The sequence below is a fragment of the Stutzerimonas stutzeri RCH2 genome, from assembly GCF_000327065.1.
GTDB lineage: Bacteria > Pseudomonadota > Gammaproteobacteria > Pseudomonadales > Pseudomonadaceae > Stutzerimonas > Stutzerimonas stutzeri_AE.
Map to the genome: position 1 here is coordinate 2,125,001 of NC_019936.1, position 57,671 is coordinate 2,182,671.

Here is a 57,671-nt window from a genome sequence, read left to right on the forward strand (position 1 = left end):
GGGTTCAACGCAAGTTGAGCGGTAGAGGAGCGTTCTGTAAGCCTGTGAAGGTCAGTTGAGAAGCTGGCTGGAGGTATCAGAAGTGCGAATGCTGACATGAGTAACGACAATGCGAGTGAAAAACTCGCACGCCGAAAGACCAAGGGTTCCTGCGCAACGTTAATCGACGCAGGGTGAGTCGGTCCCTAAGGCGAGGCTGAAGAGCGTAGTCGATGGGAAACGGGTTAATATTCCCGTACTTCTAGTTACTGCGATGGGGGGACGGAGAAGGCTAGGCCAGCAAGGCGTTGGTTGTCCTTGTTTAAGGTGGTAGGCAGAGATCTTAGGTAAATCCGGGATCTTAATGCCGAGAGCTGATGACGAGCTTTCTTTTAGAAAGCGAAGTGGTTGATGCCATGCTTCCAGGAAAAGCCTCTAAGCTTCAGGTAACTAGGAACCGTACCCCAAACCGACACAGGTGGTTGGGTAGAGAATACCAAGGCGCTTGAGAGAACTCGGGTGAAGGAACTAGGCAAAATGGCACCGTAACTTCGGGAGAAGGTGCGCCGGTGAGGGTGAAGTATTTACTACGTAAGCCCATGCCGGTCGAAGATACCAGGCCGCTGCGACTGTTTATTAAAAACACAGCACTCTGCAAACACGAAAGTGGACGTATAGGGTGTGACGCCTGCCCGGTGCCGGAAGGTTAATTGATGGGGTTAGCGCAAGCGAAGCTCTTGATCGAAGCCCCGGTAAACGGCGGCCGTAACTATAACGGTCCTAAGGTAGCGAAATTCCTTGTCGGGTAAGTTCCGACCTGCACGAATGGCGTAACGATGGCGGCGCTGTCTCCACCCGAGACTCAGTGAAATTGAAATCGCTGTGAAGATGCAGTGTATCCGCGGCTAGACGGAAAGACCCCGTGAACCTTTACTATAGCTTTGCACTGGACTTTGAATTTGCTTGTGTAGGATAGGTGGGAGGCTTTGAAGCGTGGACGCCAGTTCGCGTGGAGCCATCCTTGAAATACCACCCTGGCAACTTTGAGGTTCTAACTCTGGTCCGTTATCCGGATCGAGGACAGTGTATGGTGGGTAGTTTGACTGGGGCGGTCTCCTCCTAAAGAGTAACGGAGGAGTACGAAGGTGCGCTCAGACCGGTCGGAAATCGGTCGTAGAGTATAAAGGCAAAAGCGCGCTTGACTGCGAGACAGACACGTCGAGCAGGTACGAAAGTAGGTCTTAGTGATCCGGTGGTTCTGTATGGAAGGGCCATCGCTCAACGGATAAAAGGTACTCCGGGGATAACAGGCTGATACCGCCCAAGAGTTCATATCGACGGCGGTGTTTGGCACCTCGATGTCGGCTCATCACATCCTGGGGCTGAAGCCGGTCCCAAGGGTATGGCTGTTCGCCATTTAAAGTGGTACGCGAGCTGGGTTTAGAACGTCGTGAGACAGTTCGGTCCCTATCTGCCGTGGACGTTTGAGATTTGAGAGGGGCTGCTCCTAGTACGAGAGGACCGGAGTGGACGAACCTCTGGTGTTCCGGTTGTCACGCCAGTGGCATTGCCGGGTAGCTACGTTCGGAAGAGATAACCGCTGAAAGCATCTAAGCGGGAAACTTGCCTCAAGATGAGATCTCACTGGAGCCTTGAGCTCCCTGAAGGGCCGTCGAAGACTACGACGTTGATAGGTTGGGTGTGTAAGCGCTGTGAGGCGTTGAGCTAACCAATACTAATTGCCCGTGAGGCTTGACCATATAACACCCAAACAATTTGGCTGTTAGACGGAAAGTCGACAGTAAAGCCGAAAATCTGCACGAACACGCAATACCGATTCAATCACATACCCAATTGGCTGCAGCGGCTAAACCCCGAGGCAGCAACTGAATTGCTTGACGACCATAGAGCGTTGGAACCACCTGATCCCATCCCGAACTCAGTAGTGAAACGACGCATCGCCGATGGTAGTGTGGGGTTTCCCCATGTGAGAGTAGGTCATCGTCAAGCTCCTTTCCCAAACCCCCGATCCGCGAAAGCGGGTCGGGGGTTTGCTTTTGAGCTCAGGAAAACCGCAGCAGGCACTTAGGCTTGAGATGTGTTGGGTGCTTGAGGCCGGTTTCAACCCGCTCGGGTTGGGAGGGAGGAATAGGCCGCGCCTCACCAGAAGGGCCGTGTGCGGCTGTATCCAAGTCCAAGCTATTACTTCAAATAGCGCCAGTGATGGTGTCGGACGTTGCCGACAGGGGATGGCTGCTCTACAAGCCGTGCAGCGACCTACAGGTCGTCTTTGGTACTCGTATCGGACGTCGATGGGCCGCATTCATATTGTTGCCCCCGTGCTTGACCTGTTGTCGTAGCTATAGGTCGCCCTCGTTCGGCTTCGCGCCGGCCGCTGTATAAGCAGGTCAACACCGACCGTCGCTAGGTGTTCGCGAACCCGCGTCATCAACCAGAGCCCCTAGAACCACTTAATTAATTCGATTGCCGGTTGCCTGTCACGGCCTCACGGCGGGTGGTGCATGTGTCAGCTCGTCAAAGCGCGTAGAATCGCGCCTCGATTCAGTGACCAGAATGCGAGTGGATATCGTGGAAATCTTCAAAGAGTTTACGTTCGAATCAGCGCACCGCCTGCCTCACGTACCGCAGGGGCACAAATGTGGACGTTTACACGGCCATTCGTTTCGAGTAGCTCTCTACATCAGCGGTCCGGTTGACCCGCATACGGGTTGGATTCGCGACTTCGGCGAAATCAAAACGATATTCAAGCCGTTGTACGAATTGCTTGATCATAATTACCTAAATGACATTCCGGGTTTGGAAAATCCCACCAGCGAGAACTTGGCGAAATGGATTTGGAACGAGCTCAAGCCTTTGCTTCCAGAGCTTTCGCGTATCCGTATTCATGAAACTTGTACCAGTGGCTGCGAGTACCAAGGCGATTAATGTCTTTTGCCGGGCTGGATAGTCGCTATGGATTTAAAGTCTTCAATGAGTCGTAGAGGCTATCCAAATCCAGCGTCGAAATATAAGCAGAGGCGAAGCAATCGAGCCTGCCCAGTATTGGCGTGCTGTTCGAACCCCCTGTTTTTGACTCTTTCGCTTCGTTGTAGCAGAGTACGGCGCTTTTCACGCGACCCAGGTCGTTTCTATGGAGAATTCGAATGAACGCAGTTGTTGCGGCAGTCGGCATCATGCTGATCCTGAGTCTATGCCGCGTGCATGTAGTGGTTGCGCTTATTGCAGGAGCGCTGGCCGGCGGTTTGATCGGTGGATTGGGCATCGAGGGCAGTCTCGCCGCGTTCAATAAGGGGCTTGGCGGCGGGGCAACGGTTGCATTGTCTTACGCCTTGCTCGGCGCTTTCGCCGTGGCTATCGGGAAAAGCGGCCTTGCGCACGCCCTCGCGGACAAGGCGCTGAACCTGGTTGGCAAGCAAGGTACGCAGGGTGCCGGCGCCATTAAGTGGCTGATGATTGGTTTGCTGCTTGCCGTAGCCGTGTCTTCGCAGAATATTCTGCCTATCCATATTGCGTTTATTCCGCTTCTGGTTCCGCCGCTCCTTTTCGTGCTGTCGAAGATGAAGATGGATAGGCGTTTGATTGCCTGTGTTCTCGCATTTGGCCTCATTACCCCTTATATGTTTCTCCCAGTCGGGTTCGGCAATATCTTCCTGAACGAGATTTTGTTGGCGAACGTTGCGAAGAGTGGGGTGGATGTCACCGGTATCAAAGTTACGCAGGCGATGTTTATCCCCGCGATGGGGATGGTCGCGGGTCTAGTGGTGGCTTTCTACAGTTATCGCAAACCTCGCGAGTATGACCTTGCGCGGATCGAGCAGGTTGAAAAGAGTACTGTCAGCTACAGCCCGCTGACGCTGTTGGTAGCGGCGGTAGCCGTTGCGGCAGCATTCGTGATCCAGCTGTGGCTGGACTCAATGATCCTCGGTGCGCTCGTGGGATTTGTCATTTTCTCTGTATCGGGCGTAGTGCGCTGGCGGGAGGCAGATGATCTTTTCACTGATGGCATGAAGATGATGGCCATGATCGGTTTCATCATGATTGCAGCCGCTGGGTTTGCCGAAGTGATGCGTGAAACCGGCGAGGTGAAGTTGCTGGTAGATGCATCGACTCAATGGATCGGAAACAGCAAGGCTGTTGGTGCATTGCTGATGCTCCTGGTCGGCTTACTGGTCACCATCGGCATCGGCTCGTCGTTCTCTACCGTGCCGATCATCGCCGCGATCTTTGTCCCGCTTGGCGTGGAGCTAGGGTTCAGCCCGCTGGCGATCGTCAGCCTGGTCGGAACCGCAGGCGCTTTGGGAGACGGCGGTTCGCCGGCATCCGACTCCACTCTTGGGCCAACTGCCGGTCTGAACGCAGATGGTCAGCATAACCATATCTGGGACACGGTCGTGCCGACCTTCCTGCACTACAACCTCCCATTGTTGGCTTTCGGCTGGCTAGCGGCGATGACCCTGTAACGTCGCGGAGTTCAGATTAGGGCCGTCCGCTTGCTGACGGCCCGACATCGATTGATCGCCTGACCCGCACTCGTACCGCTGCCCGTTGACTAAACAGTACTGAACGCAGCGGCAGGGTCAACAATGGTCAATTCGACGCTCGAGCAAAAAGTCTTTCTTGCACTGCTCGTGGTGGTTTCTCTCGCGTTTGGCTGGATTCTATTGCCGTTCTACGGCGCAGTTTTCTGGGCCGTCATCCTCGCAATCATTTTCGCTCCCCTACAGCGATACCTACACCGGCGCCTCAATCAGCGACGGAATCTGGCAGCGTTCGTCACGCTGCTGGTCTGTCTGCTGGTGGCCGTTCTTCCTGTCATCCTGACTACGGGGATGCTGGTTCAGGAGGGCGCGACTCTCTACAAGCAGATCGAAAGCGGGGAGCTGGATATCGGCAGCTGGGTAGCGCGTTTGCGGGATCTGCTGCCTCAGTCAGTGCAACTGCAGTTGCAGCGTTTCGGTTTCGGGGATCTTGAATCGATGCGTGAGCGGCTTGCGTCCGGGGCCCTGGAGGGAAGTCAGTTCCTTGCGACGAAGGCATTCAGCTTTGGTCAGGGTACGTTTCAGTTTCTGATCAGCTTTTTCGTGATGCTTTACCTGTTGTTCTTCTTCATCCGGGATGGCCGTGAGCTGGTTGCACGAATCAGAAAGGCCATTCCGCTCAGCGATGCGCAGAAGCGGCGGTTGTTCAACAAGTTCACGCGTGTGGTGCGAGCGACGGTCAAGGGCAATATTGTCGTAGCCATTACCCAAGGGGCGCTGGGCGGAATTATCTTCGCCGTGCTCGGGATATCAGGCGCCTTGCTCTGGGGTGTGCTGATGGCGTTTCTGTCGTTGTTGCCGGCGGTGGGGGCGGGCCTGATCTGGACGCCCGTAGCGATCTATTTCCTGATGACCGGAGCGATCTGGCAAGGCGTGGTACTGACGCTTTACGGAATCTTGGTGATTGGCCTGGTAGACAATATCCTCAGGCCCATTCTGGTCGGCAAGGACACCAAAATGCCGGACTACGTCGTGCTCATTTCGACGTTGGGGGGGCTGGCTTTGTTCGGATTGAACGGTTTTGTTATCGGCCCATTGGTGGCCGCACTGTTCATCTCTACCTGGGGCCTTTTCACTTCGCCTGAAGAGTCTGACATGGCGCAGCTGGACAGGGCTTCAAGGGAAAAGGGGCCGGCGTGAGCCAGCCCCTAAGCGATCACATCAGGCGCTTGCCGTCTTCACGCGTAATGATGACGGTCGCGGAACGTGGCCTGCGGCCCGGGCCGTCCGGCCAAGTGCTCGTGTAGTTCGTTGCCGTCGAGCCTTCGCCGGGATGTTGAATATTGACGAATAGGGTTCGGAAATCAGGTGTCGCTGTGATCCCCGTCACCTCTGCGCCCTTGGGTCCGACCAGGAACCGCTTGGTCTCGCCGGTTTTGGGGTCGGATACCAGCATCTGGTTGTTACCAAATGGCCCTGCGCTCAGCTGGCTGCCGCTCATGTCGGTCTGAATCCATAGACGGCCTTCGTCATCGAACCATAGCCCGTCCGGGCTGGCCATGATGCTGCTGTCGTCGAGTGGTTTCCCTTTCGGACTGCGGCTGTTTTCCTGAGGGCCAGCGAGAAGATAGAGGTCCCAGCTGAATCGCGTTCCAGCGAAGTCGCGGCTCTCCTCGCGCCACCGGATGATATGACCAAACGGGTTCGGTGCCCGCGGGTTGGAAGCGTCGGCTTCCTGACGGCCGCTGTTGTTGGTGAGGGTGAAGTAGACTTCGCCCGTATCAGGGTTCACCGCACCCCACTCCGGTCGGTCCATCTTGGTTGCGCCGACGATGTCTGCTGCCAGGCGGGTGTTGATCAGGACTTCACCTTGGTCAGCGAACTTCACGTCGGCAGCATCGCAGGCCCGCTGGAACGCTGGGTCTGCATGGTCCAGCGCAAGCCAGTCGCCACTCCCGTCGGCGTTGAAACGCGCCACATAGAGGATGCCGTCGTCCAGCAGGCGTCCATCGCTGCGTTGCGGTCGGTACTTGTCGCGACTGACGTACTTGTAGATGTACTCGTTCTGCGAGTCGTCTCCCGAGTAGCAGACGACGGGGCGACCTGGCTTGACTGGGGCGAACACCAGCCCTTCGTGGGCGAAACGACCCAGCGCCGTGTGCTTCACCGGGGTTGAATTGGGGTCGAACGGGTCTATCTCAACTACCCAGCCGAAGGTGTTTGGCTCGTTGCGATAGTCCTCCTGCGGAGCCTCGGCCATCCGTGTCGCATTGAACCGCTCGAACTCATCGCCCGCGACTGTCTCCCAGCCGTAGCGGCCGCTGCCGCGTATGCCATAACGGCTGAGCTCGCGTGGGGTTTCACTGTCGGCGGTGGCGAAGTAACCAGCCCAGTTCTCCTCGCAGGTCAGATAAGTGCCCCACGGCGTGTGGCCGTTGGCGCAGTTGTTGAGGGTACCTCGGGTCGACGTCCCGCTCGGGCTATAGCGCGTACGCATCAGCGCATGACCACTGGCCGGGCCTTCGATGCGCATCGGGGTGGCGCCGGTAATGCGGCGATTTCGGGCGGTCGGCAGTACCGACCATTCGCCTCGTGGGCCGCGGCGGATTTCCACGACGGATACGCCATGCGCGTTAATTTCTTTACGCACTTCGTCTACATTGGTGCGCTTGCCGTCTACCACCGTTGGGCCGTTGCGGTGGAGCAGGGGAGCGTCGATATACTCGTGATTGAGGACCAGCAAGCCGTGGTCGCTCTGGCGCCCGCCGTGTTTCGCGTTCATCGGGAAGAAGTGCATCCCATCGTGATGCATGCCCACCTGCTGAGCCTGATCTTCTGCGCTATTGCTGCCATCTTCGAGCCAGGCCGGATAGCGACCGGTAATAGGGGTGCCCCACGGGATGAAGGTTGTCGCGGAGTACCCGGCCGGTACCGTGATGGCATCTGCGCGAGTAACTGCAACCGGGGTGAAGGGCAGGCGCGTACGGCGCTTGAACGGAATATCCTTGAGTTCCCGGGCCGTAGGCTCGGCTGCTTGTACGAGTCCGGGAAGCGACGCGCCAAGAAACGCCAAGGCGCCCATTGCTGCGCCGCCAGCGAGTACTTTGCGGCGACCAATCGAGATCACCTCCTGGATATGCGGATTCGTTGAATGGTTACTGGGCAACTCGTCCCCGTTGCCGAACAGAATGTCTTTGTTCTCAGTAATCACGGCGCAGCTCCATAACGATTTGTTGTCGGAGCCATGACGCTAAATTGCATATGCGACAAGAGAATGACAGTAGTGCGTTTGGCCGACGAAGAGCAGGCGCATGTAACGTTTCTGCTGTGAAAAAAAAAGCCCCGGCACAGGTGCCGGGGCTTTTTCACTACACCGCAGCTTTGGAAGCTGCGAACCTGTTCTTAGTGGAACTGGTTCATGGTGTTGTCTTTACCGCTTGCCTTCAGAGCAGCTTCGCCAGCGAAGTACTCCTTGTGGTTGTCGCCGATGTCGGAACCAGCCATGTTCTGGTGCTTGACGCAGGCGATACCCTGACGCAGTTCCTGACGCTGAACGCCCTTCACGTAGGCCAGCATGCCCTGGTCGGCGAAGTAGCCCTTGGCCAGGTTGTCGGTCGACAGCGCGGCGGTGTGGTAGGTCGGCAGGGTGATCAGGTGGTGGAAGATGCCGGCGTGAGCCGAACCGTCACGCTGGAAGGTACGGATCTTCTCGTCTGCAACCTGGGCCAGTTCGGTTTCGTCGTACTCGACGCTCATCAGCTTGGCGCGGTCGTAAGCAGAAACGTCCTTGCCTTCGGCTACGAATGCGTCGAACACCTGCTGGCGGAAGTTCAGAGTCCAGTTGAACGACGGGCTGTTGTTGTAGACCAGCTTGGCGTTCGGGATGGTCTTGCGGATTTCGTCGACCATGGCTGCGATCTGGCCAACGTGCGGCTTCTCGGTTTCGATCCACAGCAGGTCAGCACCGTTCTGCAGCGAGGTGATGCAGTCCAGTATGCAGCGCGCTTCACCGGTGCCAGCACGGAACTGGAACAGGTTGGACGGCAGACGCTTCGGACGCAGCAGCTTGCCTTCGCGCTTGATGACGACGTCGCCGTTGCCCAGAGCGGCTTCGGAAACTTCTTCGCAATCCAGGAAGGAGTTGTACAGGTCGCCCAGGTCGCCCGGCTCTTTGGTCACAGCGATCTGCTTGGTCAGGCCGGCACCCAGGGAGTCGGTACGCGCAACGATCACGCCGTTGTCGATGCCCAGCTCAAGGAAGGCGTAGCGAACGGCGGCGATCTTGGCGAGGAAGTCGGCGTGCGGAACGGTCACTTTACCGTCCTGGTGGCCGCACTGCTTCTCGTCGGATACCTGGTTTTCGATCTGGATGCAGCACGCACCAGCTTCGATCATGCGCTTGGCCAGCAGGTAGGTGGCTTCCGGGTTACCGAAGCCAGCATCGATGTCGGCGATGATCGGTACGATGTGGGTTTCGTAGTTGTCGATCTGATTCTGGATCTCGGCAGCCTTGGCGTTGTCGCCAGCTTCACGAGCAGCATCCAGGGCGGTGAAGAGCAGGTCCAGTTCGCGGCTGTCAGCCTGACGCAGGAAGGTGTACAGCTCCTCGATCAGGTCGGAAACGGCGGTCTTCTCGTGCATGGACTGGTCCGGCAGCGGGCCGAACTCGGAACGCAGGGCAGCAACCATCCAGCCGGACAGGTAGAGGTAGCGCTTGTTGGTGGTCTTCAGGTGCTTCTTGATGGAGATCAGCTTCTGCTGACCAATGAAGCCGTGCCAGCAGCCGAGGGACTGCGTGTAGACGGACGAGTCGGCGTCGTACTCGGCCATGTCCTTGCGCATGATGTCGGCGGTGTACTGAGCAATTTCCAGACCGGTCTTGAAGCGGTTCTGGGCGCGCATGCGAGCGACGGACTCAGGGTTGATAGCGGCCCAGCTGCTGCCGTATTGCTCTTTCAGGGCGGCAACTGCCTTGATGTCGTCTTGATATGCGGACATGTTCAATCCTTCAAAATAAGTGTGGTTGAGCACCGACTTTTCCCACCGAAACCTACGTGCTATCGCTGATCATTGCGGGCAACACGCGGCAGAGCGTCGAAATATCGACTGGGACGAGGATTGAACCAAGAGAAGGGTGGATCCGATCGCCGGGCTGGTTCCGGTTGCTGCGCCCACAGCCGGCGTGGCTGCCGTGTGCGCTACAACAACGAGAAGCGGTCAGTCTGGCTGATGCGTCAATCGCTACCCCGTCCCTCAGGACGACTCGTTCCAGTCGCAACCTCGTCAGTCCGCCTTGTGGGCAGTACAGTCACGGAACGGCTCGGCTGGTTGGCTTGAGCACGCCCCGGAGACCCTTGCCAGGGCCCCTGGTTAGCGGGAGCGGGGCAATAATGCTCCGCTGAAAAGGCATCGTCAATCGTTTTGTAGTGTTTTTTTTGCGGCACTACATTCTCGCGTTGGGGTCGCGCAGAAGGGGCCGCTATCAGTCCAGGACATCGACCTTCAGGCGCATCGACAGATTCTGGCTGCTCTGTGTCGAATAGCGGCGTAGCGTGCCGCGCTGTTCAGAGTCCGCGCTTTCGTCGATGCCGCCGATGGTGATCCACTCGCCGACGCGACCGCTGACCCGGGTATCGGCGTTCTGCATCTCGACCACACCGCTGCGGCCCTGTGCGAGCCGATCACGAGTGCTGCTGATGCTGATCTGCACCCGATCGCCGTGGACGGTCGCAGTGGCATAGAAGCCCCGAAGAACGTCGCGATACTGCGTCTGCTGGTAAATCTGGCCGTAACCGTCGGTGCCCTGGGTCGTCAGTGGCACACTTTGACCAACCTGAATCAGGGCTGGGTAGCCCTCGCTGGCCTGCACCTGTTGAATTCCACCATCTCGGCTGTTGGTACTGCGACGGATGATGCGTACCCGATCGCGACCGGCGATCTCGCCGCGCCCGGTTTCGAACTCGACGTCACCGGAACGCACGCTTCCATCGACCTGATAACCGCCTGCGCTGCTGCTTGCCGAGTCCTGCGTGTCGACGCTGATGAGCAGACGCTTCGGCGCGACGTCCAGCTGATCGATTACCCGCCGCAGTTCGCTGATCATCGAGTCAGGTGCATTGACGATCAGCTGATTGCCGTAGGCTGTGACCCGACCCTGATTGCCCAGTACAGACTCGGCCACGGGAATCACATCCTCGGCCATGCGGTTGTTGAGCTGGATGACCTCGGTTGCTGCGTGTAGTGGCAGGCAAAGACTGAGCGAGGCGGTCAACAGCAAGGTACGAAGGGTCATAGCAGAAAGCTCCGTAAGTTCGCATCCGACAGCCCATGATCCCACGCCTTGTCGAACTCTGCCTGGCGCATACGCACTCGACCCAGGTCACGATACAAGGCATATCCGGCGTACTGGTCAGCCTTGGGCCTTTCCAATAGACCGCAGTCGTCAGCGATGAGGTACGCGCCGCTGGTCGCGGGATGGTCGGGATTCAGCTTGCGAATATGCAGGTTGCTGGTGAGCCGACGGGCTAGCTGAAGGAGGCGGTGGCCTTCCTTGATCGCCCGTGTTGGATCGGCGACCAGAATGCGCAGCTGGTTGCGCGGATGAGACAGCAGCAGGCGGGTGCACGCCTGTTGGACGCTGCTGTGGTGATACAGCCAAGGTTCGAGGTCCGTGGTGAAGATGCAGACGCAACGCTTTGTCTGCTGCAGCATGGCCAATGCATGCTGGCGAACCTCGATGGGTTTGCTGAAACTTTGCAGTGGGGCGCTTTGGCCTAACTGAAAGGACGCGACGTCCCAAGTCTCGGGCTCGGGGATATCAGCCTGAGGGTTATGCACTGAGAAACGCCCCGGGGAATGGAAGTCGATGGCCGGAAGTTCGGCCTGATCTTCTTGTTCGTCCGAGGCGTTATCGCTCATGAGGGCTCAGTGGCTGCGGCGGAGCATGTCGACATGGGGAATGCCGGCTTCGAGAAACTCGTCGCTGACGACTTCGAAACCAAGCCGCTCATAGAATGCGGTGGCATGAACCTGAGCCGTCAACTTCTGTTCAGCTAGGCCGCGGCGTTCGGCCTCGGCAATGACCGCACGCATCAGCGCATCGCCGACGTTCATGCCGCGCCAGTCGCGCAGCACTGCTACCCGTCCGATCTGGCCATCGGCTAGCAGCCGGGCGGTGCCGATTGGATAGTCACCTTCCAAAGCGAGAAAATGGATAGCGTCAGCATCATCGGCGTCCCATTCCTGCTCGGGCGGAACAGCCTGCTCGGCAATGAAAACTGCCTCACGGATACGCCGTAGCTCGGCATTATCCTGCTGCCAGTCGGCAATCCGTACCTGAACGCTATTCATCAGCAAACTCCAGACTTCCTTGTTTGACCAGTTCGCACAAAAGGCTACGCCCATCATCGTCGCTCAGCCAAGCGCCCACGTTCTCGGCATGCAGCGCATCTGCCGAGCAAATCAGCTTGAGCAATTCACGCAGGCCGGCAGGCAGCAACCGACTTTGTCCGCTGGCAAACAGTAGCAGTCCGATATCCACTTCGCTCCAGGCCAGGCGAGCAGCGGGGTTGCGGACCAGCAGGGCGCCATCTTCAAGGGCGGAAAGCAAATCGGCTTCGTCGATGCCAGGACCTTCTACACGCTCGGGATAGCGAGGTTCTGTCATGAACTGGCCAAACCAGGTCAGCAACAGGCGTTCGTCGCTCATATGTTCGGTGAGCAGTGCTTTCAGACGATCCAGTGCATCGCTCTGAATCTGGTACGGATCGTCGGTCGGCTGCAGATCGGCGTCGCTGTAGCGGTCTTCGTCGGGCAGGAACTGCGCAAGGAAATCGGTGAAGTGAGTCAGAACCTCCGCTGCGCTCGGTGCGCGGAAGCCGACCGAATAGGTCATGCAGGCATCTTCGGCTGTGCCGAAATGGGCGAGGCGGGGGGGCAGGTAAAGCATGTCGCCAGGCTCCAATACCCACTCATCAGTACCCTGGAAGTCGGCAAGAATCCGCAGATCGCCATGGGCGAGCATCGGACTGTCGCTGTCGCACATCTGCCCGATGCGCCAGCGGCGCTGTCCATGCGCTTGTAGCAGGAACACGTCGTAATTGTCGAAATGCGGACCGACGCCGCCGCCCGGGGCGGCATAGCTGATCATCACGTCATCGATGCGCCAGTTGGGGAGGAAACGGAAGTGTTCGATCAGGTCGGCAACATCCGGCACCAGCTGATCCACGGCTTGCACCAGCAGGGTCCAGTCGCGCTCGGGAAGCTGCTGATAGGTGTCCTCGGCAAATGGGCCACGGCGAAGCTCCCAAGGGCTTTCGCCGTGTTCGATGACAAGGCGGGATTCGACTTCCTCTTCCAGCGAGAGGCCGGCCAGCTCGTCTGGGGAGATGGGGCTTTGGAAGTCCGGAATGGCTTGGCGGATGAGAAGAGGTTTCTTCTGCCAGTAGTCGCGCAGAAATTCCCGGGCGCTGATGCCGCCCAGGATTTGAAGTGGAATGTCAGAAGTCATGCGTAACACCTTGCTCTATATACAGAGCTGAAAATAAAAACGCCCGGCACAGCCGGGCGTGCATGCATGGGTTCGCTCAGATGCGCTTGGCCTGCGCAACTGCGTTGCCGATGTAGTTGGCCGGGGTCAGCTTGCGCAGCTCAGCCTTGGCTTCAGCCGGAATGTCGAGGCCGTCGATGAACGCCTGCAGGGCGTCTGGCGTGATGCCTTTGCCGCGGGTCAGGTCCTTCAGCTTCTCGTAGGCGTTCTCCACGGCGTAGCGGCGCATGACGGTCTGCACCGGCTCAGCCAGCACTTCCCAGCAGGCGTCGAGGTCTTCGGCGATGCGGGCCGCGTTAAGCTCGAGTTTGCCAATACCCTTGAGGCTGGCTTCGTAGGCGATGACGCTGTGGGCGAAGCCGACGCCGAGATTGCGCAGCACGGTGGAGTCAGTCAGGTCACGCTGCCAGCGGGAAATCGGCAGCTTGCTCGCCAGATGCTGGAACAGCGCGTTGGCGATGCCGAGATTGCCTTCGGAGTTTTCGAAGTCGATCGGGTTGACCTTGTGCGGCATGGTGGACGAGCCGATCTCGCCCGCTACGGTCTTCTGCTTGAAGTAGCCGAGGGAGATGTAGCCCCACACGTCGCGGTCGAAGTCGATGAGAATGGTGTTGAAACGCGCAATGGCGTCGAACAGCTCGGCGATGTAGTCGTGCGGCTCGATCTGCGTCGTGTAGGGGTTCCAGGTCAGGCCGAGGTCACCTTCGATGAACTCGCGCGCGTTGGCTTCCCAGTCGATATCCGGATAAGCGCTCAGATGGGCGTTGTAGTTGCCCACGGCGCCGTTGATCTTGCCCAGCAGCGGAACGGCTGCAACCTGCGCAATCTGACGCTCCAGGCGGTAAACGACGTTCGCCAGCTCTTTTCCAAGCGTGGTCGGCGACGCGGGTTGGCCATGGGTGCGCGATAGCATCGGCACGTCAGCGAACTGCACCGCGAGGCTGCGGATCGATTCGGCGACCTGGCGCATCAGCGGCAGCAGGACGCTGTCGCGCCCTTCGCGAAGCATCAGCGCATGGGAGAGGTTGTTGATGTCTTCGCTGGTACAGGCGAAGTGGATGAACTCGTTGACCTTGGCCAGTTCGGGCAGCTGCTTGGCCTGCTCCTTGAGCAGGTACTCAACTGCTTTGACGTCATGGTTGGTGGTGCGCTCGAACTCCTTGACGCGCTCGGCATGTTCCAGCTGGAAGTTCTCGGCCAACTGATTCAGCACGGCATTGGCTTCGCTGGAGAAGGGCGCAACTTCCGGAACGCCTGGATGAGCAGCGAGGCGCTGGAGCCAGCGGACTTCGACCTGAACACGGCAGCGGATCAAGCCGAATTCGCTGAAGATCGGGCGCAGGGCGCTGGTTTTGCCGGCGTAGCGGCCATCGACGGGGGAAACCGCCGTGAGCGAGGAAAGCTGCATAGAGGGCATTCTCGGACAGTCAGGCAACGAAAAGAGGGCGCAGATTATACACGAATGCACCGGCTGAGCCCGGCACATTCGCTGCGGTTAATGGTCCTCGCCCTGAGTGGAGCGAAGCCTTGGATAGAGCGCATCGAGCAACTTGCGACGGCTGAAGATGAGCTGCCAGCGATGCCCGCCGAGCTGGCGCCAGAGGCGCGCCGAGCGGATGCCGGAAAGCAGCAGGGCGCGAATCTTGGCCGCATTGTCCGTCTGCTGCAGGTGACGCATATCGCCCTGAACCTGGATGCGTTGGCGGAAGGTACTCAAGGTGTCCTGATATAGCCCGCCGAACGAGGCGACGACGTTCTCGTGGGTGATGCCGAAGTGCTCGACCTGCTGCTGGATCTGGTCCAGACGGCTGCCGATGACCTGAAGCATGTCATCACGTTTGTCCAGCTGGCGCTCCAGGCCGATCATTGCCAGTGCGTAACGTAGCGGCTCGCGCTGCAGCGTGCTGCTGTCGCGCTCCAGTGCGCCAACCAGCGCGCGGTAGCCATCACGCAGGTTGAGATCGTCGCCGCCATAGATCTCCAGCGTGGTTTGCGGATTGCGCGCCAGCAGGCTGCCGAGCATGCAGGCAAGTGAGGCGTTCGGCACTTGGCCGGTGCGTGCAATGCGATCTACCAGCGTTGCGGCTTCGAACACCGCACCAAGCGCGATCAGCTGCTCATCCAGCGCCTTCATGGGCGGCCCTCGAACCAAGGCTCGGCCTGCTCGATCACGCCGCCACCCAGACAGATTTCGCCGTCGTAGAACACGACCGACTGGCCCGGTGTTACCGCCCGTTGTGGTGCCTCGAACACGGCCCGGTAACCCTCTGCGGTCTTTTCCAGCGTGCAGGCTTGATCGCTCTGGCGATAACGAACCTTGGCGGTCAGCTTGAGTGGCGTGCTGAGGTCGATGGGGTTCACCCAGTAGATTTCGGATGCTAGCAGGGCGCGGGAAAACAGCCATGGATGGTCGTTGCCCTGGCCGACCACCAGCGCATTGCGCTGCAGGTCTTTGCTCAAGACGTACCAGGGCTCGTCCGATGCATCTTTCAAGCCGCCTATCCCCAGCCCCTGGCGCTGGCCAATGGTGTGATACATCAAACCATGGTGGCGGCCGATCACTTCGCCGTCGACGGTTTCGATGTTGCCCGGCTGCGCCGGAAGATACTGCTTGAGGAAGTCGCTGAAGCGCCGCTCGCCGATGAAGCAGATGCCGGTGGAATCTTTCTTTTTCGCCGTAGCGAGGTCGTACTTCTCCGCGATCGCGCGGACTGCTGGCTTTTCCAGCTCGCCAACGGGAAACAGCGTCTTGCCTAGCTGCTCGCCGCCGACCGCATGCAGGAAGTAGCTCTGGTCCTTGTTCGGGTCCAGCCCCTTGAGCAGCTCGCTGCGTCCGTCACGGTCACGGCGACGGACGTAATGACCCGTGGCGATCAGGTCGGCGCCGAGCATCAGTGCGTAATCGAGGAACGCCTTGAACTTGATTTCGCGATTGCAGAGGATATCCGGGTTCGGTGTGCGCCCGGCCTTGTACTCAGCAAGGAAGTGCTCGAAGACGTTGTCCCAGTACTCGGCTGCGAAGTTGGCCGTGTGCAGCTTGATGCCGATCCGATCGCAGACGGCCTGGGCATCGGCAAGGTCTTCTTTGGCAGTGCAGTATTCCGTGCCATCGTCCTCTTCCCAGTTCTTCATGAACAGGCCTTCGACCTGGTAGCCCTGCTCGAGCAGCAGGAGGGCCGAAACGGAAGAATCCACTCCGCCGGACATGCCAACGATTACGCGAGTTTTTTCCGGGGCGGTTAGGGTCGTTACAGACATAGGAATACGCTGAGGTTTTGCAAGGGGGCGCAATTCTAACAGGCCAGCCGCTGGCTGACGAAGCCGTGATCAGTTGCGAATCACTTCAAGCGAATGCAGGGGGCCGCTCAGGTAATCATCGATGCAGCGGGGCACCAGCTCGCTGCGCCAGCGGTCCGGCTGCTCGGCCAGCTCTTCGCGGCTCAACCACCGGGCTGCGACGATACCCTCATCGAGCGTGCGCTGTGGATCATGCTGCAGCGCTTTGGCCGCGAAACAGACGCGCTGATAGGTCACGCCATTGCTGGGCGCGGTGTACAGGTAAATGCCGATGACACCGGTGAGCTCGACATCCCAACCGGTTTCTTCGAGGGTTTCCCGCACGGCTGCCTCTCGCAGATTTTCGTTGGCTTCCAGGTGCCCGGCAGGCTGATTGAGTACGAGACGGCCTGCCTTGAGTTCTTCCACCAGCAGGAAGCGGCCCTGATTCTCGATCACGGTTGCGACAGTGATATGCGGTTGCCAATCCATAGGAGCTGCCTCGTGTAAATGATCGGATGATAGGGAGCCCGATCTCGGAAAGCACGAACCCCGGCGCAGGGCCGGGGTTCGTGGTGACGCTCAGGCCTGGGTTCAGGCGTTCAGCGCCGCCAGAGCTGAGTTGAAGGTGGCGCTGGGGCGCATCACCTTGCTGGTCAGCTCGGGGTTGGAGCGGTAGTAGCCGCCGATGTCGACCGGCTTGCCCTGAACGGCAGCGAGTTCGTCAACGATGGTGGCTTCCTGCTCGGTCAGCTGCTTGGCCAGCGGAGCGAAGTGGGCTTTGAGTTCAGCGTCTTCGTCCTGCGCCGCCAGGGCCTGAGCCCAGTACAGTGCGAGGTAGAAGTGGCTGCCGCGGTTGTCGAGCTGACCAACCTTGCGCGCCGGCGACTTGTTGTTGTCCAACAGTTTGCCGGTAGCCTGGTCCAGAGTCTTGCCGAGGATCTTGGCCTTGACGTTGCCGGTCTTGATTCCGGTTTCTTCCAGGGACACGGCCAAGGCGAGGAACTCACCCAGGGAGTCCCAGCGCAGGTAGTTTTCTTCCACCAGCTGCTGCACGTGCTTTGGTGCGGAGCCACCAGCTCCAGTTTCGTACATGCCGCCACCAGCCATCAGCGGAACGATGGAAAGCATTTTCGCCGAGGTACCCAGTTCCATGATCGGGAACAGGTCGGTCAGGTAGTCGCGTAGCACGTTGCCGGTCACCGAAATGGTGTCCTGCCCACGGATCATGCGCTCCATGCTGACGCGAATGGCCTCGTTGTAGCCCATGATGCGGATGTCCAGGCCACTCAGATCGTGATCCTTGAGATAGGTTTCCACTTTCTCCTGCAGCTGACGATCGTGGGCGCGCTCCGGGTCCAGCCAGAAGATCGCCGGGGTGTTCGACTGACGGGCGCGGGTAACGGCCAGCTTGACCCAATCGCGGATCGGGGCGTCCTTGGTCTGGCAGGCGCGCCAGATGTCGCCTTTCTCGACTTCGTGCTGCATCAGAACGGTGCCGTCGGCCAGAACGACGCGCATGGTGCCGTCGGCCTGCATTTCGAAGGTCTTGTCGTGCGAGCCGTATTCCTCAGCCTTTTGAGCCATCAGGCCAACGTTCGGCACGCTGCCCATGGTGACCGGGTCGAAGGCACCATTGGTTTTGCAGAAGTTGATCATTTCCTGGTAGATGCGGGCGTAAGTGCTTTCCGGCATTACCGCTTTGGTGTCCTTCTGCTTGCCGTCCTTACCCCACATCTGACCAGAGTTGCGGATCATTGCCGGCATCGAGGCGTCGACGATGACGTCGCTCGGGATGTGCAGGTTGGTGATGCCCTTGACCGAATCGACCATCGCCATTTCCGGACGATGGGCGTAGACCTCATGGATGTCGTGCAGAATTTCTTCCTGCTGCGAGACGGGCAGCGACTTGATCTTGTCGTAGACGCTGCTGATGCCGTTGTTCGGATTGACGCCCAGCTCCTTGAACAGTTCGCCGTACTTGTCGAACACGTCCTTGTAGTAAACGCTGACCGCATGGCCGAAGACGATCGGGTGCGAGATCTTCATCATGGTGGCCTTGACGTGCAGCGACCACATCACGCCGGTTTCCTTGCAGTCCTGCAGGGTTTCTTCGAAGAACGCGCGCAGCTTGTTGCAGCTCATGAACATGCCGTCGAGCACTTCGCCTTCCTGCAGGGCGAGCTGCTTCTTGACTTCCACCTTGCCGTCTTTGCCGACGAACTCGATGCGCACGTCACCGGCTTTTTCCATGGTGATCGATTGTTCGCTGGAAAAGAAATCGCCGCCGCGCATGTAGTCGGCGTGGGACTGCGACGCCTTGCTCCACTTGCCCATGGAGTGCGGGTGCTTGCGGGCATAGGCCTTGACTGCGGCCGGGGCGCGACGGTCGGAGTTCCCCTCACGCAGGACCGGATTCACGGCACTGCCGAGCACCTTGCTGTAACGCGCGCGTGCGTCTTTCTCGGCGTCGGTCTGTGGGTCTTCCGGGAAGTTGGGAATGTTGTAGCCGAGGGCTTGCAGCTCGGCGATGGCTGCTTTGAGCTGCGGTACGGAGGCGCTGATGTTCGGCAGCTTGATGATGTTGGCATCGGGCTGATTGGTCAGTTCGGCAAGCTTGGCGAGGTCGTCGTCGACTTTCTTGTCAGCGTCCAACTGGTCGGCAAAACTCGCAAGAATGCGCCCTGCAAGAGAGATGTCGCGTGTTTCGACGGCTATCTCAGCGGAGGCGGCGAAGGCTTCTACAATTGGAAGAAGCGAATAGGTGGCCAGGGCTGGAGCTTCGTCGGTGAAGGTATAGATGATCTTCGAAGGGGTGGACATTTAGCGTTAACTCTCTTCTTGCTGGGCGTGCACAGGATCCCGAGTGCGCCGGGTAGGCGCCCTGGCTCTTCGTTTGGTGAGCCAGAAGGGGATTAGCCGCGGTGATGATGGATGCACCAATAGAGTGTCGAGCATTTGAACCAGGGAGCTGCGGTAGCAACTCTGAGGTTTCAAGAGGCGGGTCTTGTACAAGACAGGCTCGTCCCTTATGACTTGTTAGTCATCCGAGAAGTATACCATTGCGCCACCCTCTGGCAGAACGGCATTGCGCATACGACGAACGAACATGTAGTTTCAGGCGATTCGAGTGGGTTACCCTCAAACGACGATCGATGTCTAACCACGAAGACGGAGTCCAGCATGGGATACCAAAAGATCCAGGTGCCATCCAGCGGTGACAAAATTACCGTTAATGCCGACAACACCCTGAACGTCCCCAACAACCCGATCATTCCTTATATAGAAGGGGATGGTATCGGAGTCGATATCAGCCCGGTGATGATCAAAGTCGTGGATGCCGCCGTGCAGAAGGCCTATGGCGGTCAGCGCAAGATTGCCTGGATGGAAATCTACGCGGGCGAGAAGGCGACACAGGTCTACGACCAGGACACCTGGCTGCCGAAGGAGACCCTGGAAGCCGTTCGTGATTACGTGGTGTCAATCAAGGGCCCCCTGACCACTCCGGTCGGCGGTGGCATCCGCTCCTTGAACGTTGCGCTGCGCCAAGAGCTTGATCTCTACGTCTGTCAGCGTCCGGTTCGCTGGTTCACCGGTGTGCCTAGCCCGGTCAAGAAGCCGGGTGACGTTGACATGGTGATCTTTCGTGAAAACTCCGAAGACATCTACGCCGGCGTAGAGTGGAAGGCTGGCTCCCCTGAGGCGGAGAAAGTCATCAAGTTCCTTACCGAAGAAATGGGCGTCAAGAAGATTCGCTTCACAGAAAACTGTGGCATCGGCATCAAGCCGGTTTCACTGGAAGGCACCAAGCGCTTGGTTCGTAAAGCCCTGCAGTACGCGGTCGACAATGACCGTAGCTCGGTCACTATCGTGCACAAAGGCAACATCATGAAGTTCACCGAAGGTGCCTTCAAGGAGTGGGGCTATGAGGTGGCTCGCGACGAGTTCGGCGCTGAGCTGCTGGATGGTGGGCCCTGGATGCAGTTCAAGAATCCGAATACCGGCAAGAATATCGTCGTGAAAGACGCCATCGCTGACGCCATGCTGCAACAGATTCTGCTGCGCCCGGCTGAGTACGATGTCATTGCCACGCTCAACCTGAACGGTGACTACTTGTCCGATGCCTTGGCCGCCGAAGTGGGCGGTATCGGTATCGCTCCTGGCGCGAACCTGTCCGACACCGTAGCCATGTTCGAGGCGACCCACGGCACTGCGCCGAAGTACGCCGGCCAAGATAAGGTCAACCCCGGCTCTTTGATTCTTTCCGCCGAGATGATGCTGCGTCACATGGGCTGGGTAGAAGCAGCGGACCTGATCATCAAGTCGACCGAAAGCGCTATCGCAGCCAAGACCGTGACCTACGACTTCGAGCGGCTGATGGAAGGCGCGCAGCTGATGTCATGCTCGCAGTTCGGCGATGCAATGATCAGTCATATGTAACGCGACCTGACGAAAAAAAGGCCGATCATCTGATCGGCCTTTTTGTTTGTTTCGTGAAACGTCAGGCGTCTACGGTGGAAACACCCTGAGCAGCAGGGGCCGTCGCTTCAGACATGGCCTGCTGCGGCCTGATGTCGGTTGCGTGGAGGCCTTTCGGACCCTGCAGGATATTGAACATGACCGCTTGCCCAGCTTTCAGAGTTCGGTAGCCTTCCATCTGGATGGCTGAGTAGTGGGCGAACAGGTCCTCATCGCCGCCGTCTGCTACGATGAAGCCATAGCCTTTGGCGTTGTTGAACCACTTGACCTTACCGCTTAGCATGCTGTTATCCCTCTGCAAAGGAGTCCATTACTGGAGTAACATCCATTTCATTCCGCGCTTATGCAGCCCGAGGCCTCATGTTGCGCAACCCGTTTGCCCTTGTAGGCACATACTGTTTGTATCATCGTTTTGCCGATAGTCAAGGCGACTCGTCAGCTGGCTGCGAAGCTGTCCATATTTATCTGGCCCCGGCGCCACGACCTAGAACCGTTATGCGCATGCATGCATTTGCTCAGATTCGACTAACATTCAATCAGGACCGGCCCTTAGGGGACGAAGACGACGCGTCTGGCCTCGCTGTTCAGGAGGCCAAGCCAGAATTGAAGGCACCACCGATGTATAGAGTTGTCATGTTTAATGACGACTACACACCGATGGATTTTGTCGTCGAGGTGCTGGAAGGCATTTTTAATCACAGCAGGGAGCAGGCCACCAAGATCATGCTGGCCGTCCATACCGAGGGGCAGGCAGTTTGCGGGCTGTATACCCGTGATGTGGCCGAAACCAAAGCGATGCAAGTGAATCAATATGCAAGGGAATGCCAGCACCCGCTGCTTTGTGAGATCGAGAAGGACGGTTAACTCCGATTGCTGGGGAAGAGGTGAAAGCTATGTTGAACCGTGAGCTCGAAGTCACTCTGAATCTGGCTTTCAAAGAGGCACGTACCAAGCGTCATGAATTCATGACGGTTGAACACCTCCTGTTGGCCCTACTGGACAATGAAGCGGCTGCGACCGTGTTGCGGGCCTGTGGCGCGAGCCTGGACAAGCTGCGCCACGATCTGCAGGAGTTCATTGACTCCACCACTCCACTTATTCCACAGCATGATGAAGAGCGTGAAACCCAGCCAACACTAGGGTTTCAGCGCGTTCTGCAGCGTGCGGTGTTCCATGTTCAGAGCTCCGGCAAGCGCGAGGTGACAGGCGCCAACGTGCTGGTGGCAATCTTCAGTGAGCAGGAGAGTCAGGCCGTATTCCTGCTCAAGCAGCAGAATGTGGCGCGTATCGATGTCGTCAACTATATCGCGCATGGGATTTCCAAGGTTCCAGGCAATGCCGGTAGCCCGGAAAGCGATGCGGAAATGCAGGATGAAGACGGCGGCGAGTCGGGAGCCTCCAGCAATCCGCTTGATGCCTATGCAAGCAATCTCAATGAGCTGGCACGTCAAGGGCGGATCGATCCGCTGGTAGGGCGCGAAAATGAGGTCGAGCGCGTTGCGCAGATTCTCGCGCGTCGGCGCAAGAACAATCCGCTTCTCGTCGGCGAGGCCGGCGTCGGCAAGACGGCGATTGCCGAAGGGCTGGCCAAGCGGATTGTGGACAACCAGGTTCCGGATCTGCTGGCCGACAGTGTCGTTTATTCGTTGGATCTGGGTGCACTGCTAGCTGGTACGAAATACCGCGGGGATTTCGAGAAGCGCTTCAAGGCGCTGCTTGGCGAGCTGCGCAAGCGTCCACATGCGATTCTCTTCATTGACGAGATTCATACCATCATCGGCGCTGGTGCTGCTTCGGGTGGGGTAATGGACGCTTCCAACCTACTCAAGCCGCTGCTTTCTTCAGGGGAGATTCGCTGCATCGGCTCCACGACTTTCCAGGAGTTTCGCGGAATCTTCGAGAAGGATCGCGCGCTGGCGCGGCGTTTCCAGAAGGTCGATGTGTCCGAGCCCTCGGTTGAGGACACCATTGGCATTCTGCGTGGGCTGAAGGGGCGTTTCGAGCAGCATCACCATATCGAGTACAGCGACGAGGCGCTTCGTGCGGCGGCGGAGCTGGCATCGCGTTATATCAACGATCGCCATATGCCTGACAAGGCGATTGACGTGATCGATGAAGCTGGCGCGTACCAACGGTTGCAGCCTGAGGATCAACGCGTCAAATGCATCGACGTCGAGCAGGTCGAGGACATCGTTGCGAAGATCGCACGCATCCCACCGAAGCACGTCAGCAGTTCGGACAAGGAGTTGCTGCGTAATCTTGAGCGTGACCTCAAGCTCACTGTGTTCGGACAGGACGATGCGATCGATTCGCTGGCAACCGCCATCAAGCTTTCTCGTGCAGGGTTGAAGGCGCCAGACAAGCCAGTCGGCTCGTTCCTCTTTGCCGGTCCGACCGGTGTGGGCAAGACCGAGGCTGCGCGTCAGCTGGCGCGCGCTCTGGGGGTCGAGCTGATTCGCTTTGACATGTCCGAGTATATGGAGCGCCATACCGTGTCCCGGCTCATCGGCGCACCTCCAGGTTACGTCGGGTTCGATCAGGGTGGTCTACTAACCGAGGCCATCACCAAACAGCCGCACTGTGTCCTGCTGCTGGACGAGATCGAGAAGGCGCACCCGGAGGTCTTCAACCTGCTGCTGCAGGTAATGGATCACGGCACGCTCACCGATAACAACGGGCGCAAGGCGGACTTCCGTAATGTGATCATCATCATGACCACTAACGCCGGTGCGGAAACTGCGGCGCGAGCCTCGATTGGTTTTACGCTGCAGGACCATGCGTCGGATGCGATGGAAGTGATCAAGAAGAGCTTTACGCCGGAATTCCGGAACCGTCTGGATACAATCATCCAGTTCGGCCGGCTGAGCCACGAAGTGATCAAGAGCATCGTCGACAAGTTCCTCATCGAACTGCAGGCGCAGCTCGAGGACAAGCATGTGACGCTGGAGGTGTCGGATGCGGCCCGCGGCTGGCTGGCCGAGCATGGCTACGATGCACAGATGGGGGCACGGCCAATGGCGCGGCTGATTCAGGACAAGATCAAGCGGCCTTTGGCCGAAGAGATCTTGTTCGGAGAGCTGGCGGAGCATGGTGGGGTGGTGCATATCGATATTCGGGACGGCGAACCGTTCTTCGAATTCGAGACTTCTGCCGAGCTGGCGTGACTGTCAGATGTGTCGAACGCCCGGCTTTTGCCGGGCGTTTTTTTGTCCGCCGGCTGTAGCGGGCCGAACTTTTAACGCAACAAAAAAGCCCGGTCAGAACCGGGCATTTTTTCTCGCAGCTCGCTTAGCGGGCGCGGTAGGTGATGCGACCCTTGCTCAGATCGTACGGGGTCAGTTCCACGCGAACCTTGTCACCGGTAAGAATCCGGATGTAGTTCTTGCGCATCTTTCCGGAGATGTGCGCAGTAACGACGTGCCCATTTTCCAACTCCACACGAAACATGGTGTTTGGCAGGGTGTCGACGACAGTACCTTCCATTTCGAAGCTGTCTTCTTTCGACATTCAGTAAAGTCCTCGGTGTCCAAATGAGTGACCCGGCGCATGCGTGCGCGGGCAAAAGCGGCAAGCATTGTGCCCGAAATGGGTCGATGAGCCAAGGACTTCAGCTGAGCGTCACCCAGCGTTGATTGACCAGCAGTTCGATTGGACGATATTCGGTCTTGTAATTCATCTTTCGGCAGTTCTTGATCCAGTAGCCGAGATACACGGCTTTCAGCCCAAGGCGCGCGGCTTCGCCGATCTGCCAGAGGATCGCATAGCGCCCCAGGCTGCGGCGCTCCTCTTCAGGATCGTAGAAGGTGTAGACCGCCGAAAGCCCATTAGGCAGTACATCGGTGACTGCTACGGCCAACAGCCGTCCGTCCAGCCTGAACTCGTAGAACCGCGAGAATGGAAGATCGCGCACCAGGAAGGTATTGAATTGCTCGCGACTGGGCGGATACATATCGCCATCGGCGTGCCGCTTCTCGATATAGCTGGCATAGAGCGTATAGAGCTCCTCGCTGAATGCCGGCCGAACACAGCGAACCTGCAGATCAGCGTTGCGTTTGAGTATCCGCCTTTGCTGACGGCTGAGGGCTGGCGCATCGACCGGGATGCGCGCCGGAATGCACGCCGAGCAGCGCTGGCAGTGCGGACGGTAGAGGTGATCGCCGCTGCGGCGGAAGCCCATCTCTGAAAGCTCCGCATACACCTGTGCATCCATCGGCTGGCTGGGGTCGAGAAACAGGGTGGTGGCCTGTTCGTCGGGCAGGTAGCTGCACGCATGGGGCTGGGTGGCGTAGAACTTGAGGCGAGCCAGTGAAGTCATGGTCAACTCTCAGAAATCATGAGCTGAGTGTAGGTCAGCTTGCGGTAGTCGACTAGGCGCGCCAGTCGGCTGTACTGGAGCTATCCAGATGCTCGGCAAGCGCGGCGGCAAAGGTCTCGCGTGAAATGCTGCGGGCACCAAAGCTTTCCAGATGGCGCGTCGGCATCTGACAGTCGATAAGGGCGAAGCCCCATGCGTGTAGCCGCTCTACCAGCGCGACAAAGCCGACCTTGGATGCATCGGTGACGCGACTGAACATCGACTCGCCGAAAAATAGCCTACCGATACCCAGGCCGTAGAGTCCTCCGACGAGCTGCCCGTCCTGCCAGACTTCCACCGAATGCGCCACGCCGATTTCGTGCAGATGGATGTAGGCCTGCTGCATCGGTGTGGTGATCCAGGTGCCGTCCGCATAGCTGCGCGGGCCTGCGCAGCCCTGGATCACGTCGCCGAAGGCGCGGTCGAACGTCACCTGGAAATCGCCCTGACGCATCCGCTTGCGCAAGCTGCGCGAGACATGCAGCTCATTCGGATAGAGCACTGTGCGCGGATCCGGAGACCACCACAGCAGCGGCTGGCCGTCTTGATACCAGGGGAAGCAGCCATGTCGATAGGCCGCCAACAGCCGATCGGCGCTCAGATCGCCTCCGGCCGCCAGAAGACCGTTGGGTTCATGTAGAGCCTTCTCGAGAGGAGGGAATTCGAGGTCGTCGCGCTTTAGCCAGGTCAGCATTTCGCCACGCAGTTGCAGATAGGGGAGGGCGGGCCGAAGCCCGCCGTTTGATCAATTATCGAGGTACTTTTCGGCGTCCAGTGCCGCCATGCAGCCAGCGCCGGCAGAGGTGATCGCCTGGCGATAGACGTGGTCCGCAACATCGCCTGCAGCGAAGACACCGGGAATGCTGGTGCAGGTGGCATCGCCTTCGCCGCCGCCTCTGATCTTCAGATAGCCATCCTTCATGTCCAGCTGGCCCTGGAACAGGTCGGTATTCGGCTTGTGCCCGATGGCAATAAACACGCCGGCGAGGTCAAGCCGGTTTTCTTCGCCAGTTAGAGTGCTCTTCAGGCGCACGCCGGTTACGCCGCTGGCGTCGCCGAGCACTTCCTCGAGGGTGTGGTTCCAGTGCAGGCGAATGTTGCCGTTGGTCGCCTTGTCCATGATCTTGTCCTGCAGGATCTTCTCCGAGCGCAGCTTGTCGCGGCGGTGGATCAGGTGGACTTCCTTGGCGATGTTGGACAGGTACAGCGCTTCCTCGACTGCGGTGTTGCCACCGCCGATCACCGCGACGACCTGGTTACGGTAGAAGAAGCCGTCACAGGTTGCGCAGGCCGATACGCCACGGCCTGCGAATGCCTCTTCCGAAGGCAGGCCGAGGTACTGTGCCGAAGCGCCGGTAGCGATGATCAGAGCGTCGCAGGTGTAGACGGCGCTGTCGCCGCGCAGGGTGAACGGGCGCTGCTGCAACTCTGCGGTATGGATGTGATCGAAGACGATCTCGGTGTCGAAGCGCTCGGCGTGCTTCTGCATACGGACCATCAGGTCGGGGCCGGTGAGGCCTTCGACGTCACCAGGCCAGTTGTCGACTTCGGTGGTGGTCGTCAGCTGACCGCCGGGCTGGATGCCAGTGATCATCAGTGGCTTCAGATTGGCGCGGGCAGCGTATACCGCAGCGGTATAACCGGCCGGGCCCGAGCCGAGGATGATCAGACGCGAATGCTTGACTTCACTCATAAAAAGCCCTCATAAGCCTTTGTTGCAAATAGAGAAGCGTGCTCCAGTCGAGCCGCGCCGGGAAATCGGGCGTTTATGCTACACCGAAGCATTGGCAAAAGCCCAAGCCGCCGCGGAACCCGCATGCCATCGAATCGACAAACCCGTACAATGCCGGGGTTCTGGCTGACTACGGTTCATCGCGCCGCAGGCGCAGGAAAGAAAGCGTTTTGAAGAATTCCTCATCTACCGCGCCGGCGACCGTCTGGCGACAACAATTGCACTATCGCCTCAAGGAAGGCGCGTTGATAGCGCTCGGTGCGCTCTGCGTCTACCTGTGGATGGCACTGCTGACCTACGATCCTGGCGATCCTGGCTGGACACATACGAGCAATATCGATCAGGTTCGCAACGCTGCGGGGCGTGCTGGCGCCTGGTTTGCCGATGTCCTGTTCATGGCGCTGGGCTATTTCGCCTACCTGTTCCCCCTGTTGCTTGGCGTAAAAACCTGGCAGGTCTTCCGTGCCCGGCATCAACCCTGGGTCTGGAATGGCTGGCTGTTCTCCTGGCGGCTGATCGGGCTGGTATTTCTGGTGCTGTCCGGTTCTGCGTTGGCCTATATCCATTTTCAGGCAGCACCTGGCTTGCCAGCGTCCGCAGGCGGGGCACTAGGCGAAAGCCTCGGTCAGCTCGCGGTGCTTTCGTTGAACGTGCAGGGCAGCACCCTGGCATTGCTGGCGTTTTTCCTGTTTGGCTTGACCGTCTTCACCGACCTGTCCTGGTTCAAGGTGATGGATATCACCGGCAAGATCACGCTTGATCTGATCGAGTTGATCCAGAGCGTGTTCAGTCGTTGGTGGAATGCACGGGCCGAGCGCAAGCAGATGGTCGCGCAACTGCGCGAAGCCGATGATGTAGTCAGCGAAGTCGCTGCGCCAATGGTGCGGGATCGCCGTGAGCAGGCCAAGGTCAAGGAGCGCATCATCGAGCGGGATGAAGCGCTGGCCAAGCACATGAGCGAGCGGGACAAGCGTGTAGCGCCAGTGATCGCGCCGCCTGCGTCGCCCAAGCCGGCAGAACCGAGCAAGCGTGTGCTGAAAGAAAAGCAGGCCAATCTGTTCGTCGATCCGCTGATCGAGGGCAGTCTGCCGCCTATTTCTATCCTTGACGCTGCCGAGAAACAGCAGAAGCAATATTCACCCGAGTCCCTGGAAGCGATGTCGCGGTTGCTGGAAATCAAGCTGAAGGAGTTTGGTGTCGAAGTCATCGTCGAGTCGGTTCATCCGGGCCCGGTCATCACTCGCTTTGAAATCCAGCCGGCTGCTGGTGTGAAAGTCAGCCGTATCTCCAACCTGGCCAAGGACCTTGCGCGCTCGCTTGCGGTGATCAGCGTTCGTGTGGTGGAGGTAATTCCAGGCAAGACCACCGTGGGCATCGAGATTCCCAACGAGGATCGCCAGATCGTGCGGTTCTCCGAAGTGCTTTCTTCGGCTCCATACGACGACGCCAAGTCACCAGTGACGCTGGCTCTCGGCCACGATATCGGCGGCAAGCCGGTTATCGCCGATCTGGCGAAGATGCCGCACCTGCTGGTGGCCGGTACCACCGGTTCCGGTAAGTCGGTGGGGGTCAATGCCATGATCCTGTCGATCCTGTTCAAGTCGACGCCGGAAGAGGCGCGCCTGATCATGATCGACCCGAAGATGCTCGAGCTATCGATCTATGAGGGCATCCCGCATTTGCTCTGCCCGGTCGTCACCGATATGAAGGAGGCCGCCAACGCGCTGCGCTGGAGCGTGGCCGAGATGGAGCGTCGCTACAAGCTGATGGCGGCGATGGGCGTGCGCAACCTGGCAGGCTTCAACCGCAAGATCAAGGAAGCCGAAGAGGCCGGCACGCCGCTGCACGACCCGCTGTACAAGCGCGAGTCGATGGATGACGAGCCGCCTTACCTGAAGAGTCTGCCGACCATCGTGGTGGTGGTCGATGAGTTTGCCGACATGATGATGATCGTCGGCAAGAAGGTCGAAGAGCTGATCGCGCGTATCGCGCAGAAAGCTCGCGCAGCCGGTATCCATCTGATCCTGGCCACCCAGCGTCCTTCGGTGGATGTGATCACCGGTCTGATCAAGGCCAACATTCCGACCCGCATGGCGTTCCAGGTATCCAGCAAGATCGACTCGCGCACCATCCTCGACCAGGGCGGCGCCGAGCAGCTGCTCGGCCATGGCGACATGCTCTACCTGCCGCCGGGCACCGGCCTGCCGATCCGGGTACATGGCGCATTCGTTTCCGATGAGGAAGTGCACCGGGTCGTCGAAGCCTGGAAGGCCCGTGGCGCGCCCGACTACATCGAAGATATTCTGGCCGGCGTCGAAGAGGCGGGCAGCGGCTTCGATGGTGGTAGTGGCGAGGGTAGCGGGGAAGGTAGCGAAGAAGATCCGCTGTACGACGAGGCCGTTCGTTTCGTCACGGAAAGCCGCCGCGCGTCGATTTCCGCCGTGCAACGCAAGCTCAAGATTGGCTACAACCGCGCCGCTCGCATGATCGAAGCCATGGAAATGGCCGGCGTGGTGACATCCATGAACACCAATGGCTCGCGCGAAGTCATCGCGCCGCCGCCTATGCGCGATTGAATCGCTTCGAGGGCTACATGCAATTGATCCGTTTGCTGTGTGCATCTGTCCTGATGGTCGCCCTGGCCCCGGCTCACGCCGACCAGGCTGCGTCTACCAAACGACTGACCGGCCTGCTCAACCAGGCCGAAACGCTGACCGGCCGCTTCTCGCAGCTTTCGCTCGATGGCAGTGGTACCCAGCTGCAGGAGACTTCCGGCGAGCTGGCATTGAAGCGCCCCGGACAGTTCCGCTGGCACACCGACGCGCCGATGGAGCAGCTACTGGTCTCCAACGGCAAGAAGGTCTGGCTGTATGATCCGGATCTCGAGCAGGTCACCATTCAGGAACTTGACCAGCGCCTGACTCATACTCCGGCGCTGCTGCTGTCCGGCGACGTTTCCACCATCAGCGAGAACTTCGAGGTTTCCCACAAGGAGGCTGGCGAGGTGGTGGATTTCACGCTCAAGCCGAAGGCCAAGGACACGCTGTTCGATAACCTGCGCCTGTCATTTCGCAACGGAGTGATCAATGACATGCAACTGATCGACAGCGTAGGTCAGCGCACCAATATCCTGTTCATGGGTGTGCAGATGAACCAGCCGCTGAAGGCCGATCTGTTCACCTTTGAAATCCCCGAGGGTGCCGACGTCATCTCCGAGTGACCTACGTCCGGCATTTCGTTTTCAGCGGCCTGCGCAATTGCAGGCCGCTGCAATTGAGGTAACCGTCCGCAATGGACCTGTTCAGCCGCGAACCAGTCTCCCAGCCACTTGCAGCGCGCTTGCGCGCAGCCAGCCTTGACGAGTATGTCGGGCAGGAGCACCTGCTCGCCCGCGGCAAGCCGTTGCGCGAGGCGCTGGAACAGGGCGCGCTGCATTCCATGGTGTTCTGGGGGCCGCCCGGGGTCGGCAAGACCACGCTGGCGCGGTTGTTGGCCAAGGTGTCAGACGCCCATTTCGAGACGGTTTCGGCCGTGCTCGCCGGGGTGAAGGAGATCCGCCAGGCGGTCGAGATCGCCAAGCAGCAGGCTGCGCAGTACGGCCGGCGGACTATCCTGTTCGTTGATGAGGTGCATCGCTTCAACAAGTCGCAGCAGGATGCCTTTTTGCCGTACGTTGAAGACGGCACGCTGATATTCATCGGCGCGACCACCGAAAATCCTTCGTTCGAACTCAACAATGCATTGCTCTCGCGTGCCCGCGTCTACGTGCTGAAAAGCCTCGACGAGGCGGCCTTGCGCAAACTGGTGGCGCGGGCACTTAGCGAGCCCAAGGGGCTCGGCGACCTGCAGCTCGAACTGCCGGAGGAGAGCTTCCAGATGCTGCTGGCCGCGGCCGACGGCGATGGGCGGCGGTTGCTCAACCTGCTGGAGAACGCCTCCGATCTGGCGGAGCAGGGCGGTACCATCAGTACCGACCTGCTGCAGGATCTGCTGGGCGACAGCCGGCGCCGTTTCGACAAGGGCGGCGAAGCGTTCTACGACCAGATATCCGCGCTGCACAAATCGGTACGTGGCTCCAATCCTGATGCGGCACTTTACTGGTTCGCGCGCATGCTCGACGGCGGCTGCGACCCGCTGTACCTGGCCCGGCGCGTTGTACGCATGGCCAGCGAGGAGATCGGCAATGCCGATCCGCGCGCACTGCCGCTGTGCCTGAATGCCTGGGATGTGCAGGAACGGCTGGGCAGTCCGGAAGGTGAGCTGGCCGTGGCGCAGGCCATCGTCTATCTCGCCTGCGCGCCGAAAAGCAACGCCGTCTATACCGCGTTCAAGGCAGCGATGCGCGATGCCGCCGAGAACGGCTCGCAGGAAGTACCGCTGCACCTGCGTAACGCGCCGACCAAGCTGATGAAAGAACTCGGCTACGGCAATGAGTACCGCTACGCCCACGACGAGCCGGATGCCTATGCGGCCGGCGAGGATTATTTTCCCGAGGCCATGGAGCCGCGTCGCTACTACCATCCTGCTCCGCGCGGGTTGGAGAGCAAAATCCGCGACAAGCTCGAACATCTTGCCCGGCTCGACCGAGAAAGCCCCATACAACGGAGAAAGGGATGATCCGCATGGCGATCGCCGTCGCCTGCGGCGGCGTGGTTGGAACATTGCTGCGCTTTGCCGTTGCCACCTGGGTCAGCGCGCAATGGCCACGGCATTTCTATTTCGCCACCCTGGCGGTGAATTTGCTGGGTTGCCTGCTCATCGGCTACCTGTACGCCACCTTTCTCGCGCGGCCGGACATTTCGCCCGAGCTGCGTGGCGCGCTGATCATCGGTTTTCTCGGCGCGCTGACGACCTTCTCAAGCTTTTCGCTGGACGCCTTGCGGCTGCTGGAAAGTGGTCAGCTGGCAACCGCCTTTGCCTACGTCGGCGGCAGCGTTCTCGGTGGCTTGTTGGCAGCCTGGGCTGGCCTCATGCTCGCAAGGTTATGAACCGACGACCGTTCACAGTAAACTTCGCTCCCTCTTCGCCCTTCATCCAAGCTTTCACAGACGAGACCCACCATGCTTGATTCGAAACTGGTACGCACTCAGCTACAGGACGTGGCGGCCCGCCTGGCCACCCGTGGCTACCAGCTGGACGTGGCGCGCATCGAAGCGCTGGAAGCTCAGCGCAAGACCGTGCAAACCCGCACCGAACAACTCCAGGCCGAGCGCAACGCGCGTTCCAAGTCAATCGGCCAGGCCAAGCAGCGCGGTGAGGACATCGCCCCGTTGCTCGCCGACGTGGATCGCATGGGCAGCGAACTCGAATCCGGCAAGCAGGAGCTGGACCGCATCCAGAGCGAACTCGACCAGCTGATGCTGAGCATTCCCAACCTGCCGCACGAGTCGGTGCCGGTCGGTGCGGACGAGGATGAGAACGTCGAGGTGCGTCGCTGGGGCACGCCGAAGACCTTTGACTTCCCGGTGCAGGATCACGTCGCCCTGGGCGAGCAGCATGGCTGGCTGGACTTCGAAACCGCCGCCAAGCTGTCCGGCGCCCGCTTCGCCCTGATGCGCGGGCCGATTGCCCGCCTGCATCGCGCCCTGGCGCAGTTCATGATCGACCTGCACACCCGTGACCACGGTTATGAAGAGGCCTATACCCCGTATCTCGTGCAGGCGCCCGCGCTGCAGGGTACCGGCCAGCTGCCGAAGTTCGAGGAAGATCTGTTCAAGATCAGCCGCGAGGGCGAAGCAGACTTCTACCTGATCCCGACCGCAGAGGTTTCGCTGACCAACATCGTGGCTGGCGAGATTCTCGACGCCAAGCAACTGCCGCTGAAGTTCGTCGCCCATACCCCGTGCTTCCGCAGCGAGGCCGGCGCCTCCGGGCGCGATACCCGCGGCATGATTCGCCAGCACCAGTTCGACAAGGTCGAGATGGTGCAGATCGTCGAGCCGTCGAAATCCTTCGAGGCGCTGGAAGAGCTGACTGGCAATGCGGAGAAGGTGCTGCAGTTGCTGCAGCTACCGTACCGTGTGTTGTCGCTGTGCACGGGCGATATGGGCTTCGGCGCGACCAAGACCTATGACCTGGAAGTCTGGGTGCCGAGCCAGGACAAATATCGCGAGATTTCCTCCTGCTCCAACTGTGGCGATTTCCAGGCACGACGCATGCAAGCGCGCTATCGCAACCCGGAAACCGGCAAGCCCGAACTGGTACACACCCTCAACGGATCGGGTCTGGCCGTTGGCCGTACCCTGGTCGCCGTGTTGGAGAACTACCAGCAGGCGGACGGCAGCGTGGTAGTACCGGAAGTGCTGAAGCCCTACATGGGCGGCATCGACATCATCGGCTGATATCTGACGCTGCGGCATCGCGATCCAGGCATCAGACCGGATCCTTGATATTCGACAAGGGGCATCACGGCCGTAATGGCTGTGATGCCCGTACCTCCAATGACCCTCCAGGATTCGCCCATGGAATACCTTCCGCTGTTCCACAACCTCAAAGGCCGCACGGTGCTGATCGTCGGTGGTGGCGAGATTGCGCTGCGCAAGGCCCGACTGTTGAGTGAAGCTGGAGCGCGGTTGCGGGTGGTGGCACCGAGCATCGAACCGCAACTGGTTGAGCTGGTCGAGGCGGGCGGCGGTGAGTGCCTCAATCGCGGCTATGACCCGCAGGACCTGCAGGGCTGTGTGCTGGCCATCGCAGCCACCGATGACGAGCCGCTGAACGCATTGGTATCGCAGCACGCCAATGCGCTGGGCATGCCGGTCAACGTGGTCGACTCGCCAGAGCTGTGCAGCGTGATCTTTCCGGCAATCGTCGACCGCTCGCCGCTGGTGATTGCGGTGTCCAGCGGCGGCGATGCACCGGTGCTGGCACGGCTTATCCGGGCGCGTATCGAGACCTGGATTCCCGCGGCTTACGGCCAGCTGGCCGGTCTGGCCAAGCAGTTTCGTGCTCAGGTCAAAGCTAAGTTTGCCAATGTGCAGCAGCGGCGGGTGTTCTGGGAGGAGACTTTTCAGGGACCGATCGCCGAGCAGGCTCTGGCCGGTCGTAGCGTCGAAGCCGAGCGCCTGCTCGCGGAAAAGCTCGCCGGTGCTGCGCCGCGTGCGCTGGGCGAGGTCTACCTGGTCGGTGCCGGCCCAGGCGACCCTGATCTGCTGACCTTCCGTGCCTTGCGGCTGATGCAGCAGGCCGACGTGGTGCTCTACGACCGACTGGTGGCGCCGGCGATCATCGACCTGTGCCGGCGCGATGCCGATCGTATCTACGTCGGCAAGCAGCGCTCGGAACATGCGGTGCCGCAGGAGCAAATCAACCAGAAGCTGGTGACCCTGGCCAAGGAAGGCAAGCGCGTGCTGCGACTCAAAGGCGGTGATCCGTTCATCTTCGGTCGCGGCGGCGAGGAAATCGAAGAGCTGGCGGCCCATGGCGTGCCGTTCCAGGTGGTGCCCGGTATTACCGCGGCCAGCGGCTGCGCGGCATACGCCGGCATCCCGCTGACCCATCGCGACCATGCGCAATCGGTGCGCTTCGTTACCGGTCACCTGAAGGACGGCAGTTGCGATCTGCCTTGGGCGGAACTCGCCGCCCCAGCGCAGACGCTGGTGTTCTACATGGGCTTGGTGGGCTTGCCGGTGATCTGCCAGCAACTGATTGCGCATGGTCGCGCGGCGGGTACCCCGGCGGCGCTGGTGCAACAGGGCACGACGAGTAATCAGCGAGTCTTTACCGGCACGCTGGAGACGCTTGCCGAGCTGATCGCGCAGGAGCAGGTCCAGGCACCAACCCTGTTGATCGTTGGTGAAGTGGTTCAGCTACGCGAGAAACTTGCCTGGTTCGAAGGCGCCCAGGCGAGCGCCTAGTTTCAGCCCGGCGCTGAGGCGCCGCGCTTCAGCGGCGCAGGTAGGCGGTGAAGTCGATATCGCCAGCCGAGAGGATCGCCTGGACACGGTTGTGCACGTTGAGCTTGCGCAGGATTGCCGAGACGTGCGCTTTCACGGTGGTTTCAGCGATATCGAGGTTATAGGCGATCTGCTTGTTCGACTCACCCTTGGTCATGCGCTCCAACACCAGCAGTTGCTTGCGGGTCAGGGCTTGCAGCAGTTCCGGCGGAATCGACTGTTCGTTGTGATGGGAATGGCGGCTGGTGGGCTTCTGGCTGCGAATGATGTCTGAAGGCAGGTAGACGTTGCCGTTGAGAATCTGCTCGATGGCGTCAGTCATCTGCGCCCGTGGCGAAGACTTGGTGATGAAGCCGACCGCGCCGTAGGTAATCGCCTGCAATACGATCTGCTTGTCCTGCTCGGCGGAAACGATCACCACCGGAATGGTCGGCGCCTCATTGCGCAGATTGATCAGGCCGTTCAATCCGTGCATGCCCGGCATGTTCAGGTCCAGCAGCACCAGGTCGAGATCGTCGTGTTCCAGCGTCAGCGCCAGGGCGCTGTCCAGGTCGGCGGTCTCGAGTATCTCGCTATCCGGAAAGCCGTCGCGGATGACGTTATGGATGGCTTCACGAAACAGCGGATGGTCGTCCGCGATCAGAATCTTGTACAAGGCCGGTCACCTCTTTGTTGTGATTATGGTGGGGCATGCTGGTTTCGGGACGCTACTCGCTGCCAGGCAGGGGCTTCGGCGTAGCGGGGTGCAAGGGCAGGCCCGCTTGTTCCCAGCCGTCCACCCCGTCGCGATACCAGTACAGTTTCTTATAGCCCAACGCGTGAGCGCGCCTGGTGGCGTTCCAGCCTAGCCAGCAGTCGGAGCGGCAGTAGAACACGATTGGCCGCTCCAGATTGCCTTGGCTGGCACGCGCCAGATTATCGCTGAAATAACGTGCCCATTCGGGTTGCAGGTCACCGTCGCCAGTATTGGCAAGCCAGAGGCTGCCTGGAAGGTTGGCGTGGGGTTCGCTCTCGATGAACTGGCCGGCCAGCCATTGGCTGCGATACACGTCCACCAGTACCACGTCGGGCTGTGCTTCGAGCAATGCCTGTAATGCCGAGGTATCCAGGGTCTGCGCGCCGTCGATGGACGGCGGCGTGGGGCTGCGGTACTGCGTCTGGCGGTAACCTTCGGCGGAGAACAGGGCGAGCTGTTCCTCGGCCGATGCGATGAGGGGCGCGCCGAGTCCAGGCAGTGCGGCAAAGAGCAAGGGCAGCAGCGACCTGAGCATGGATATAGTCCTTGGCGTTTCGGTAGGCCGATTACAGAACAATGGGCGCGTCTTTTAAATCCTACGATGGAGTGGAAAACCAGTACCAAAGTAGTAATTCACTTATGCCGAGCGGCGCAGTGCGGCGTGTTGCGGATTGAAGCTGATCACTGCGAGCAGGCTGAACAGCAGTGTAAGGCCGAGGCAGACCACCAGTGCCGCGGGAGCCAGACGCAGATAGAGCGCGTTTCGTACCAGCTCCACGGCATGGGTGAACGGGTTGATCGCGCAGAGCCAGTACAGCCACTCGCTGGCGTCTCGCATCTTCCACAGTGGATACAGCGCCGAAGAGAGGAAGAACATCGGGAAGATGACGAAATTCATCACCCCGGCGAAGTTCTCCAGCTGACGGATGCCGTTGGATAGCAGCAGGCCCAGAGCGCTCAGCAACAGTGCCACCAGCAGCAGGGCGGGCAGGGCGACGAGCAGGCCGAGCAGTGGCGGTTGGACGCCGTAGAACCAGGCGATGGCCAGAAACGCATAGACTTGCAACAACGAGATGAGCGCGATGGCCACCAGCTTGCTGGCCAAAAGAAAGCTGCGCGGCAGCGGACTGGTCAGCAGCACGCGCATGCTGCCCATCTCGCGGTCGTAGACCATCGAGAGTGAACCCTGCATGCCATTGAATAGCAGGATCATGCAGGCCAGCCCCGGCACGATGTAGGTCTCGTAGGTAATGTAGGTGTCGTACGGCTCGATGATGGCGATGCCCAGCGCCGCGCGAAAACCGGCAGCAAATACCACCAGCCACAGCAGCGGACGCACCAGAGCGCTGAAGAAACGCGAGCGTTGCTGGACGAAGCGCAGCCATTCGCGCAGGACTATGCCGCGCAGGCATTCCCAGTAGATCGTCATAAGGTCTCCCGCCCGGGATTGAGGGGTGCGCTTGTGTGGTGGGCTGCCGCAGGTGTCGCTTTTGCCGGGGCAACGGCAGATGCCGAAAGGCCTGGGACTGCCGCAGCAGGGTTCTCACGTTGAAGCGTAGGAGCTGGCGCGGACTGCGTAGCGTCGCCGGTCAGCCGTGCAAAGCTCGCGGCCAGATCCTCGCCGTCCAGCGCCACGCTGGCCACGCTGCCCTGAGCGACCAGCCGGCCGCGATTGAGCACCAGCAGATCGTCGTCCGCATGGACTTCATCGAGCAGGTGCGTGGTCCACAGCACGCTCATGCCCTGCTCTTGGCAGAGCATGCGCACATGCTGGTTGAGCGCCTGGCGGCTGGCGGGATCGAGGCCGGCGCTGGCTTCGTCGAGCAATAGTAGATCGGGGCGGTGCAGCAGTGCGCGGGCGATTTCCACGCGCCGGCGATGCCCGCCGTTGAGTTCGCGTACCTTGCTACGCCGGCGCTCGGCGAGCTGCTGACGCTGCAGTTCAACTTCGATGCGCTCGGTCGCCACGGCCCGGGGCATGCCATGCAGCGCCGCGTGGTAGCGCAGGTTCTGTTCCACGGTCAGGTCCAGATCCAGCGTGCTCTGCTGAAACACCACGCCCAGTCGGGCCAAAGCCTTGCGCGGCGTTTCGCGCAAACCGAAGCCGGCAATATGGATCTGCCCCTGTTGCAGGTCATACAGGCGCGTCAGCAATGCAATCAGCGTCGACTTTCCAGCCCCGTTCGGACCGAGCAATGCGGTGAAGCGGCCTTGCGCCGCGGTGAAACTCACCCCATCGAGTGCCCGGCGAGCGCCGTAGGCGAAGCCGACATCACTGACCTCCAGCGCGTTCATGGTGTGACCACCACACCCCACGGATAGCGGCCGACCTTGATCGATTTGGTGACCTTGAGCTTTGCGACATCGATCACCGAGACATCGCCGCTGACGCCGTTGGTGGTCAACAGCAGGCTTTCATCGGGGTTGAACGCCATGTGCCAGACGCGCCGGCCCACCAGCAGATAGTCGAGCACCTCGTAGGTCTTCGCGTCGACCACCGCAATATGGTTCGCCGGGCCGAGCGCGACGAAGGCGTATTTGCCATCGGAGGAAAGCTTGATGCCCACCGGCTGCACCTTGTCCGGGTGCACGCCCTTGATTTTGAAGGTCAGCGTCTTGAGGATCTCGCGTTTATCCACGTCCACCACGCTGACCGTGCCGCCGATCTCCGCCGATGCCCAGAGCAGCTTGCTGTCATTGGTGAACTCCACGTGGCGCGGCCGCTGGTCGACCAGGGTGTTGTCCACCAGTTCGTTGGTGCTGGTGTCGATCCAGTGCAGCATGTTGGTGGTTTCGCTGGTGTTGACCGCCCACTTGCCATCCGGGCTGACCGCCATGCCTTCCGGCTCGACACCCACATCGATCTGCGCCAGCACTTCCTCCTTGTCGACGTCGACCACCGTCACCAGGGCGTCGTCCTCGTTGGAGATGTACAGCCATTTGTTGTTGGGGTGCAGGGCGAACTGTTCCGGGTCGGCACCAGATGGCAGCTGCTTGATAATCTGCCGCGTGGCCAGGTCCATCACCTGAACGGTGTCCGAGTCGCTGGCGCAGATGTAGAGCAGTTTGTTGTCGTGGGAAAGGGTAAGGCCGCGCGGGCGCATGCCGACCTGCAAGGTCTCGACGGTTTCCATCTTGTCCAGGTCGATGACGCTGATGCTGTCGTCCTTCTCGTTGGAAACATAGGCAGTGGCGGCCGCCGCCGAGCCCGCAGCAAGGCTGAAGGCGAGGGCGATAGCGGTGGCAAGGGCAGTTCGTGGCATGGCCGGGTTCTCTTGTCGTTATTGTGTGATCGATGCTGGCACGCGAGCTTGCTCCAGCCGCTGCAGGTATTCGTCCGCTTCCGGCTGGCCATCGGCAGCCGCGCGCTGCAACCAGCTGCGTGCGGACTCGGGGTCAGCCTCGACGCCGCGCCCTTCGGCCAGCGCGACGCCCCAGTGATAGCGCGCCAGGCTGACATAACTGGCGTTGTCCGGCTGCTCCGCGCCCTGCTTGAGCAGCGCGGCGGATTTGTTCAGGTCTTTCTCCACACCGTTGCCGCTCTCGTACATCTGCGCGAGCGAGATCAGTGAATAGACGTCGTTCCAGCGCGCCACGCAGTCTTCGAAGATGGCTCTGGCGGCATCGAAGTTGCCGGTCTTCGCCGTCACGTAGCCGTAGAGACATTTGATGCGCTTGGGACTGTCCACATAGGCTTCGTAACCCAACTCATCAGCTTGGATCGTGCTGCTGGACAGCAGCGCCAGGCCCAGCAAGCCGCCAATCATTGATCGCTTCATGGGTGAACCTCGCTGAGGCGACAGCTGCTTTCCGGCGCATCGAAGCCGAGGGTATCCAGCTCGCTGGTGGGGTGCAGGAAGCCCTCCTGCGGGGAATTGGAAACCAGTGCGCGCGGGTGCACCAGTGGAATCGGCTGGCGCAGCTGACCGTCCCATGCGCGGTAGCTCAGCTTGCGGCCCTTGAAGCCATCCAGCGGCAGCTCGCCGCTGAGCGACAGCTGGCGAATTGCGGCTGGGTCCGTGCTGCGCAATCGCGTGATTGCGGCGGCGAGGCTGCGCACGCCCATCCAGGCGGCGAAGTCGCGGTCATTCATCCAGCGCTTGGCATGTGCTTCGAAACGTTTCTGCAGCTGCGCGGCGCCGTAGGTTTCCACAGTCTTGTGCCAGCCGGTGGCGGTCATACCCTGAGTACCGGCAGCCGGCCTTGGCAGCCAGGTCTGGTAGGGCACGTACTCGCCGAAGTCGCCGCGCTCGTCGGCCACCAGCACCACGTCGTATTCGGCGGCCTGGGTGAACAGCGGCATCTCGGCCTGGGCGCTGCGGCGTTGGTCGTTGTCGAAGCTCCAGGCTTTTTCCGCGACGATCCGATGCCCGAAGCGCTTTGCTGCACGGCGCAGCGCATCGGCGTAGGCCTGATCATCCGCGGTAGGGCCGGCGATCAGTAGCCAGCGGTTCCAGCGCCGCGCCGCCAGGAACTGGCCTAGCGCGTCGGCGAGCATGCTGCGGCTCGGCAGTGTGTGCAGGACATTGGCCAGGCAACTCTGGCTGCGCAGCGCGTCGTCGGCGCTGCCGGCATTGATCAGCAGTGCTTGCGGCATGGCGTCGGACAGCTGGCGCAAGGTTGCCGCCGGGGCATTGACCACGAACAGGCGCAAGCCATCCGCGTATTGCTTGGCGGCCTGTTCAAGCAGGTCCTCCGCCGTATCGCTGGTGACCGCCTCGAGCGCGTAGCTGTGCTTGAGAAAGCGTCCGGTGCTGTTGCTATCGGTAATCGCCAACTCGGCGCCGCGAAGGGCGGCATCTTCCGGTTCAGGAATGACGTTGGAGAGCACTGGGCCGATGTCGGGGCGATAGCCGAGATAACCGATGCGGATCGACAGTTCTTCGGCGGGTGCGGCTATTGCCCAGGGGGCGCAGCAGGTGAGGGCGACCAGGAAACCGGCTCGTCGTAATACATGGCGCATGGGCAGCTCCTGTGACGTTGCAGGCAGCATAGGAACCATGGTGGAGCGGGGGAATATGCAGAAAGTACCAGTCGCTGTGTACCAAGGTCGTAGAAAAACCCAGCGAGGCGGCGCAGCAGGCGCGCCGCCTCGGGCCTGTCAGCGAACTCGCCTGACCTTGAATCGTCCGACCTGAACGATCATTTGCTGCGCTTGCTGCGTCAGCTCCTGTGCCGCTTGCGTCGACTGCTCGGAGTTGGTGCTGTTGTGGTGTACGACCTCATCGATCTGGCCGATGGCCTGGCTGACTTGCTCGATACCGGATGCCTGTTGGCTCGACGCGGAAGCGATCTCGTCCACCAGCTGCGATACCTGCGCCGCGCCCTGGACAATTGCCTCGAGTGCACGTGCCGTGTCGTCGGTTATCTCCATGCCCTTGATCGTGCGTGCATTGGACTCCTGAATCAGCCGCGTGGAGCGTTGTGCGGCTTCGGCGCTGCGTGCTGCCAGCTGGCGGACCTCATCGGCAACCACTGCGAATCCGCGCCCATGCTCGCCCGCTCGGGCCGCCTCGATCGCTGCGTTCAGCGCGAGCAGGTTGGTTTGCGTGGCGATCTCTTCGATTGCCCGAATGATGTTGGTAATGTCCAGCCCCGACTGGTTGATCTCCTGCATGGCGGCCTTGAGCGAGACCATCAGCTCATTGCCGCTGCGAGCCGAATGTTCTGAGTTGCGCGAGAGCGCGTTGGCTTCGCTGGCGTACTCGGAGGTCTGGCGGATCTGCCCAGCCATCTGGTTCACGGTCGCGCTGATCTCGGTAACGGCCGATGCGGATTCCGTCGCGCCGTTGGACAGATCCTGGCTCAGCGTGGTGACCCGGCCCGCTTTGTCGTTGATCAGCTCGGAGCTCTGCTGTACCTGAGATACCAGCCCATTCAGGTTGTCCACCATCCGCCGAAGCGCAAGGCCGAGTTGATCCTGTTCCGATGCCAGCCTCACTTCGACCGCCAGGTCGCCCTGGGATATGCGCTCGGCGACGTGTACCTGTTCCTGGAGACTGTCCGCCATCCTGTCAAGGCTAGCGGACAGCTGGCCGACTTCGTCTGCAGACTGGTGCGCCATGCGCTGGGAGAAGTCACCTTTCTGAATCGCCCCGGCCAGCTGAGCCGCCTTGCGAATGGGCAGCGCCAGCGCCCGGGAGGAAATCCACAGGGCAATGACCGCAAGTAGCGAGATGAGCACGCCCGCGCCGATCTGTTGCAGCATGCTCCGGGCGCTTTGCGCATCCATCTCCGCTTTCAGTTCGGTCGCCTTGGCCAGCACAATCTCCTTGTCGATCTTCAGCATCATCGACCAGGGCTTTCCGGTGCGACCCAGCTCGATGGGGGCAAACACCACGACCATGCCGTTGTCATCCAGACGGGCAAGTTCTTCGCCTTTCTGCACTGAGGTCAGCGCCGTCTGCCAGCCATCAGGCAGTACTTTTTGGAAATGCTGACCAATCAGATTCGGGAAGCGGCTTTCCGCAACGATAAGGCCCTGATCACTGATTATCGCCACTTCACCCTGTCCGTCGAACAACTTGGCGGATACTTCCTGGCTGATTTGCTGCACGAAGTCCAGGTTGTAGTCGGTGCCCGCTACGCCCGTGAAGCGACCGTCGACGATGATTGGCACCGAGAGCGTCGCCAGCCACACCTGCTTGCCCTGAACGATGTAGGGCAGTGGGCCGAGTACGCTTTCCTTGAGTGTTTCCCTGGGCCCGATGTACCAGCCGCCCTTGAGCACCCCGTTGGGGTGCTTGTCCATGGTGTCGTACTCGACCAGCGGCTGAACGGCGATCTTGCCGTCTGCACCACGTGTCCAGTACGGCGTGAAGCGGCCGGTCTGCCCGTTGTTGCCGTTCTGTCCGTCAGTGAACAGGAAGTCCTGGCCATCGATGGCGTCGGGTTCCCAGCATGAGTACGTGCCGTTGAAGTCTGGCTGGCTCTTGAGCACGTTCAGCAGAATGGAATTGACCTCATCACGCCCGATCTGGAGGCCTCCAGAGTTCGTCGAACCCGACTTGCCGACTGCGAATGTGGTCGCCATGCCGCGGGCGGCTTCCAGTGCCTCGGTGAACTCGGAGCGGATCTCGCCCGCGTACTTGCCACCAAGATGCTGCAGGGTTTGCAATGCGTCCTCTTGCGCCTGCTGACTGACACGGCCAGAAACCAGCTGCTGAGTCGTGCTGGCAAGGTAGACGCTGTAGCCGATCAATATGCCTGCTGTCGCGAGCAGGCATAAGCCGCCGGTAATTGCTATTCGCTGCTGTATGGATTTGAGAGAGATCACGGTTCCAACTCCTGATAACGCAAAAGAACCAGCGGCGGCGTACCAGGGATGGCAATACAGCCGCCCAGTCGCCGGAGATCGAGGTGATGTCTAAACGGCATCATGCATGCCTGAGTATTGCGGCCGGCCGGCAATTAAGTTGATCGGAACCTTGGTACTGCTACGTTGGTACTGGTTTAACGGGCCGCTACCTAAGTCAGTAGCGCCAGCGTTCAGAAATAAGCGGAGAACGTGCTTTTCTGGTCGGTTTCGATGCGCGGAATCGACTGGCTCCGGCGCGACGCAATGCGACCTGCCGGTCTAGGCGCTACCAAGGTAGGAAGCTGGGCGCAGCGGGGCGCCTTAGGATGGGGCACCGAAAACAATAACGAGGCTATGCCCATGCCCACTATCAAAGCGCTGCTGTTCAACCTTCTGCTGATTGGCAGCCTGATCGGCTTCGATCACAGCCATGCCGCTGGCGACCTGACTCGCCGGACGCAGGCGTTGCCCGACCTTAAATTCGGCTCCGAAGAAAGCGATTACGCCGTCTCGCAGAAGGAGTACCAGCTGGAAACAGGTGTCGCCTATCAGCTCAAGATCAGCTCCGATGGTCAGAAAGAGTGTGCGTTTCAGGCTCCCGAGTTCGCGCAGTCGATCTTCCTGCGCAAGGTCGAGGCCGGCGGCGTAGAGATCAAGGCGATCACGCTGGTCGAGCTGGAGTTCGAAGACGCCGGTGAAGCGGAAATCTTCTTCCTGCCGGTCAAGCCGGGCAGCTTTCCCTTCTACTGCAAGGGTCTGCAGAACAAGGGGATGGAAGGCCGGTTCGTGGTCAAGTGAAGCGACCTCGCGCTCGGCACAGCTGAATCGGGGAAACCGTCGACATGTCCGCACTCTGGCGAATCAATCTGCTGGTCACGCTTTTCTTCACGCTGGTCACGCTGGTTTGCCTGGCAGTCTTGCTACGCCAGGCCAGCCATGACGTGCAGCGTGAGCTGAATGCCGCTGCCGCGGTGGTTGGCTACCTCGGCGAAATGGCCGAGCGTGACCCGGACTCCTTGAAACCCGGGCTCACCGACAGCCTGCGTCACGTCCGTGTTCGCTGGCTCGAAGCGGAATTGGTTGGGACCGCTGCCGCCGATCCGGTGCGGAGCGACTGGCTCGGGGCGTGGCTGTATCCGGCCGAGCTGTCTGCACCCACGGTGCTGCAACTGCCGAATGGCCGACGCTTGCATATCAGCGTCGATCCAAGCGACGAAGTCGAGGAAGTCAGGGACTCGTTGGTGCAGCTAGTGGTGTTGTTCGGCCTGGCGCTGCTGCTTTGCCTGCTGGCGATTCGTTGGGCACTGCGGCCCGGGATGCGCGTACTGGCCGAGTTGTTCGGTGCGCTGGTGCGAATCGCCGATGGCCGGCTCGACACGCGCCTGCCGCCGCATCGCTTCGCCGAGGCGCGTGAACTGGCCGAGCACTTCAATCACATGGCGGCTGCCCTCGAGGACGCCCGGCTCGAAAACGAACGGCTGACCCAGGCGCTACTGGCGCTGCAGGAGCGTGAGCGCACCCGGCTGGCGCAGGCGCTGCATGACGACCTCGGCCAGTATCTGGCCGGCATTCGTGCGCGGGTCTGCCTGCTGCGTGTTCAGGCCGATCAGCCGTCGGCCATCCGCGAAACGGCAGCCCATCTCGAACAACACAGCCTCGATCTACAGAACGGCTTTCGCGCGCTGGTGCGCGACCTGTACCCGGTAATGCTCGATCACCTGAGTCTGGAAGACGCGATCGGGCAACTGGCCGAGCAATGGCAAAGCACCCAGGGCATCGCGTGCGAAGTCCGACTGCGAGGACCAATTCCAGACCTGTCGATGGACGCCAAGGTGCATCTCTATCGCATGGTGCAGGAGGCGCTGACCAACGTGGCACGGCATGCGCGTGCGACTCGCGTGTGTCTCGATCTGCGTGGTGACCCTCTTGGCTTGCGTTTGCTGATCCATGATGACGGACACGGGCAGCCGGCGGAGCGCCCGGGTGTCGGCCTGCGCTCGATGGTCGAGCACGCGCGTTGTCTCGGTGCCCGCTTGCGTGTGCGCCACCGCGCCGGCAAGGGCTGGGCGCTCTATCTCAAATTGCCTTTGCAAGGAGCCATCTCATGAAGATTCTGCTGGTGGATGACCACGCGGTGGTGCGTCAGGGCTATGCGAGCCTGCTGAAGGCATTGCTCCCGGAAGTGACAGTCAGTGAAGCCGCCAGCGGCGAGCAGGCGCTGGAGCAGGTTCAGCAGTCGATTCCCAGCCTGGTCGTGCTCGACCTCGGCCTGCCGGGCATCAGCGGACTGGAAACCTGTCGCCGCCTGCGTCAGCGACTGCCGCTGATGCCAGTGCTGATCTTCAGCATGCACGACGAACTCGCGCTGGTTCGGCAGGCACTGGATGCCGGCGCCTCCGGCTACCTGACCAAACGCTGCGCGCCCGATGTGCTGGTCGAGGCAGTGCGCAAGGTGCTCGCCGGGCAAACCTTCATCGAGCAGCCCCTGGCTACGGATCTTGCGTGCCAGCGGCCGTCGCATTCACCGGCCAAGGGACGGCTGGCCGAGATGACGCCGCGGGAGATGGAGATCTTTATCATGCTTGCCCGTGGCATCGGCAATCGCGAGATCGCCGAGCGTCTGTGCATAAGCAGCAAGACCGTCTCAAACCATATGGCCCTGCTGAAAAGCAAGCTGGGGGTCAGCTCCCAGGCCGAGCTGGTGCACCTGGCCATCGACCTAGGTTTGCTCCGCGTCGGCGACCGCATGCTCTGCGAGGCCTGATCGGCCCGCAGTCGATTCGGCTCTTCCTGCCTCTGCTGCGGCAATGCTCGCCAGGCCTGGCTGAGTCCGCCGCATCTCCCACTTTTCCCAAGACAACACTCGCTCGCAGCAGGCGCGCGGGCGCTTGTGCGTTGCGAACGTCGTGGGCCCGAGCTAGTGCGCTGGTCGTAAGACCAATCTCCACGCGATCGGGAATTTTTCCCGCCCAGGCCGGGAATATTTCCCTGTCGGCACCGCGCCGCGGCTCTTGATAATCGCGTCTGGCAGGTTGCCAGCATGCGGTTGTCCGCGGTTCTTGCCGCGTCGCGAGTGCGGGTGGCCTGGCCAGTCCGATTGGCCAACAAGAACAAGGACCACCCATGCCGTACCCGCTCTGTTGCAGCGCAATGCCTCGCCGTACGCTGCTGTCTCTCGCCATCGCCGCGCTGCTGCCGGCATCCGTTCATGCCGCGCAGCGGCTCGATCTCGGCAGTCAGGAGGTGATCGGTACCACACCGTTGCCGGGCATCGAGCTGCCAAAGGAGCAGGTACCGTCCAACATCCAGTCGCTGGATGACGAAGACCTGCGGCGGCTCGGCGGCCAGTCGCTGGCCGAGAAACTGCAGCGCGGATTACCCAGCGTCAACATCAACGAGATCCAGGGCAATCCGTACCAGGCGGACCTCAACTATCGTGGCTTCACCGCCTCGCCGCTACTCGGTACGCCGCAGGGTCTTTCGGTTTTTCTCGACGGGGTGCGGGTCAACGAAGCGTTCGGCGATGTGGTGCACTGGGACCTGATCCCGAACACCGCCATTGCCAACATGGCGCTGGTGCCGGGCTCCAACCCGCTGTACGGCCTGAATACCCTGGGCGGCGCGCTGGCGCTGCAGACCAAACGTGGCGATACCCATCCAGGCGGCTCGGCGGAAATCTACGGCGGCTCGTTCGGACGCCAGGGCGGTGCAATCGAACAGGGTGGTAGCCATGAGGAGTTCTCCTGGTACCTGGCCGCCGAAGGCATGGATGAGGACGGCTGGCGTGACCATTCGCCGTCCGAGGTGCGCCAGCTGTTCGGCAAGTTCGCCTGGACTACCGACAGCACCGATCTGGCCCTTACGCTGGCGCATGCCGACAACGATCTGATCGGCAACGGCCTGATCCCGGAGAGCATGTACGACCAGCGGCGCGAGTCGATCTTCACCTATCCCGACCAGACCGAGAACCGCAGCCACCTGATGGCCCTGTCCGCCAGCCACTGGCTCAACGACAACGATCGGCTTTTCGCCACGGTCTATCTGCGCCGCACACGTACCGCGACGCTCAATGGCGACGGCAACGATGAGTACGAGGACGAATACGAGGCGTGGGAAGACGGCGGCTTTATCGGCGAAGGCCCGGAAAGCGGTGTGTTGAACCGTACCCGCACCGCGCAACGTGCCTATGGCCTGGCGCTACAGTGGGCACGACATGTCGGCGCGCATCAGTTCGCCTTTGGCCTGTCCCACGACAACACCCGCGCCAGCTTCCACCAGAGCGAGCAGGGCGGCGAGCTGACCGACTCCCGCGGCATCGCTGCCAGCGAAGCGGAGGAGCAGGCCAACAGTCTGCTGGGGCGCACCCGTACTTCCAGTCTCTATGCTACCGACACCTGGGCGCTGACCGATGCGCTGCAGCTCACCGGCTCGCTGCGCTATAACCGCACCCGCGTGGTCAACACCGATCGCATGGGCGATGCGCTCAATGGCGACTTCACCTATCGCAAGCTCAACCCCGCGCTGGGCTTTGCCTGGCAGCTGCAACCGGCCCTGACGGTCTACGGCGGTTTCTCCCAGGGCAACCGCGCGCCGACACCAATCGAACTGGGCTGCGCCGATCCCGCCAATCCCTGCAGCCTGCCGAATGCCATGGCGGCCGATCCCTTCCTCGAGCAGGTGGTCACCCGCACGCTGGAGTTCGGTGTGCGTGGCGAACTGGCCGGCGGTACCCGCTGGAACCTTGGCGCCTTTCGCAGCGTGAACCATGACGATCTGCTGTTTGTCGGCACCGGCGGTAGCATGGGCTACTTCACCAACTTCGGCCGCACCCGCCGCCAGGGCATCGAAATGGGCCTGGCCGGCGAGCAGGGGCCGGTCGACTGGCGGGTGGACTACACCTTTCTGCACGCCACCTTCCGCTCCGGGGCCTGCATTCTCGCCGAGAACAACAGCACCGAAGGCGAGGGCGGCTGCCCGGACGACGAGATTCGCGTGTCCAGCGGTGACTATCTGCCAGGCTTGCCGAAGCACAACCTCAAGCTGGGGCTGAACTGGAATATCAATGAGCGGCTGCGCGTCGGCACCAGCGTTCTGGCGTATTCGTCGCAGTACGTACGCGGCAACGAGAACAACCGTCATCAGCCCAACGACGAGGTAGAGGGTAGCGGCAAGCTGCCAGGTTACGCGGTGGTCAACCTCACGGCGGATTACCGCTTAGCTCGTGACTGGACGCTGTTCGGCCGGGTCGACAACCTCTTCGACAAGCGCTACGCCACCGGCGGCGCGTTGGCCGAGAACCCCTTCGTTGGCACCGGAAACGCTTTCGAATCGGACCCGGACGAATGGCGCCACGAGCAGTTCATCGCCCCGGGCGCGCCGCGGGCGGGCTGGCTGGGCGTGCGTTATCGCTGGGATGCGCTATAACCGATCAGTCGCAGCGCCACCGAGCATGCCGGGCCTTTGCGCTCGGCATGTGTACGTCCGGCCTGGCTGCGCTGTTCGGCCTGTTCCAGGTTCTAGGTATGTGACGCGAAATCGTCATGGCCGATTGCGTATCCTGGCGAGCTTGGCCGACTGGTCGACGGCAGCACAGGAGCACGGATGAACCGCGTCCATCACCACAGCCTCGTCTCGCAACATACCGCCGGCGGGTGCCGCTGAGCATGCCGTCACGCCTGCGCATCGTGCTTGCACTCGGCAGTGCACAGACCCTGGCCTGGGGCTCGACTTACTACCTGCCGGCCATTCTCGCCGAACCGATGGCGAGCGAACTGGGCATCTCCACCGGCAATGTATTCGCTGCGTTCTCCCTGGCACTGATCGTCACCGCCGTTCTCGGGCCGCTATCGGGCAAGCGCATCGACCATCACGGCGGGCGCGATGTGCTGGCGCTTTCCAGCATCATTTTTGCCGTCGGGCTGGCCGTGCTTGGCATGGCCAGCGGCCCGCTGATGCTCTGGCTCGGCTGGCTGGTGATCGGTATCGGCATGGCGCTGGGGCTTTACGAATCGGCCTTTTCCACACTCACCGGAATCTTCGGGCGCGATGCGCGTGGAGCGATTACCGGCATAACGCTGCTCGCCGGTTTCGCCAGCACCATATGCTGGCCGATCAGTGGCTGGTTGAACGCCGAGTACGGCTGGCGCGCTACCTGCCTGACATGGGCGGGCGTGCATCTGTTGCTCGGGTTGCCGCTGAATCGTCTGTTGATTCCGGTCGGCGTCCAGCGGGCGATGTCTCCGGCCGAGCGATCACAGGCCAATGGACGTCCCGGCTCGGGCCTGACCATGGCGTTGTTGGCTTTCGTGTTCGCCGCTACCTGGTTCACCAGCACGGCGATGGCGGCGCATCTGCCCCGTCTGCTGCAGGAGTCGGGGCTTTCTGCCGCGGCGGCGATCGGTGTTGCAGCGCTGGTCGGTCCGGCGCAGGTTGGCGCTCGCTGCCTGGAGTTTGTCTTGCTGCAGCGCTTTCACCCGTTGATCTCGGCGCGCCTCGCAGCCATCGCCCATCCGGTAGGGGCTGCGGGTGTGCTGCTTGCTGGTGCGCCGGCTACCACGGCTTTCGTGCTTCTGCATGGCGGCGGCAACGGCATTCTGACCATCGCCAAAGGCACCTTGCCGCTGGCGTTGTTCGGACCGCATGGATATGGCTTGCGCCAAGGCTTGCTGATGGTGCCGGCACGCTTCGCCCAGGCGTTCGCCCCGTTCGTCTTCGCGCTGCTGATCGATGATTTCGGCACGGGTGCGCTCTGGCTTTCGGCGGCGCTGGGCGTACTCGCCTACGTGGCGTTATCGCTTCTGCAACGCACCGCACAGGGGCTCGGCTGATCGCTGCAGTTGGGTCAGGAGCAGCAACCGCCATGGCCCGATGTGGCCTGAGCCGTTGGGCAGCAACCGCTGGCATTGTCCGGAAGCTGCGCGGCTGCCAGGAGACCGGCCTTGATGATCAGCTCTGCCGGGACGGCCTCGTGCGTCGCATCGGCGACTTCTAGCGTCCGGCAGTTTGCATCGCCGCACGCCGAGCAACAGCGGCTTTCTCCCGCAGCCGCACCGAGCCACTGTTCGAGCGGTACGTCAGCAATCCATAGGCGATTCGATTCCAGTGGCGCCTGGGCGAAGTCCGCGGGGCTCAGTTGCGACGTTTCGAGGCGCACGTCAATTCCCAGGATGCGCAGTGCCTGGCGCAGATCCGCGGTCGCGTGCCGAACGGCCTGCTCGGTAGCGCCGCAGCGGGGGCATGTCTCGCCATGTTCGTTCACCAGCCGCTGCCAACGGATCGTCAGGGTTTTCTTCATGGCGGTATTCCTATCGGATCGGGGAGGGCGTGGCTTCCGATTCGTCGGGGTTGCCCCTCGTGCATCGCTGGTGGTCGCATGCTGGAGCAGCAGGCTTTGCTGCTCCAACACCAGTCCAAGAAACACCCTGAGCGCAGCATAGGCGTCGTTCGCCGCATATGCCTGCTGCGCTTCGGTCAAGCGCGCATTGGCCCAGTTCGAGGTGGCCACTCTGCGTGATTTCTCGATCCGTGTACCGAGTATCCCAGCCACGGCACCGCGCAGGCCGACCTGGCCTTTCTTGCCCTGATAGCGCAGTACCGAACCCAGGTCGAGCAGGCTGACCGGTTGAATGTTCAGCTTGCTGCGCAGCCGGGAATGATCGGATTTCAGGCCGAAACCGATCTTCACTATCCCCGGTGCCTGCAGCACGGCACGAGCTGCCTCTGTACACCCAGGCATGCCGACCCGCAGCAGATAAGCCCGTTCTGCCGTGGCGAACTGGATCAGGTGCGGGCCGCTGGAAACTTCACCTACCTTGAACGTGGGCTTGGATTCGGTATCGAAACCGATGCACGACGCCTGCAGGATTTCAGCTACCGCCAGCGCAAACTCGGCAGCTGTCGCGGGCATGCTGATGCGCTCGAGCGACACCCCGGCGAATGCTGGCAGCCCGGCGATATCCGCCTGCTGGACGATGTGGATAATGGGCTTCTGGCTCAATCGTCGGTCCTCGAAGAATCAGCCGGTTCGGCGCTTGGGATCTTACCTGCACAGTCTAGAGTGCCTCGCCGGAGTGGACGCGAATGCTGGGCGTGCGCCACTCCGGCAAGCATACCGTCAGGTCTTCAACTGGCTGGCGAACTGCCCGACAGCGCTGACTACCCGCTGTGCACCGTCCTGGATCTCGACGATCACCGCGCCGGCCTGGTTGGCGAATTCCAGTCCCTGTTCGGTTTGCTCACGGCTGACAGACATGCTGTGCACGGCGGCTTGAGCCAGGTCCTGGTTCTTCTGTACCACGCCGACAATCTCCTTGGCAGCGGTGCTGGTACGGGCAGCCAGCTGGCGCACTTCATCGGCAACGACCGCGAAACCGCGGCCTTGGTCGCCGGCTCTGGCCGCTTCGATTGCGGCATTCAGGGCCAACAGGTTGGTTTGGTCGGCGATGCCGCTGATGGTCTTGAGGATGGCGCTGATCAGTTGCGATTGCTTGTCCAGCGCTTCGATGCCATCGGAGGCGTCCTGCATCTGCTGGGCGATGCGATGCATCACATCCACAGTCTGCTGAACCACCTGCGCGCCGCGCTGGGCACTGAGATCGGTGTGCTGCGAGGTGTCAAAGGCGATGGTCGCGGCCTCGGCGACCGCCAGTTCACGATTGACCTGATCGGTGATCACCGTGGCGAACTTGATGACCTTGTACAACTTGCCGTAGGCATCGTGAACCGGGTTGTACGAGGCCTCGAGCCAGACCGCCTGGCCGTGCGCGTCGATACGCTTGAAGCGCTCGGCAATGTACTCGCCGCGGTTCAGGCTGGCCCAGAACTCACGGTAGGCCGCAGATTCTGCCTCTTCACGCTCACAGAACATACGGTGATGCTTGCCCTTGATCTGTTCGAGGCGATAGCCCATGCCGTCCAGGAATCGCTGGTTGGCCGTGATGACATGCCCGCCGAGGTCGAACTCGATCACTGCAGTCGAGCGTAGCAGGGCGTTGATCACGCTCTCATGCTCGCGGGACGCCTCGATGGTGCGGGTCAGGTTGGTGGCGCATAGCGTGAAATGGAGCAGCGTGCCGTTCGAGCTTTTGATTGGTTGCCAGATCGAACGCAGCCAGGCCTCCTGACCATCGGCACGCAGCAATCGGTATGCACCACTGATGTGCTCGGCGCGCTGCATGGCCGTCTTGAGACGGGCGTAGTTCGGCTCGGCGCGAAACTGCGCAGTGAAGAAGTCATCCAGCGCGCGGCCGACGATGTCGTCACGGCGATAACCCATTTCGTTCAGGAATAACTCGTTGGCGTACTGGATGCGTCCTTGCCGGTCCAGTTCCAGGACCATCATTTCCCTGTACAACGAGTCCTTGATCTGGCGGTCGGTCGCGACTTCCTCGCGTAGCTCGGCCAGTTCTCGTTTGAGGTGATTGTTGAACATTCTTATTGGCATCCAGTGAAGGGCAGACTGCCCAGTCACGTCATCGGCGCCGTATGAGTTTTCGTTAGTGCAGGCTTTCTATGGGGTTGATTGAGGAACTGCATCGCCTCTGCTCTGCAGGTATGCACAGATCACTTTTCCCAGCCGTGCGGGCAATCTTTGCAGCCCTCCATGTTGGTGCCTTGGAAGGTTGCGTAGTGGCGCCGAGCACCGGTCAGCACGGCATCGGCCAGGTTGGCGTCGTTAAGCTTGGCTTCCTGCAGGTTGGCGTCGGTCAGGTCGGCGCCCTTGAGGTCGGCCTTGCTCAGCCAGGTCATCTCCAGATCGGCGGCGTGCAGCTTGCTGCCGTGCATCTTCGCGCCGCTCATGCGCGCGAATTCCAGATAGGCACCCGTGAGATCGGCGCCCTTGAACTGTGCCGCTTGCGCGAACAGCCCCCAGCCCTGCACGGCGATCAGCCGGGCGTTGGTGAAGTTGGCCAGGCGCAGGTTGGCCTGTTGCAGGCTGGCCCGGTTCAGCGTGGCGCCGGTGAGGTCAGCTTTTTCCAGATTGGCCAGGTCGAGGTTGGCGTGGCGCAGGTTGGCGCCAGACAGGTTGGCCCCGGCGAGGTTGATGCGCCGCAGATCCTGATTGCTCAGGTCGGCGCCGCGCAGATCAGCATTGGGGCACTGACTATCAGGCTGCAGGGTACAGCCGTTGACGGTCAGCGGGCCTTCCGCGGCAAACACGGCAGGGCTGGCGAGCAGGACCAGAAGCAGTCGGGAGAGCATTTTCATGGTGACGTTCCGAAAGAGTTTGGATGCGAGAAATGCGGTCGCGCGGCGGGTCTGGCTGGTGGGCGAGAGCGCCAACCCGAAGCCGACAGGCCAGACCCGCCGCGTGAACCGCTGTACCTCGATGCAATTGAGGCGTGCCCGTTGCTATGACGGGCAGGCTTCCGCTCATCGTTTGGCGGTCTTCTTCTCCCATTCCGGCAGTTTGAATACCCAGAATGAGCCGCCCTGCGCGACCGGCTTGGTCAGCACTGCCATATCGCCGCCCCACAGCGGTACGGCGCCGCCGTAGCCGACCGTCACACCAATGTATTGCTCGCCGTCCTGTTCCCAGGTTACCGGCGGGGAAATCACGCCACTGCCGGTCTGGAACTTCCACAGCTCGTCACCGGTTTTCGCGTTGAAGGCCTTGAAATAGCCATCGCTGGTGCCGGTGAAGATGAGATTGCCCTTGGTCGCGAGTACGCCGGCCCACAACGGCAGTTTTTCCTTGTGCTCCCACTCGATCTTGCCGGTGGTCGGGTTCATCGCGCGCAGGATGCCGACGTGGTCGTCGTACATGCGCTTGATGCGGAAACCCTGGCCCAGGTAGGCGGAGCCTTTCTTGTAGCTGACTTCCTCGGTCCAGTAGTCCTCCTTCCAGTGGTTGGCCGGCACGTAGAACAGGCCGGTGTCCTGGCTGTAGGCCATGGGATTCCAGTTCTTGCCGCCGAGGAAGGGCGGCGAGACTTCGACTGACTTGCCGTGCTTTTCGCCTGGTTCCGGTTTGGGTGGGCGCTGACCTTGGTTTTCTACTGGTCGGCCGGTTTTCAGATCGATATGGCTGGCCCAGGTGATGCCGTCGACGAAGGGGAAGGCGTTCTGCAGCTTGCCGTCCTTGCGGTCGACCACATAAAAGAAGCCGTTGCGATCGGCGTGCGCGGTGGCCTTGACGGTCTTGCCGTTGTTGTCCTTGTAGTCGAACAGCACCAGCTCGTTGTTGCCGGAGAAGTCCCAGGCATCGTTCGGAGTGTGCTGGTAGAACCACTTCACCTCGCCGGTGCTCGGATCGACGCCGACCTGGCCAGAGGTGTAGAGGCTGTCGTAGTCCTTCGGGTTGCCGCCATCACTGGTGCGTTCCCAGCCGTTCCATGGGGCGGGGTTGCCGGCCCCGACGATGATGGTGTTGGTTTCCGGGTCGAAGCTGGCGCTCTGCCACGGTGCCCCGCCGCCCTGGCTCCAGGCTTCCTTTTTGCCGGTCGGGTGGTTGGGATCGTCTGGCCAGGAAGGCGCCTTGATGTCGCCGGTTGGCGTGCTGTCCTTGCCGTTGAGACGGCCCATGTGGCCCTCGACGAAGGGGCGCATCCAGACTTCCTCGCCGGTCTCCGGGTCGCGGGCAAACAGCTTGCCGACGATGCCGAACTCGTCGCCCGAGCTGCCGTGCACCAGCAGCACCTTGCCGGTCTTGCCGTCCTTCACCAGGGTCGGTGCGCCGGTCATGGTGTAGCCCGCGGCGTGATCACCAAACTTCTTGTTCCAGACGACCTTGCCGGTGTCCTTGTTCAGTGCGACCACACGAGCATCGAGGGTGCCGAAGTAGATCTTGTCGCCATAGATGGCGGCGCCGCGGTTGACCACGTCACAGCATGGGCGGATGTCGTCGGGCAGGCGATGGGCGTAGCTCCACAGGCGCTTGCCGGTCTTGGCATCCAGGGCGAACACCCGTGAATACGAGCCGGTCACGTAGATCACGCCGTCATGCACGATGGCCTGGGACTCCTGCCCGCGCTGTTTTTCGTCACCGAAGGAGAATGACCAGGCGGGAGTCAGCTTGAACACGTTGCTCTCGTTGACTTGCGCCAGCGGGCTCCAGCGTTGTGCATTGGTGCCCATGCCGTACTGCAGCACGTTGGCGGTGGAAAGATGGTCGTTGGCGATGTCTTCCCAGCTGACCGGTTTGGCATGCGCGGCACCGGCCAGTGCCAGGCTGCCCGCCAGTGCAAGGTAGTGCACGGCGATGGCGAGTGGGCGTTTGCTGCCGGGGTTCGATCTTGTTGTCATGGTTGCGATTCCCTTGGTCGATTCGGACAAGGCCGCCGTATAGCGGTGGCCTGGCGATTCCATTATTGAGAGCGCGCGGTGAGAGCCGACACGGAAAAGCTCCCGCCGATGCCGGGAATCCTTCCCGAACCCCGGGTGATTTAGCCTTGCTACCAGTGCGGTGCCAAAGGTGGTGGTAAAACCCAGTACCAAGGGAGGAGATGCAGGCATCCAAAGCAGGATTCTGCCGGCCCGCCCGCACGGCCAACATGACCACCATGCGCTCCGATGGGGCTGTTGCACAGGTTCTCGAATAGAGGGTGGTAGTCATGAATAACAAGATCTTTTTGCGCTCACTGCTGGCAGCGGGTGTCCTCGGTATGTCCGGCCTGGTAATGGCGCATGGCGACGTGACGCCGCAGGCCGTCAACACCAAGGGCCTGCCGGCGCTCGGTGAAGAATGGCTGGAAGAAAACCCCTATCGCGCACCGAGCGAACATCATGATCTGGCGGTGCAGATCGGTTCCTCCGCGTACAACCAGAACTGTGCCCGCTGCCATGGTCTCGAGGCGATCTCCGGTGGTATCGCACCCGATCTGCGCGAGCTCGAAGCCAGCTACGACGGTGACGAGTGGTACAAGGAGCGCGTGATCAACGGCGCAGTCCGCGATGGTGCCGTGTACATGCCGCGCATGGCGGACACCCTCAGCCAGGAAGCGCTGTGGGCGATCCGCACCTATATTGAAAGCGAAGCGGCCAAGCAGTGATGAACGCCGCGCGGCTGGTCCTCGCGCTGTGGTTGACCCTTTGCGGCGCGTTGGCGCAGGCGGAGATCGTCAAGGTGCGTGCATTCGATGACATCATCGAGTCCGGCGTGCTCAAGGTGGCGATGTACGAGAAGTTTCCTCCGTATAGCTACCTCCATGACGGCGAGCCGCGTGGTGTCGATGTGGAGCTGGCACGCAAGCTCGCCGAAGGCCTGGGCCTGAAACTGCAGGTTCTGTGGGTGACGCCGGACGAAACCCTTGACGACGATCTGCGCAATTTCATCTGGAAAGGCCACTACCTGAGGCCGGATGTGCTGGCCGATGTGATGCTGCGCGTGCCCTACGACCGCGAGTTCGCCTACAAGCGCAACGAGCTGGGTGAGGTGATCAACGAGCTGGTGGTGATGTTCGGCCCCTACCAGCGCGAGCGCTGGCAGGCGGCCTACGATGACCGGCGCATCGATGAAGTGCCAAGCGTCGCGATCTTCCAGTACCACCCGATTGGCGTCGAGGTCGACAGTGTGCCCTCGTTCTACCTCTCCTCGGTATTCGAAGGTCGGCTGGCGAAGAACACTCACCATTATCCGAGCGTGTCGCAGGCGTTCGCCGCCATGCAGCAGGGCGAGGTGGATGCCACCATGGCCATGCGCGGGGAAGTCGAGTGGCTGCTTGCGAAGGCCGATGATGAGCATCTAAAACTTGCCGAGAACGCCTATCCGAACATGGGCAAGCAGGTCTGGGACCTGGGGATGGCCGTACATGAATCCAACCGACAACTGGCCTACGCGCTGGAAGAGGCGCTGGAACCACTGATTCTCGAAGGCGAGCTGGCGAAGCTCTATGCCCGCCACGGTTTGACTTACGAGTTGCCCGGGTTGTACCAGGATGTGGAGAGCGACGTGGCCGGGCGCTAACCGGCTGCGCCATGCCGATCCCGCTGCGGATCGCCGTTCGAGGAGTCGACATGAGCGCCCGAATCTTGCTGCTGCTGTTTGCCTTCCATGCGTCGACTGCTGTGGCGGCCGAGGCTGACCCGCTGCAATCGGTGATGTGGGAGTACCACCACAAGGGCTTGCTCAACAGCGAGCCTTACGTGTTCGACGAGCGCGTACAGGTGCACGTGCCACCGTTCGCCGAGGATTCCCGGCAGGTGCCGGTGCATATCGACGCCCGCGCCCTGGGTGACGATGTGGTGCGCATCGAGGCCTGGGCCGACCTCAACCCCATCCCACGTATCTTCACCTTTACTCCAGACGACCAGGTCGTGCCGCTGGTGGCGATCCGCATTCGGGTGCAACAGGCGACGCCGATCCGCGCCGCTGTGCTGACCCGCGATGGCGTCTGGCATATCGGCTCGGCGCGGGTCGATGCAGCTGGTGGCGGCTGCACAGCGCCAAGCGTTGTGCGCGCGCAAGCGGGCTGGGAAGACCACCTGGGCGAGGTGGTTGGTGCGCGCTTCCCCCGCGGCGAGTTCAGCCGGTTGCGCCTGCAGGTATCCCATCCCATGGATAACGGTCTGGTCGGCGGTATTCCGGAATTCTTCCTCAACCAGGCCGAGTTGCGCGATGCAGACGGCAAGGTCATGGCGGAGCTGGAGCTGTATCCCGCGGTGGCGGAAAACCCGAACCTGAGCCTGGAAGTGAAGGGCGTTCAGGAAACCCGTTTGTGGTTGCGCGACAACAACGGCAACGAGTTCGAAGCCGCATTCTGACTGCACCGCGCAATCCGCGAGTAAGCAAACCAAGCCAAGGAGGCGTCATGCGCCTGTTCATGCTGATCTTCGCCTTCTGTATGACGCTACCCGTGCAGGCCGAGCTGAGCTACACGCTGCAGCCACGGCAGATCGCCGATGGGGTCTGGCTGCTGGAAGGTTCGACCGACAACTTC

General features: G+C 60.9%; 49 protein-coding genes and 2 rRNA genes (2 of these 51 running past the window's edge). 23 read left to right on the plus strand and 28 right to left on the minus strand.

The genetic code is table 11. The annotated features are described in order from the left end of the window. From PSEST_RS09795 to PSEST_RS09815, 5 genes are all read left to right on the plus strand, one after another. Positions 1-1,739: ribosomal RNA gene (locus PSEST_RS09795) — 23S ribosomal RNA — on the plus strand; it begins 1,152 nt to the left of the window's first position. Between the two features lie 134 nt (positions 1,740-1,873). Beyond that, a 5S ribosomal RNA gene (rrf, locus tag PSEST_RS09800) occupies positions 1,874-1,989 on the plus strand. Positions 1,990-2,568: 579 nt separating this feature from the next. Next, positions 2,569-2,925: a 6-carboxytetrahydropterin synthase QueD gene (gene queD, locus PSEST_RS09805; protein WP_177412699.1), complete on the plus strand. Its 357-nt coding sequence runs from the start codon at positions 2,569-2,571 to the stop codon at positions 2,923-2,925. 218 nt (positions 2,926-3,143) lie between these two features. Next, a complete protein-coding gene (locus tag PSEST_RS09810) occupies positions 3,144-4,460 on the plus strand; it encodes a Na+/H+ antiporter family protein (protein ID WP_015276835.1) in 1,317 nt (438 codons plus the stop codon). 123 nt (positions 4,461-4,583) lie between these two features. Beyond that, positions 4,584-5,678, plus strand: coding sequence for an AI-2E family transporter (locus PSEST_RS09815; RefSeq protein ID WP_015276836.1), 1,095 nt, complete (start codon positions 4,584-4,586; stop codon positions 5,676-5,678). A 16-nt stretch (positions 5,679-5,694) separates the two neighbouring features. Here PSEST_RS09815 and PSEST_RS09820 read toward each other — a convergent pair whose 3' ends face one another. The 11 genes from PSEST_RS09820 to PSEST_RS09870 all read right to left on the minus strand — a co-directional run bounded on the left by PSEST_RS09820 (position 5,695) and on the right by PSEST_RS09870 (position 19,125). Continuing rightward, positions 5,695-7,689 (minus strand): PhoX family protein, encoded by a 1,995-nt coding sequence (locus PSEST_RS09820; protein WP_015276837.1) that lies wholly within the window; start codon positions 7,687-7,689, stop codon positions 5,695-5,697. 191 nt (positions 7,690-7,880) lie between these two features. Next, positions 7,881-9,476: an isocitrate lyase gene (locus PSEST_RS09825; RefSeq protein WP_015276838.1), complete on the minus strand. Its 1,596-nt coding sequence runs from the start codon at positions 9,474-9,476 to the stop codon at positions 7,881-7,883. Positions 9,477-9,960: 484 nt separating this feature from the next. Next, positions 9,961-10,770, minus strand: a complete 810-nt coding sequence (locus PSEST_RS09830; RefSeq protein WP_015276839.1) for a secretin N-terminal domain-containing protein — start codon at positions 10,768-10,770, stop codon at positions 9,961-9,963. Next, positions 10,767-11,396, minus strand: a complete 630-nt coding sequence (locus tag PSEST_RS09835; RefSeq protein ID WP_015276840.1) for a hypothetical protein — start codon at positions 11,394-11,396, stop codon at positions 10,767-10,769. Before PSEST_RS09835 ends, PSEST_RS09830 begins: the two co-directional genes overlap by 4 nt. Positions 11,397-11,402: 6 nt before the next feature. After that, a complete protein-coding gene (locus PSEST_RS09840) occupies positions 11,403-11,828 on the minus strand; it encodes a GNAT family N-acetyltransferase (protein WP_015276841.1) in 426 nt (141 codons plus the stop codon). Next, positions 11,821-12,987 carry a JmjC domain-containing protein gene (locus tag PSEST_RS09845; protein ID WP_015276842.1) on the minus strand — a complete coding sequence of 389 codons (1,167 nt, stop codon included), beginning with the start codon at positions 12,985-12,987 and terminating at the stop codon, positions 11,821-11,823. Before PSEST_RS09845 ends, PSEST_RS09840 begins: the two co-directional genes overlap by 8 nt. A 76-nt stretch (positions 12,988-13,063) precedes the next feature. Next, positions 13,064-14,434 carry an adenylosuccinate lyase gene (gene purB / locus PSEST_RS09850; RefSeq protein WP_015276843.1) on the minus strand — a complete coding sequence of 457 codons (1,371 nt, stop codon included), beginning with the start codon at positions 14,432-14,434 and terminating at the stop codon, positions 13,064-13,066. A gap of 87 nt (positions 14,435-14,521) precedes the next feature. Next, positions 14,522-15,160 (minus strand): high frequency lysogenization protein HflD, encoded by a 639-nt coding sequence (hflD, locus tag PSEST_RS09855; RefSeq protein WP_015276844.1) that lies wholly within the window; start codon positions 15,158-15,160, stop codon positions 14,522-14,524. Then, entirely contained in the window at positions 15,157-16,284 is a 1,128-nt protein-coding gene (gene mnmA / locus PSEST_RS09860; protein WP_015276845.1) for a tRNA 2-thiouridine(34) synthase MnmA, read from the minus strand. Before mnmA ends, hflD begins: the two co-directional genes overlap by 4 nt. A 69-nt stretch (positions 16,285-16,353) precedes the next feature. Continuing rightward, positions 16,354-16,794 (minus strand): NUDIX hydrolase, encoded by a 441-nt coding sequence (locus PSEST_RS09865; RefSeq protein ID WP_015276846.1) that lies wholly within the window; start codon positions 16,792-16,794, stop codon positions 16,354-16,356. A gap of 102 nt (positions 16,795-16,896) precedes the next feature. Then, positions 16,897-19,125: an NADP-dependent isocitrate dehydrogenase gene (locus PSEST_RS09870; protein WP_015276847.1), complete on the minus strand. Its 2,229-nt coding sequence runs from the start codon at positions 19,123-19,125 to the stop codon at positions 16,897-16,899. 360 nt (positions 19,126-19,485) lie between these two features. On the opposite strand from PSEST_RS09870, the gene icd reads away from it, so the two are divergent. Then, positions 19,486-20,742, plus strand: coding sequence for an NADP-dependent isocitrate dehydrogenase (icd, locus tag PSEST_RS09875; protein ID WP_015276848.1), 1,257 nt, complete (start codon positions 19,486-19,488; stop codon positions 20,740-20,742). Between the two features lie 61 nt (positions 20,743-20,803). Here icd and cspD read toward each other — a convergent pair whose 3' ends face one another. Beyond that, positions 20,804-21,064 carry a cold shock domain-containing protein CspD gene (gene cspD, locus PSEST_RS09880; RefSeq protein WP_015276849.1) on the minus strand — a complete coding sequence of 87 codons (261 nt, stop codon included), beginning with the start codon at positions 21,062-21,064 and terminating at the stop codon, positions 20,804-20,806. A gap of 218 nt (positions 21,065-21,282) precedes the next feature. Here cspD and clpS point away from each other — a divergent pair, with 218 nt between their 5' ends. Both clpS and clpA read left to right on the plus strand, forming a co-directional pair. Next, on the plus strand, positions 21,283-21,645 hold the full coding sequence (gene clpS / locus PSEST_RS09885; protein WP_015276850.1) for an ATP-dependent Clp protease adapter ClpS: 363 nt from the start codon (positions 21,283-21,285) through the stop codon (positions 21,643-21,645). A gap of 29 nt (positions 21,646-21,674) precedes the next feature. Beyond that, a complete protein-coding gene (clpA, locus tag PSEST_RS09890) occupies positions 21,675-23,945 on the plus strand; it encodes an ATP-dependent Clp protease ATP-binding subunit ClpA (protein ID WP_015276851.1) in 2,271 nt (756 codons plus the stop codon). Positions 23,946-24,069: 124 nt separating this feature from the next. Here the strand turns inward: clpA and infA are convergent, their stop codons facing one another. The 4 genes from infA to trxB all read right to left on the minus strand — a co-directional run bounded on the left by infA (position 24,070) and on the right by trxB (position 26,828). Continuing rightward, a complete protein-coding gene (infA, locus tag PSEST_RS09895; protein WP_002553999.1) occupies positions 24,070-24,288 on the minus strand; it encodes a translation initiation factor IF-1 in 219 nt (72 codons plus the stop codon). Between the two features lie 100 nt (positions 24,289-24,388). Next, on the minus strand, positions 24,389-25,096 hold the full coding sequence (locus PSEST_RS09900; RefSeq protein ID WP_015276852.1) for an arginyltransferase: 708 nt from the start codon (positions 25,094-25,096) through the stop codon (positions 24,389-24,391). 52 nt (positions 25,097-25,148) lie between these two features. Next, positions 25,149-25,829, minus strand: coding sequence for a leucyl/phenylalanyl-tRNA--protein transferase (gene aat, locus PSEST_RS09905; protein ID WP_015276853.1), 681 nt, complete (start codon positions 25,827-25,829; stop codon positions 25,149-25,151). A gap of 51 nt (positions 25,830-25,880) precedes the next feature. Beyond that, positions 25,881-26,828 carry a thioredoxin-disulfide reductase gene (gene trxB, locus PSEST_RS09910; protein WP_015276854.1) on the minus strand — a complete coding sequence of 316 codons (948 nt, stop codon included), beginning with the start codon at positions 26,826-26,828 and terminating at the stop codon, positions 25,881-25,883. Positions 26,829-26,989: 161 nt separating this feature from the next. On the opposite strand from trxB, the gene ftsK reads away from it, so the two are divergent. From ftsK to cysG, 6 genes are all read left to right on the plus strand, one after another. Next, the gene (ftsK, locus tag PSEST_RS09915) at positions 26,990-29,443 is read left to right on the plus strand and encodes a DNA translocase FtsK (protein ID WP_198286412.1); all 2,454 of its coding nucleotides are present in this window, start codon (positions 26,990-26,992) and stop codon (positions 29,441-29,443) included. Between the two features lie 17 nt (positions 29,444-29,460). Continuing rightward, on the plus strand, positions 29,461-30,087 hold the full coding sequence (gene lolA / locus PSEST_RS09920; RefSeq protein WP_015276856.1) for an outer membrane lipoprotein chaperone LolA: 627 nt from the start codon (positions 29,461-29,463) through the stop codon (positions 30,085-30,087). 71 nt (positions 30,088-30,158) lie between these two features. Beyond that, complete coding sequence (locus PSEST_RS09925; protein ID WP_015276857.1) at positions 30,159-31,484, plus strand: replication-associated recombination protein A; 1,326 nt, start codon at positions 30,159-30,161, stop codon at positions 31,482-31,484. Next, positions 31,481-31,855: a fluoride efflux transporter CrcB gene (gene crcB, locus PSEST_RS09930; RefSeq protein WP_015276858.1), complete on the plus strand. Its 375-nt coding sequence runs from the start codon at positions 31,481-31,483 to the stop codon at positions 31,853-31,855. Before PSEST_RS09925 ends, crcB begins: the two co-directional genes overlap by 4 nt. A gap of 72 nt (positions 31,856-31,927) precedes the next feature. Continuing rightward, complete coding sequence (serS, locus tag PSEST_RS09935) at positions 31,928-33,208, plus strand: serine--tRNA ligase (RefSeq protein WP_015276859.1); 1,281 nt, start codon at positions 31,928-31,930, stop codon at positions 33,206-33,208. Positions 33,209-33,328: 120 nt separating this feature from the next. Further along, entirely contained in the window at positions 33,329-34,723 is a 1,395-nt protein-coding gene (gene cysG / locus PSEST_RS09940) for a siroheme synthase CysG (protein WP_015276860.1), read from the plus strand. A 28-nt stretch (positions 34,724-34,751) separates the two neighbouring features. Here cysG and PSEST_RS09945 read toward each other — a convergent pair whose 3' ends face one another. The 8 genes from PSEST_RS09945 to PSEST_RS09980 all read right to left on the minus strand — a co-directional run bounded on the left by PSEST_RS09945 (position 34,752) and on the right by PSEST_RS09980 (position 42,771). After that, complete coding sequence (locus tag PSEST_RS09945) at positions 34,752-35,417, minus strand: response regulator transcription factor (protein ID WP_015276861.1); 666 nt, start codon at positions 35,415-35,417, stop codon at positions 34,752-34,754. A 52-nt stretch (positions 35,418-35,469) separates the two neighbouring features. Continuing rightward, entirely contained in the window at positions 35,470-36,033 is a 564-nt protein-coding gene (locus tag PSEST_RS09950; RefSeq protein WP_015276862.1) for a PQQ-dependent catabolism-associated CXXCW motif protein, read from the minus strand. Positions 36,034-36,135: 102 nt separating this feature from the next. Beyond that, on the minus strand, positions 36,136-36,927 hold the full coding sequence (locus PSEST_RS09955) for an ABC transporter permease (RefSeq protein WP_015276863.1): 792 nt from the start codon (positions 36,925-36,927) through the stop codon (positions 36,136-36,138). Further along, a complete protein-coding gene (locus PSEST_RS09960; RefSeq protein ID WP_015276864.1) occupies positions 36,924-37,793 on the minus strand; it encodes an ABC transporter ATP-binding protein in 870 nt (289 codons plus the stop codon). The genes PSEST_RS09955 and PSEST_RS09960 overlap by 4 nt, the downstream gene beginning before the upstream one ends. Then, positions 37,790-38,761 carry a YVTN family beta-propeller repeat protein gene (locus PSEST_RS09965; RefSeq protein ID WP_015276865.1) on the minus strand — a complete coding sequence of 324 codons (972 nt, stop codon included), beginning with the start codon at positions 38,759-38,761 and terminating at the stop codon, positions 37,790-37,792. The genes PSEST_RS09960 and PSEST_RS09965 overlap by 4 nt, the downstream gene beginning before the upstream one ends. An 18-nt stretch (positions 38,762-38,779) precedes the next feature. Next, complete coding sequence (locus PSEST_RS09970) at positions 38,780-39,277, minus strand: tetratricopeptide repeat protein (protein WP_015276866.1); 498 nt, start codon at positions 39,275-39,277, stop codon at positions 38,780-38,782. Then, complete coding sequence (locus PSEST_RS09975) at positions 39,274-40,461, minus strand: ABC transporter substrate-binding protein (protein ID WP_015276867.1); 1,188 nt, start codon at positions 40,459-40,461, stop codon at positions 39,274-39,276. Before PSEST_RS09975 ends, PSEST_RS09970 begins: the two co-directional genes overlap by 4 nt. Before the next feature lie 138 nt (positions 40,462-40,599). Further along, the gene (locus PSEST_RS09980; RefSeq protein WP_041756984.1) at positions 40,600-42,771 is read right to left on the minus strand and encodes a methyl-accepting chemotaxis protein; all 2,172 of its coding nucleotides are present in this window, start codon (positions 42,769-42,771) and stop codon (positions 40,600-40,602) included. 384 nt (positions 42,772-43,155) lie between these two features. On the opposite strand from PSEST_RS09980, the gene PSEST_RS09985 reads away from it, so the two are divergent. From PSEST_RS09985 to PSEST_RS10005, 5 genes are all read left to right on the plus strand, one after another. Then, positions 43,156-43,593, plus strand: a complete 438-nt coding sequence (locus tag PSEST_RS09985; protein WP_015276869.1) for a hypothetical protein — start codon at positions 43,156-43,158, stop codon at positions 43,591-43,593. A gap of 44 nt (positions 43,594-43,637) precedes the next feature. After that, positions 43,638-44,903, plus strand: a complete 1,266-nt coding sequence (locus tag PSEST_RS09990; protein WP_015276870.1) for a sensor histidine kinase — start codon at positions 43,638-43,640, stop codon at positions 44,901-44,903. Continuing rightward, positions 44,900-45,559 carry a response regulator transcription factor gene (locus PSEST_RS09995; protein WP_015276871.1) on the plus strand — a complete coding sequence of 220 codons (660 nt, stop codon included), beginning with the start codon at positions 44,900-44,902 and terminating at the stop codon, positions 45,557-45,559. Before PSEST_RS09990 ends, PSEST_RS09995 begins: the two co-directional genes overlap by 4 nt. Positions 45,560-45,918: 359 nt before the next feature. Then, complete coding sequence (locus PSEST_RS10000) at positions 45,919-48,219, plus strand: TonB-dependent receptor (protein WP_015276872.1); 2,301 nt, start codon at positions 45,919-45,921, stop codon at positions 48,217-48,219. 239 nt (positions 48,220-48,458) lie between these two features. Beyond that, positions 48,459-49,622: an MFS transporter gene (locus PSEST_RS10005; protein ID WP_015276873.1), complete on the plus strand. Its 1,164-nt coding sequence runs from the start codon at positions 48,459-48,461 to the stop codon at positions 49,620-49,622. Between the two features lie 14 nt (positions 49,623-49,636). Here PSEST_RS10005 and PSEST_RS10010 read toward each other — a convergent pair whose 3' ends face one another. From PSEST_RS10010 to exaA, 4 genes are all read right to left on the minus strand, one after another. Then, complete coding sequence (locus tag PSEST_RS10010; RefSeq protein WP_015276874.1) at positions 49,637-50,791, minus strand: DUF2703 domain-containing protein; 1,155 nt, start codon at positions 50,789-50,791, stop codon at positions 49,637-49,639. Positions 50,792-50,908: 117 nt separating this feature from the next. Next, positions 50,909-52,225, minus strand: a complete 1,317-nt coding sequence (locus PSEST_RS10015) for a methyl-accepting chemotaxis protein (protein ID WP_015276875.1) — start codon at positions 52,223-52,225, stop codon at positions 50,909-50,911. Between the two features lie 131 nt (positions 52,226-52,356). After that, positions 52,357-53,001 carry a pentapeptide repeat-containing protein gene (locus PSEST_RS10020; RefSeq protein WP_015276876.1) on the minus strand — a complete coding sequence of 215 codons (645 nt, stop codon included), beginning with the start codon at positions 52,999-53,001 and terminating at the stop codon, positions 52,357-52,359. 165 nt (positions 53,002-53,166) lie between these two features. Further along, the gene (exaA, locus tag PSEST_RS10025; RefSeq protein WP_015276877.1) at positions 53,167-55,038 is read right to left on the minus strand and encodes a quinoprotein ethanol dehydrogenase; all 1,872 of its coding nucleotides are present in this window, start codon (positions 55,036-55,038) and stop codon (positions 53,167-53,169) included. Between the two features lie 308 nt (positions 55,039-55,346). Here exaA and pedF point away from each other — a divergent pair, with 308 nt between their 5' ends. The 4 genes in view from pedF to PSEST_RS10045 are tightly spaced (at most 50 nt apart) and all read left to right on the plus strand, a layout consistent with a single transcriptional unit that may run on beyond the window. After that, entirely contained in the window at positions 55,347-55,784 is a 438-nt protein-coding gene (gene pedF / locus PSEST_RS10030) for a cytochrome c-550 PedF (protein WP_015276878.1), read from the plus strand. Continuing rightward, positions 55,784-56,698 (plus strand): substrate-binding periplasmic protein, encoded by a 915-nt coding sequence (locus tag PSEST_RS10035; protein ID WP_015276879.1) that lies wholly within the window; start codon positions 55,784-55,786, stop codon positions 56,696-56,698. The genes pedF and PSEST_RS10035 overlap by 1 nt, the downstream gene beginning before the upstream one ends. A gap of 50 nt (positions 56,699-56,748) precedes the next feature. Continuing rightward, complete coding sequence (locus PSEST_RS10040; protein ID WP_015276880.1) at positions 56,749-57,495, plus strand: quinoprotein dehydrogenase-associated SoxYZ-like carrier; 747 nt, start codon at positions 56,749-56,751, stop codon at positions 57,493-57,495. 47 nt (positions 57,496-57,542) lie between these two features. Beyond that, on the plus strand, positions 57,543-57,671 hold the 5' end (the start) of the coding sequence (locus tag PSEST_RS10045) for a quinoprotein relay system zinc metallohydrolase 1 (protein WP_015276881.1). It continues 801 nt past the right edge of the window; only the first 129 of its 930 coding nucleotides appear in the window; the start codon lies at positions 57,543-57,545; its stop codon lies beyond the right edge, outside the window.

Coding starts and splice junctions, on each gene's coding strand:
- trxB (WP_015276854.1), bottom strand. CDS start 26,828: ATGAGTGAAGTCAAGCATTCGCGTCTGATCATCCTCGGCTCGGGCCCG.
- clpA (WP_015276851.1), top strand. CDS start 21,675: ATGTTGAACCGTGAGCTCGAAGTCACTCTGAATCTGGCTTTCAAAGAG.
- PSEST_RS09960 (WP_015276864.1), bottom strand. CDS start 37,793: ATGAACGCGCTGGAGGTCAGTGATGTCGGCTTCGCCTACGGCGCTCGC.
- PSEST_RS09865 (WP_015276846.1), bottom strand. CDS start 16,794: ATGGATTGGCAACCGCATATCACTGTCGCAACCGTGATCGAGAATCAG.
- PSEST_RS09975 (WP_015276867.1), bottom strand. CDS start 40,461: ATGCGCCATGTATTACGACGAGCCGGTTTCCTGGTCGCCCTCACCTGC.
- hflD (WP_015276844.1), bottom strand. CDS start 15,160: ATGAAGGCGCTGGATGAGCAGCTGATCGCGCTTGGTGCGGTGTTCGAA.
- infA (WP_002553999.1), bottom strand. CDS start 24,288: ATGTCGAAAGAAGACAGCTTCGAAATGGAAGGTACTGTCGTCGACACC.
- PSEST_RS09830 (WP_015276839.1), bottom strand. CDS start 10,770: ATGACCCTTCGTACCTTGCTGTTGACCGCCTCGCTCAGTCTTTGCCTG.
- cspD (WP_015276849.1), bottom strand. CDS start 21,064: ATGCTAAGCGGTAAGGTCAAGTGGTTCAACAACGCCAAAGGCTATGGC.
- PSEST_RS09925 (WP_015276857.1), top strand. CDS start 30,159: ATGGACCTGTTCAGCCGCGAACCAGTCTCCCAGCCACTTGCAGCGCGC.
- crcB (WP_015276858.1), top strand. CDS start 31,481: ATGATCCGCATGGCGATCGCCGTCGCCTGCGGCGGCGTGGTTGGAACA.
- PSEST_RS10005 (WP_015276873.1), top strand. CDS start 48,459: ATGCCGTCACGCCTGCGCATCGTGCTTGCACTCGGCAGTGCACAGACC.
- lolA (WP_015276856.1), top strand. CDS start 29,461: ATGCAATTGATCCGTTTGCTGTGTGCATCTGTCCTGATGGTCGCCCTG.
- icd (WP_015276848.1), top strand. CDS start 19,486: ATGGGATACCAAAAGATCCAGGTGCCATCCAGCGGTGACAAAATTACC.
- PSEST_RS09840 (WP_015276841.1), bottom strand. CDS start 11,828: ATGAATAGCGTTCAGGTACGGATTGCCGACTGGCAGCAGGATAATGCC.
- clpS (WP_015276850.1), top strand. CDS start 21,283: ATGCATGCATTTGCTCAGATTCGACTAACATTCAATCAGGACCGGCCC.
- PSEST_RS09955 (WP_015276863.1), bottom strand. CDS start 36,927: ATGACGATCTACTGGGAATGCCTGCGCGGCATAGTCCTGCGCGAATGG.
- PSEST_RS10015 (WP_015276875.1), bottom strand. CDS start 52,225: ATGTTCAACAATCACCTCAAACGAGAACTGGCCGAGCTACGCGAGGAA.
- aat (WP_015276853.1), bottom strand. CDS start 25,829: ATGCTGACCTGGCTAAAGCGCGACGACCTCGAATTCCCTCCTCTCGAG.
- PSEST_RS09845 (WP_015276842.1), bottom strand. CDS start 12,987: ATGACTTCTGACATTCCACTTCAAATCCTGGGCGGCATCAGCGCCCGG.
- PSEST_RS09815 (WP_015276836.1), top strand. CDS start 4,584: ATGGTCAATTCGACGCTCGAGCAAAAAGTCTTTCTTGCACTGCTCGTG.
- PSEST_RS09900 (WP_015276852.1), bottom strand. CDS start 25,096: ATGACTTCACTGGCTCGCCTCAAGTTCTACGCCACCCAGCCCCATGCG.
- PSEST_RS09990 (WP_015276870.1), top strand. CDS start 43,638: ATGTCCGCACTCTGGCGAATCAATCTGCTGGTCACGCTTTTCTTCACG.
- PSEST_RS09870 (WP_015276847.1), bottom strand. CDS start 19,125: ATGTCCACCCCTTCGAAGATCATCTATACCTTCACCGACGAAGCTCCA.
- PSEST_RS10035 (WP_015276879.1), top strand. CDS start 55,784: ATGAACGCCGCGCGGCTGGTCCTCGCGCTGTGGTTGACCCTTTGCGGC.
- PSEST_RS09995 (WP_015276871.1), top strand. CDS start 44,900: ATGAAGATTCTGCTGGTGGATGACCACGCGGTGGTGCGTCAGGGCTAT.
- mnmA (WP_015276845.1), bottom strand. CDS start 16,284: ATGTCTGTAACGACCCTAACCGCCCCGGAAAAAACTCGCGTAATCGTT.
- PSEST_RS09825 (WP_015276838.1), bottom strand. CDS start 9,476: ATGTCCGCATATCAAGACGACATCAAGGCAGTTGCCGCCCTGAAAGAG.
- PSEST_RS10040 (WP_015276880.1), top strand. CDS start 56,749: ATGAGCGCCCGAATCTTGCTGCTGCTGTTTGCCTTCCATGCGTCGACT.
- PSEST_RS09810 (WP_015276835.1), top strand. CDS start 3,144: ATGAACGCAGTTGTTGCGGCAGTCGGCATCATGCTGATCCTGAGTCTA.
- PSEST_RS09835 (WP_015276840.1), bottom strand. CDS start 11,396: ATGAGCGATAACGCCTCGGACGAACAAGAAGATCAGGCCGAACTTCCG.
- PSEST_RS09950 (WP_015276862.1), bottom strand. CDS start 36,033: ATGCTCAGGTCGCTGCTGCCCTTGCTCTTTGCCGCACTGCCTGGACTC.
- PSEST_RS09965 (WP_015276865.1), bottom strand. CDS start 38,761: ATGCCACGAACTGCCCTTGCCACCGCTATCGCCCTCGCCTTCAGCCTT.
- PSEST_RS09985 (WP_015276869.1), top strand. CDS start 43,156: ATGCCCACTATCAAAGCGCTGCTGTTCAACCTTCTGCTGATTGGCAGC.
- PSEST_RS09970 (WP_015276866.1), bottom strand. CDS start 39,277: ATGAAGCGATCAATGATTGGCGGCTTGCTGGGCCTGGCGCTGCTGTCC.
- exaA (WP_015276877.1), bottom strand. CDS start 55,038: ATGACAACAAGATCGAACCCCGGCAGCAAACGCCCACTCGCCATCGCC.
- cysG (WP_015276860.1), top strand. CDS start 33,329: ATGGAATACCTTCCGCTGTTCCACAACCTCAAAGGCCGCACGGTGCTG.
- PSEST_RS10020 (WP_015276876.1), bottom strand. CDS start 53,001: ATGAAAATGCTCTCCCGACTGCTTCTGGTCCTGCTCGCCAGCCCTGCC.
- serS (WP_015276859.1), top strand. CDS start 31,928: ATGCTTGATTCGAAACTGGTACGCACTCAGCTACAGGACGTGGCGGCC.
- PSEST_RS10000 (WP_015276872.1), top strand. CDS start 45,919: ATGCCGTACCCGCTCTGTTGCAGCGCAATGCCTCGCCGTACGCTGCTG.
- purB (WP_015276843.1), bottom strand. CDS start 14,434: ATGCAGCTTTCCTCGCTCACGGCGGTTTCCCCCGTCGATGGCCGCTAC.
- pedF (WP_015276878.1), top strand. CDS start 55,347: ATGAATAACAAGATCTTTTTGCGCTCACTGCTGGCAGCGGGTGTCCTC.